This is a genomic window from Rhizocola hellebori (genome assembly GCF_016862955.1).
GTDB classification, from domain to species: Bacteria; Actinomycetota; Actinomycetes; order Mycobacteriales; family Micromonosporaceae; genus Rhizocola; species Rhizocola hellebori.
Window position 1 is genome coordinate 1 of sequence record NZ_BONY01000027.1, and the last position, 56636, is coordinate 56636.

General features: G+C 66.4%; 55 protein-coding genes (1 of these 55 running past the window's edge). 30 read left to right on the plus strand and 25 right to left on the minus strand.

The features are described 5' to 3' along the window. Positions 1 to 696: 696 nt before the first annotated feature. From Rhe02_RS22130 to Rhe02_RS22160, 8 genes are all read left to right on the plus strand, one after another. Entirely contained in the window at positions 697 to 1110 is a 414-nt protein-coding gene (locus Rhe02_RS22130) for a hypothetical protein (RefSeq protein WP_203910223.1), read from the plus strand. 418 nt (positions 1111 to 1528) lie between these two features. Further along, positions 1529 to 2098: a hypothetical protein gene (locus Rhe02_RS22135; protein ID WP_203910224.1), complete on the plus strand. Its 570-nt coding sequence runs from the start codon at positions 1529 to 1531 to the stop codon at positions 2096 to 2098. Between the two features lie 242 nt (positions 2099 to 2340). Next, the gene (locus tag Rhe02_RS22140) at positions 2341 to 2667 is read left to right on the plus strand and encodes a hypothetical protein (RefSeq protein WP_203910225.1); all 327 of its coding nucleotides are present in this window, start codon (positions 2341 to 2343) and stop codon (positions 2665 to 2667) included. Beyond that, on the plus strand, positions 2667 to 3299 hold the full coding sequence (locus Rhe02_RS22145; protein ID WP_203910226.1) for a nucleotidyl transferase AbiEii/AbiGii toxin family protein: 633 nt from the start codon (positions 2667 to 2669) through the stop codon (positions 3297 to 3299). Before Rhe02_RS22140 ends, Rhe02_RS22145 begins: the two co-directional genes overlap by 1 nt. Before the next feature lie 219 nt (positions 3300 to 3518). After that, on the plus strand, positions 3519 to 3812 hold the full coding sequence (locus Rhe02_RS50965) for a helix-turn-helix domain-containing protein (RefSeq protein ID WP_373320677.1): 294 nt from the start codon (positions 3519 to 3521) through the stop codon (positions 3810 to 3812). A gap of 942 nt (positions 3813 to 4754) precedes the next feature. Then, positions 4755 to 6068 (plus strand): hypothetical protein, encoded by a 1314-nt coding sequence (locus tag Rhe02_RS22150; RefSeq protein ID WP_203910227.1) that lies wholly within the window; start codon positions 4755 to 4757, stop codon positions 6066 to 6068. A gap of 1116 nt (positions 6069 to 7184) precedes the next feature. Further along, positions 7185 to 8342 carry a sensor histidine kinase gene (locus Rhe02_RS22155; protein WP_203910228.1) on the plus strand — a complete coding sequence of 386 codons (1158 nt, stop codon included), beginning with the start codon at positions 7185 to 7187 and terminating at the stop codon, positions 8340 to 8342. 17 nt (positions 8343 to 8359) lie between these two features. Continuing rightward, positions 8360 to 8995 carry a response regulator transcription factor gene (locus Rhe02_RS22160; protein ID WP_239123981.1) on the plus strand — a complete coding sequence of 212 codons (636 nt, stop codon included), beginning with the start codon at positions 8360 to 8362 and terminating at the stop codon, positions 8993 to 8995. A 99-nt stretch (positions 8996 to 9094) separates the two neighbouring features. Here the strand turns inward: Rhe02_RS22160 and Rhe02_RS22165 are convergent, their stop codons facing one another. The 5 genes from Rhe02_RS22165 to Rhe02_RS22185 form a co-directional block, all read right to left on the minus strand. Beyond that, the gene (locus Rhe02_RS22165; protein ID WP_203910229.1) at positions 9095 to 9562 is read right to left on the minus strand and encodes a hypothetical protein; all 468 of its coding nucleotides are present in this window, start codon (positions 9560 to 9562) and stop codon (positions 9095 to 9097) included. 91 nt (positions 9563 to 9653) lie between these two features. After that, entirely contained in the window at positions 9654 to 9971 is a 318-nt protein-coding gene (locus tag Rhe02_RS22170; protein WP_203910230.1) for a hypothetical protein, read from the minus strand. Between the two features lie 140 nt (positions 9972 to 10111). Further along, positions 10112 to 10486: a DoxX family protein gene (locus Rhe02_RS22175; RefSeq protein ID WP_203910231.1), complete on the minus strand. Its 375-nt coding sequence runs from the start codon at positions 10484 to 10486 to the stop codon at positions 10112 to 10114. 177 nt (positions 10487 to 10663) lie between these two features. After that, positions 10664 to 11476 carry an amidase domain-containing protein gene (locus tag Rhe02_RS22180; protein ID WP_203910232.1) on the minus strand — a complete coding sequence of 271 codons (813 nt, stop codon included), beginning with the start codon at positions 11474 to 11476 and terminating at the stop codon, positions 10664 to 10666. 113 nt (positions 11477 to 11589) lie between these two features. Next, a complete protein-coding gene (locus Rhe02_RS22185; protein ID WP_203910233.1) occupies positions 11590 to 12303 on the minus strand; it encodes a helix-turn-helix domain-containing protein in 714 nt (237 codons plus the stop codon). A 236-nt stretch (positions 12304 to 12539) separates the two neighbouring features. Here Rhe02_RS22185 and Rhe02_RS22190 point away from each other — a divergent pair, with 236 nt between their 5' ends. Further along, positions 12540 to 13028, plus strand: a complete 489-nt coding sequence (locus Rhe02_RS22190) for a DUF2690 domain-containing protein (RefSeq protein WP_203910234.1) — start codon at positions 12540 to 12542, stop codon at positions 13026 to 13028. Positions 13029 to 13090: 62 nt separating this feature from the next. Here the strand turns inward: Rhe02_RS22190 and Rhe02_RS22195 are convergent, their stop codons facing one another. Continuing rightward, positions 13091 to 13987: a hypothetical protein gene (locus tag Rhe02_RS22195; protein ID WP_203910235.1), complete on the minus strand. Its 897-nt coding sequence runs from the start codon at positions 13985 to 13987 to the stop codon at positions 13091 to 13093. 126 nt (positions 13988 to 14113) lie between these two features. Here Rhe02_RS22195 and Rhe02_RS22200 point away from each other — a divergent pair, with 126 nt between their 5' ends. Further along, positions 14114 to 14785 carry a hypothetical protein gene (locus Rhe02_RS22200; RefSeq protein ID WP_203910236.1) on the plus strand — a complete coding sequence of 224 codons (672 nt, stop codon included), beginning with the start codon at positions 14114 to 14116 and terminating at the stop codon, positions 14783 to 14785. Positions 14786 to 14977: 192 nt separating this feature from the next. On the opposite strand, the gene Rhe02_RS22205 is transcribed toward Rhe02_RS22200, so the two are convergent. The 3 genes from Rhe02_RS22205 to Rhe02_RS22215 form a co-directional block, all read right to left on the minus strand. Continuing rightward, positions 14978 to 15610 carry a hypothetical protein gene (locus Rhe02_RS22205; RefSeq protein ID WP_203910237.1) on the minus strand — a complete coding sequence of 211 codons (633 nt, stop codon included), beginning with the start codon at positions 15608 to 15610 and terminating at the stop codon, positions 14978 to 14980. A 237-nt stretch (positions 15611 to 15847) separates the two neighbouring features. After that, complete coding sequence (locus Rhe02_RS22210) at positions 15848 to 18667, minus strand: AfsR/SARP family transcriptional regulator (protein WP_203910238.1); 2820 nt, start codon at positions 18665 to 18667, stop codon at positions 15848 to 15850. A gap of 97 nt (positions 18668 to 18764) precedes the next feature. Next, on the minus strand, positions 18765 to 20015 hold the full coding sequence (locus Rhe02_RS22215) for a VldE C-terminal domain-containing protein (RefSeq protein ID WP_203910239.1): 1251 nt from the start codon (positions 20013 to 20015) through the stop codon (positions 18765 to 18767). A 130-nt stretch (positions 20016 to 20145) separates the two neighbouring features. On the opposite strand from Rhe02_RS22215, the gene Rhe02_RS22220 reads away from it, so the two are divergent. Next, positions 20146 to 20667, plus strand: coding sequence for a hypothetical protein (locus Rhe02_RS22220; RefSeq protein ID WP_203910240.1), 522 nt, complete (start codon positions 20146 to 20148; stop codon positions 20665 to 20667). A 106-nt stretch (positions 20668 to 20773) separates the two neighbouring features. Here the strand turns inward: Rhe02_RS22220 and Rhe02_RS22225 are convergent, their stop codons facing one another. Continuing rightward, on the minus strand, positions 20774 to 21619 hold the full coding sequence (locus Rhe02_RS22225) for an NAD(P)H-binding protein (protein ID WP_203910241.1): 846 nt from the start codon (positions 21617 to 21619) through the stop codon (positions 20774 to 20776). Positions 21620 to 21659: 40 nt separating this feature from the next. Between Rhe02_RS22225 and Rhe02_RS22230 the strand changes: the two genes are divergently transcribed. The 3 genes from Rhe02_RS22230 to Rhe02_RS22240 all read left to right on the plus strand — a co-directional run bounded on the left by Rhe02_RS22230 (position 21660) and on the right by Rhe02_RS22240 (position 23542). Further along, entirely contained in the window at positions 21660 to 22073 is a 414-nt protein-coding gene (locus Rhe02_RS22230; protein WP_203910242.1) for a winged helix-turn-helix transcriptional regulator, read from the plus strand. Positions 22074 to 22151: 78 nt separating this feature from the next. Beyond that, positions 22152 to 22649: a SigE family RNA polymerase sigma factor gene (locus tag Rhe02_RS22235; protein ID WP_203910243.1), complete on the plus strand. Its 498-nt coding sequence runs from the start codon at positions 22152 to 22154 to the stop codon at positions 22647 to 22649. Beyond that, a complete protein-coding gene (locus Rhe02_RS22240; protein ID WP_203910244.1) occupies positions 22646 to 23542 on the plus strand; it encodes a hypothetical protein in 897 nt (298 codons plus the stop codon). Before Rhe02_RS22235 ends, Rhe02_RS22240 begins: the two co-directional genes overlap by 4 nt. A 10-nt stretch (positions 23543 to 23552) precedes the next feature. On the opposite strand, the gene Rhe02_RS22245 is transcribed toward Rhe02_RS22240, so the two are convergent. Genes Rhe02_RS22245 through Rhe02_RS22260 form a run of 4 tightly spaced genes read right to left on the minus strand, consistent with a single transcriptional unit; the run spans position 23553 to position 28304 of the window. Continuing rightward, complete coding sequence (locus tag Rhe02_RS22245) at positions 23553 to 24413, minus strand: SAM-dependent methyltransferase (RefSeq protein WP_203910245.1); 861 nt, start codon at positions 24411 to 24413, stop codon at positions 23553 to 23555. Positions 24414 to 24452: 39 nt separating this feature from the next. Continuing rightward, positions 24453 to 25478 carry a 5'-3' exonuclease gene (locus Rhe02_RS22250; RefSeq protein WP_203910246.1) on the minus strand — a complete coding sequence of 342 codons (1026 nt, stop codon included), beginning with the start codon at positions 25476 to 25478 and terminating at the stop codon, positions 24453 to 24455. Positions 25479 to 25497: 19 nt separating this feature from the next. Beyond that, positions 25498 to 25929: a roadblock/LC7 domain-containing protein gene (locus Rhe02_RS22255; RefSeq protein ID WP_444544526.1), complete on the minus strand. Its 432-nt coding sequence runs from the start codon at positions 25927 to 25929 to the stop codon at positions 25498 to 25500. Between the two features lie 23 nt (positions 25930 to 25952). Then, the gene (locus Rhe02_RS22260; protein ID WP_203910247.1) at positions 25953 to 28304 is read right to left on the minus strand and encodes a sensor histidine kinase; all 2352 of its coding nucleotides are present in this window, start codon (positions 28302 to 28304) and stop codon (positions 25953 to 25955) included. 313 nt (positions 28305 to 28617) lie between these two features. On the opposite strand from Rhe02_RS22260, the gene Rhe02_RS22265 reads away from it, so the two are divergent. From Rhe02_RS22265 to Rhe02_RS22290, 6 genes are read left to right on the plus strand one after another with little or no spacing between them, the layout of a single operon-like run. After that, positions 28618 to 29829: an ABC transporter substrate-binding protein gene (locus tag Rhe02_RS22265; protein WP_203910248.1), complete on the plus strand. Its 1212-nt coding sequence runs from the start codon at positions 28618 to 28620 to the stop codon at positions 29827 to 29829. Then, positions 29829 to 31037, plus strand: coding sequence for an amidohydrolase family protein (locus tag Rhe02_RS22270; protein ID WP_239123991.1), 1209 nt, complete (start codon positions 29829 to 29831; stop codon positions 31035 to 31037). Before Rhe02_RS22265 ends, Rhe02_RS22270 begins: the two co-directional genes overlap by 1 nt. Beyond that, positions 31022 to 31771, plus strand: coding sequence for an ABC transporter ATP-binding protein (locus tag Rhe02_RS22275; RefSeq protein ID WP_203910250.1), 750 nt, complete (start codon positions 31022 to 31024; stop codon positions 31769 to 31771). Before Rhe02_RS22270 ends, Rhe02_RS22275 begins: the two co-directional genes overlap by 16 nt. Beyond that, positions 31771 to 32580, plus strand: a complete 810-nt coding sequence (locus Rhe02_RS22280) for an ABC transporter permease (protein WP_203910251.1) — start codon at positions 31771 to 31773, stop codon at positions 32578 to 32580. Before Rhe02_RS22275 ends, Rhe02_RS22280 begins: the two co-directional genes overlap by 1 nt. Beyond that, positions 32577 to 33728 (plus strand): substrate-binding domain-containing protein, encoded by a 1152-nt coding sequence (locus Rhe02_RS22285; RefSeq protein ID WP_203910252.1) that lies wholly within the window; start codon positions 32577 to 32579, stop codon positions 33726 to 33728. Before Rhe02_RS22280 ends, Rhe02_RS22285 begins: the two co-directional genes overlap by 4 nt. Then, positions 33725 to 35089: an FAD-binding oxidoreductase gene (locus Rhe02_RS22290; RefSeq protein WP_203910253.1), complete on the plus strand. Its 1365-nt coding sequence runs from the start codon at positions 33725 to 33727 to the stop codon at positions 35087 to 35089. Before Rhe02_RS22285 ends, Rhe02_RS22290 begins: the two co-directional genes overlap by 4 nt. Before the next feature lie 26 nt (positions 35090 to 35115). Here the strand turns inward: Rhe02_RS22290 and Rhe02_RS22295 are convergent, their stop codons facing one another. From Rhe02_RS22295 to Rhe02_RS22310, 4 genes are all read right to left on the minus strand, one after another. Beyond that, complete coding sequence (locus tag Rhe02_RS22295; protein ID WP_203910254.1) at positions 35116 to 35997, minus strand: DUF6891 domain-containing protein; 882 nt, start codon at positions 35995 to 35997, stop codon at positions 35116 to 35118. Positions 35998 to 36051: 54 nt separating this feature from the next. Beyond that, the gene (locus Rhe02_RS22300; protein ID WP_239123983.1) at positions 36052 to 37047 is read right to left on the minus strand and encodes an arabinan endo-1,5-alpha-L-arabinosidase; all 996 of its coding nucleotides are present in this window, start codon (positions 37045 to 37047) and stop codon (positions 36052 to 36054) included. Between the two features lie 85 nt (positions 37048 to 37132). Further along, positions 37133 to 38716, minus strand: coding sequence for a PH domain-containing protein (locus Rhe02_RS22305; RefSeq protein ID WP_203910256.1), 1584 nt, complete (start codon positions 38714 to 38716; stop codon positions 37133 to 37135). Positions 38717 to 38765: 49 nt separating this feature from the next. Continuing rightward, complete coding sequence (locus Rhe02_RS22310) at positions 38766 to 40280, minus strand: class I adenylate-forming enzyme family protein (RefSeq protein WP_203910331.1); 1515 nt, start codon at positions 40278 to 40280, stop codon at positions 38766 to 38768. Positions 40281 to 40330: 50 nt separating this feature from the next. Between Rhe02_RS22310 and Rhe02_RS22315 the strand changes: the two genes are divergently transcribed. The 5 genes from Rhe02_RS22315 (at position 40331) to Rhe02_RS22335 (ending at position 44625) form a co-directional block, all read left to right on the plus strand. After that, the gene (locus Rhe02_RS22315) at positions 40331 to 40807 is read left to right on the plus strand and encodes a PaaI family thioesterase (RefSeq protein WP_203910257.1); all 477 of its coding nucleotides are present in this window, start codon (positions 40331 to 40333) and stop codon (positions 40805 to 40807) included. A gap of 220 nt (positions 40808 to 41027) precedes the next feature. Further along, positions 41028 to 42200 (plus strand): PP2C family protein-serine/threonine phosphatase, encoded by a 1173-nt coding sequence (locus Rhe02_RS22320; RefSeq protein WP_203910258.1) that lies wholly within the window; start codon positions 41028 to 41030, stop codon positions 42198 to 42200. Continuing rightward, complete coding sequence (locus Rhe02_RS22325) at positions 42190 to 43749, plus strand: sensor histidine kinase (protein ID WP_203910259.1); 1560 nt, start codon at positions 42190 to 42192, stop codon at positions 43747 to 43749. Before Rhe02_RS22320 ends, Rhe02_RS22325 begins: the two co-directional genes overlap by 11 nt. Next, positions 43750 to 44196, plus strand: coding sequence for a response regulator (locus Rhe02_RS22330; protein ID WP_203910260.1), 447 nt, complete (start codon positions 43750 to 43752; stop codon positions 44194 to 44196). A gap of 63 nt (positions 44197 to 44259) precedes the next feature. Further along, a complete protein-coding gene (locus Rhe02_RS22335) occupies positions 44260 to 44625 on the plus strand; it encodes a cupin domain-containing protein (protein ID WP_203910261.1) in 366 nt (121 codons plus the stop codon). A 12-nt stretch (positions 44626 to 44637) separates the two neighbouring features. Here the strand turns inward: Rhe02_RS22335 and Rhe02_RS22340 are convergent, their stop codons facing one another. Continuing rightward, complete coding sequence (locus Rhe02_RS22340; protein WP_203910262.1) at positions 44638 to 45150, minus strand: DinB family protein; 513 nt, start codon at positions 45148 to 45150, stop codon at positions 44638 to 44640. Between the two features lie 234 nt (positions 45151 to 45384). Here Rhe02_RS22340 and thrS point away from each other — a divergent pair, with 234 nt between their 5' ends. After that, positions 45385 to 46575, plus strand: a complete 1191-nt coding sequence (gene thrS, locus Rhe02_RS22345) for a threonine--tRNA ligase (protein ID WP_203910263.1) — start codon at positions 45385 to 45387, stop codon at positions 46573 to 46575. Here the strand turns inward: thrS and Rhe02_RS22350 are convergent. Both Rhe02_RS22350 and Rhe02_RS22355 read right to left on the minus strand, forming a co-directional pair. Further along, positions 46572 to 48272: an aminotransferase class V-fold PLP-dependent enzyme gene (locus tag Rhe02_RS22350; protein WP_203910264.1), complete on the minus strand. Its 1701-nt coding sequence runs from the start codon at positions 48270 to 48272 to the stop codon at positions 46572 to 46574. The two genes, thrS and Rhe02_RS22350, sit on opposite strands and share 4 nt — an antisense overlap. A 78-nt stretch (positions 48273 to 48350) precedes the next feature. Further along, positions 48351 to 48908 (minus strand): class I SAM-dependent methyltransferase, encoded by a 558-nt coding sequence (locus Rhe02_RS22355; protein ID WP_203910265.1) that lies wholly within the window; start codon positions 48906 to 48908, stop codon positions 48351 to 48353. A gap of 91 nt (positions 48909 to 48999) precedes the next feature. Here Rhe02_RS22355 and Rhe02_RS22360 point away from each other — a divergent pair, with 91 nt between their 5' ends. Then, entirely contained in the window at positions 49000 to 49440 is a 441-nt protein-coding gene (locus Rhe02_RS22360; protein ID WP_203910266.1) for a MarR family winged helix-turn-helix transcriptional regulator, read from the plus strand. A 6-nt stretch (positions 49441 to 49446) separates the two neighbouring features. Here Rhe02_RS22360 and Rhe02_RS22365 read toward each other — a convergent pair whose 3' ends face one another. Both Rhe02_RS22365 and Rhe02_RS22370 read right to left on the minus strand, forming a co-directional pair. Then, positions 49447 to 50184, minus strand: coding sequence for an ABC transporter ATP-binding protein (locus Rhe02_RS22365; protein WP_203910267.1), 738 nt, complete (start codon positions 50182 to 50184; stop codon positions 49447 to 49449). A 2-nt stretch (positions 50185 to 50186) separates the two neighbouring features. Continuing rightward, a complete protein-coding gene (locus Rhe02_RS22370) occupies positions 50187 to 52943 on the minus strand; it encodes an ABC transporter permease (protein WP_203910268.1) in 2757 nt (918 codons plus the stop codon). Positions 52944 to 53004: 61 nt separating this feature from the next. Here Rhe02_RS22370 and Rhe02_RS22375 point away from each other — a divergent pair, with 61 nt between their 5' ends. Then, entirely contained in the window at positions 53005 to 53634 is a 630-nt protein-coding gene (locus Rhe02_RS22375; RefSeq protein ID WP_203910269.1) for a PadR family transcriptional regulator, read from the plus strand. Here the strand turns inward: Rhe02_RS22375 and Rhe02_RS22380 are convergent. After that, positions 53561 to 53962 carry a YciI family protein gene (locus Rhe02_RS22380; RefSeq protein ID WP_203910270.1) on the minus strand — a complete coding sequence of 134 codons (402 nt, stop codon included), beginning with the start codon at positions 53960 to 53962 and terminating at the stop codon, positions 53561 to 53563. The two genes, Rhe02_RS22375 and Rhe02_RS22380, sit on opposite strands and share 74 nt — an antisense overlap. A gap of 106 nt (positions 53963 to 54068) precedes the next feature. Here Rhe02_RS22380 and Rhe02_RS22385 point away from each other — a divergent pair, with 106 nt between their 5' ends. Together Rhe02_RS22385 and Rhe02_RS22390 are read left to right on the plus strand one after the other, a co-directional pair. Next, positions 54069 to 55088 (plus strand): sulfite exporter TauE/SafE family protein, encoded by a 1020-nt coding sequence (locus Rhe02_RS22385; protein ID WP_239123984.1) that lies wholly within the window; start codon positions 54069 to 54071, stop codon positions 55086 to 55088. Further along, positions 55085 to 55297, plus strand: coding sequence for a heavy-metal-associated domain-containing protein (locus Rhe02_RS22390; RefSeq protein ID WP_203910271.1), 213 nt, complete (start codon positions 55085 to 55087; stop codon positions 55295 to 55297). The genes Rhe02_RS22385 and Rhe02_RS22390 overlap by 4 nt, the downstream gene beginning before the upstream one ends. A gap of 91 nt (positions 55298 to 55388) precedes the next feature. Here Rhe02_RS22390 and Rhe02_RS22395 read toward each other — a convergent pair whose 3' ends face one another. Continuing rightward, a protein-coding gene (locus tag Rhe02_RS22395; protein ID WP_275412632.1) for a heavy metal translocating P-type ATPase crosses the window boundary here: on the minus strand, positions 55389 to 56636 show its 3' portion. It continues 969 nt past the right edge of the window; the window shows 1248 of its 2217 coding nt (coding positions 970–2217); its start codon lies off the right edge, out of view; it ends in the stop codon at positions 55389 to 55391.

The following is a 56636-nucleotide window of genomic DNA, read 5'->3' on the forward strand; positions in this document are numbered from 1 at the left end:
AGCGCGCTACGCGCCGCAGGCCAACCCGCCTAAGCGCGTCTTAACCATCCACGGCTTAAGGCCAAGCCCAACTCCCGGCCACGCGACACCGCAGCACAAACGTCACGAACGCTCGCCCCAGGGCAATCGGTGCGCCTCCAGGCCTTCGGCCCCGGCGCACCGAGCCCGGCGAGCACGTTCGCTCGCGGCCGGCACGACGAACCCCGAACACCAGCGCCAGCCGAACACGGGCCTCAACCATCACGGGCACGCCGCCATCCGGACTACAGACCATCCGTCGCATGCCGACAGTGGCGCAACTCCGCAGCTCACGCCGAGGGTCGGTCGCAAGCTCCCTCCACCATCATGCTCACTACCCATCCCGGGCACCAGCAACGGAAGGCAGCCGCGGAGCACCAGGCCGTGCGCGCAAGAACAGATCCCCTCGCCGGGGAGGCCGACCCTATTCGGGCCGACGAAAATCGCCTCCGGCGGCCAAGGGGCTCCGCCGCCTTGGATCCGGACACTCCGGGAAGCCAGGCCGCACCAATGCCCACCCATCGCACACCAAGAGGCCACCAGACCGCGCGACGGGAAGCCAGCCCACAGGTCCCCCGCTCCGCCTCCGGAGGCGACCAGCCCTTTACAAATAGATCTCATCGACAAGTGAGTTTGTTTGACTACCTAGTGAACATTCAGATGGCATGATGTGCGCCTATGGATGGAGGAGAGCTGGGAACTACTGCGCAGGTCCTTGCTGGAATCGTCATCGCTGGCGTTCTAGAGGTCCGCGCAGCTGCGCGAGTGCTGAAGGGTGGGGAGCATGAAGATCCAGTCCCGTTAGAAGCTGTCGTGCCAGCAGCGATCAGTCTCACGGGCTTCATAGCGAGCACCTTCGGGCTGGGCCTATCAATGTTCGCGATCATTGTGCTGGGCAGAACAAACACTCAGCTAGACCTCGCTCTCCTGTCAGCGGCCGCGTTTGGAATTATCGGGATCATCGCGATTCCGGTCATGACCGTAGCGAAAGCCGTTCCGGCATTTGTGAGCAAACCCGCTCTCATATTCATCGGGGTGATTTGTACATTGAACATCCTCAACGTCATAGGCATGATCGTTTTCTTTGACTAGGCGATCATTTCGAGCACCTACCGACTGCACGAGCTAAGGTCCAACACGACGCGATCCAGCGTAGGTGCCCAAGCGAATGCATACACTGGTCCGTTCACGATGGTCGCCTCCGGAGGCGGAGCCCGCAGCTCTGCATGATCGAACATGCCACGTACGTGCCACACGTCGGTTCCGACAGCGGTCGCCGATGGGCACCAACGGGCAGTGAACCCCTTGCGACAGAACGCCTTTAGTGCAATCTGGACAGCACGGCGACATCTTCCAAACTGGTTGCGATGTCGCTTCGGCTTTGAGAGCCACAATGAGACTCCTCCAGCGCTGCGCTTCCTTGTATGTCCAAACCCGGTACTGCAAAGACCACCTCGGCGACAGCCAGTGACGGGATAGGACCATGGACCTCCGGTGATATAACCACGCTGTGGACCAACAAGCAGTCGGCACCCTCGCCCAAGTCTTCGTCGGCTTGCTGATCGCATTAGCAATTGAGTTCAAAACCTTCGGAGCGAAATCGCTCCAGGAATTCGATCAAGTGGACGTCCGGACCGTTCAGGGCTTTCTAAGCAGGCGGACTTTGATATTGGCGTTTAACATGACGGCAGCGACGTTCGCATTCCTGGGAGTGGCCTCATCATCACTCGGCCTTCTAGTGTGCGTCACATCGTCGTTCGTGGTCGCTCCTGTTGATAACCTGATCTTTGCGACCGTTATTTCACTATTTGTCGCAGTCAGCGTAGTAGGTGCATCGGCACCACCTCTCGCGCGTCTTGTGGTGGTAGCGGTTCAGTCGCCGACCGCATTTGTCGGCATCTTTATGCTGGCGGGCGCTTTGGTTGGCTTCGTGATGGCGGTGGTGATGGTGATGGCTGTGGGCACCTGGCTCCTACCGCTCACGACCCAGAAGGCGCCTGTTGGCCGGAACCATCCCCACGCAATGCAGGATCAATCAATCATGATCGAACCTACGCGGGATATTCCCGGGATGATCTAGCAATTAAGATCCGTAAGCGCGACTTTGCTTGCTGCCCACGTCCAGATTGGACGAGCTGCGAAGATCGGACTCTTAATCCGCTGTGGTCAGCGTCGACGCAATAGCCGGCGCGGACTGGCACGGGCAAGGCGACACTCATCGACGCTAGAGGCACCCAAGGGACCATACAGCGGTCGGGGCAGGGCTCACGACCTGCCCATCTAATCGAGTCGGGTGTGCCATGGATCGGTCATAATAAGGGCATGGAGATGGAACGACCTGGCCCGTTCAGCGTGGCGGACGTCAAGCCCTACGCGGTTCCCGGCAGCCTTGACGAGTTGCAAGGGCCTGACCACGGTGTCGTGGCGCTCCCGAAGGATGTGGCGTGGAGCGGCCGCCAGGAGTTCGACCTTGACGACGACTACGATCGTGCTGCCATGTACAAAATCCTCCTTGAGGAAGGGCAGGAAGCCGACCAGCGGAGGTTCCTCAACTGGCGAATCTTGCGACGCGAGTGGCGCGGCCTCTTTCCCGCTCGGCAGGTCCGCGCGCTGTGGGAAGACCGGTTCCCTGAGCTTCGCAGCGCCTAATGGATCCATTCCAGCAAGAGTTAGCGCGGATCGCGCTTGAGGTCGTCGCCGGCCGCGGGTTCGTCCTCGGAGGTGGCCATGCAGTCCAGCTTCACGGTATGGCCGCACGCCCATCCGACGACATCGACCTGTTCGGCCTCGAACGCGGCGGGCCAGCAGAGGTGGAAACCGACGTGGTAGCGGCGTTCCGCCGACATCGATTCGAGGTGACCGTCACCCGGCGCACACCCGACCTCGTGCAGATGATGGTCACCGCGCCGGACGGCGAAACCTGCAAAGTGGACCTAGGCCTCTTCTGGCGAGCCCGTGAACCGGTCACCCTCAACGTCGGACCCGTCCTACACCCTGACGATGCGGCTGCAGGCAAGATGGACGCCCTATACAACCGGTGGGCACCACGCGACTTCCTCGACGTGTACGCCATACATCTCAGCGGCCGCTACAACCAGCAACAGCTCGAAGCGCTCCTCTCGGAACATAACCCCGGATTCGAGCAAACCATGTTCGCCGAGTCGCTCGGATTCCTCACCCGCATCCCCGATCGCGAATTCGAAGCCTACGGCGTCGACAAGGAACACATCACCGCCATGCGCGCCTACTTCCAGCAATGGCAACACCAACCCGACGCCTAGGCGCGTCACGCGAGTCGACGACAGGCGGCCGCCGCGACATATGGCCTCCCTCGCGTAAGGCAAGGCAGGCTTCACCTTTTCATTCATTACGCCCTATAGGTGAATACGGGTGGCTTGCCCTGTCGCTGCCACGCCGACAAGCGCATGGTCGACAGAGCGGACCAATCGGGGTGAAGGGCTGAAGGCGTGGAGGAACGAAGTCCGGTTGTGGGCGACTTTGTGACCTTGTTCGACATCGCGGAAATCGCACGATGGACACGGCACGGCGAATCGACCATCCGGCGATGGATCTCCACCGGCAAGATACCTAGCCGGTTCCTGACCCGGCCGGGCGGAAGGATCTTCATGAGCGGCGACCAACTCGCCGGGCTGATCCGATCATGGCAGGACACCGAAACCGTTGCCGAACCACCACCGCGCCGCACCACAAGGATCAAACGCCGGGATCCGCTCGTAGCTGCCCGCCGAGGTCCGCGTCGGCCGGAACCACGGAACGCGGCCGCGGATCGTTAGCCGGTCGAGACATCGACGCATCGATGATCTATGCGTGCACCCTGGGTGCACCGCGACGTACGCGGCGATCGAAATGCCTGAAACGTGAGCAGTTTTGGCGAGAAATTTTCAGGTGGTTAGAAGCTAATGCCCGATATGCTGGATAAAGTTTAGTATTCGATCCCAGTATCGCCCACGGTTTATCAAAGCCGCGGCCAGCAGAAATGTCTGGTCGCGGCCTTATCGTGCACCCACGATTGCCGATTTAGGCGCACGATGGCTAGCTTCCTTCTCGACGCGACATGAGCGCGTTTCACACGGGAGGATCAGCGAAGGTGGCCAGCATCGAACCAACAGGAAGGACAACGCCACGGCCTTGCGCGTGAAGTGGCGCGAAGGCGACCGCAGCGGCCGGGCCATGACGATCACGTTCAGCGACGACGTCCAGGCAACAAAGTTCAGGGAACTCGTCGATGAAGCCCGCAACTACCAGGCCCCCCGAAGCCGCCGAGCGACCGCACGATGAAGGATTCCCGCAGAATGTCCGCGATCACCCGCACGGCGAAAGCCTCGTGTTCTATGCAGGAGAAAACTCGACAAACGTAGTATCCAAAACCACTCCAAGCCTGGCGAGAAGCACAACATGACAGGCCACCACACCGGATGGACGGACGAAATGATTGACGCCGTCATCGCAGTAACCATTGGCCTGGGTTGAGTCGCCCTGCCAACCTGAAAGTGAATGACTTTGCCCCAGAGGACAGGAACTAACCTGAGCGGGCTCCTGTTTTGGGTTTCGCTGTCGCTCAAGCTATCAAGCACGCCAGAAGGCGGGCCGCAGTACCGGCGAATCAGTCCGCAACAAGCTCTTGCTGTACCTCAAGGGCTTGGAGCGCACTCTTATATAGACGCTCCAAATTCGACACTGTGCCAGGCTTTCGTGGTCATGGCATTCTGATTGACGTGAAGACGCCCAATATAGTCGACCTAGTAGAATCGGCGATAGGTCCGTTGTCCCCGGAGACTATCGTCGCTTCAGAAATGCTGCCCAGCGAAAAGTTTGTCCAGCTGAAGCATGACTACGAACTCTTCGCTGGCACATTCCGGGTCCCGTTACGACAGGGCGGGGAGCTACGACCACTGGTGTCCCCTGCCTATGTCGGCCGTGAGACCAGTGGGTTTGCGCTGTATACAGATCGCGATCTCGACGAGATGTCCAACGTCGAACAAGCGGTCGATCGGATCCACCTACACCTCTTGTATTCGCACAGCGTTGCCATACCGGATCCCCTACGCTATTTGACTGACCGATTCCCAAATTCGCCGGGCAGGGACGTCAATGCGATTACACGCCAGCGATTTCAGCACTACCTGATATTCCTAGCCTATCTGCGTCCGCTGATTGATAGTGGAGCAGTCGTACTGCTTGAGGATGATCTTATTACCTCGCGCGGTGATGCCGCTCGGCTTGCCTCGCTGATGGACGATGTGGCCAGAGACGGCGACCTTCAGGACTTCGCGGCCGATCGTCGCCATCTATATGGCCAGGACGCGAAGGAATTCGCTAGGCAATTGGCCACAGAGATGAGACCTGCCCTCGATATGCTCGTCATGGACGCCACTGACTCGATCATGGCGTCGATGGAGCTGAGCGCCAAGCATGGTCATCATTTCGACCTATTTCTGCCTTACCGATTCCACCTCCAGGTACTCAAACACATTACGAGCCTGGGCCTGAACAGCTTCGCTGGCTGGCGCAGCTATTTGAGCTGGGATCAATTCTGGACTGCATCCATGCCGCGCACTCGCCTCGACGAGTCCTTGTTGGTCACCGAGTTGGCTGCTCTGGATATCCCTGACTTCAAGTTAACCGCCAAGGAGATTCTGGCTGTCCGGGCAGGTGATGAGTTTCAAGAATGGCGCCAAAATCTCCGCAGGGCGCTCCTGGACGTACAGAACGCGCGAAGTCAGGACCTTCTCGAATCGGGCTCTGCGCACCAGATCGTCTCAGAACAGCTGGCCGCAGGGCGGAGAAGACTTGAGGAACAGATTGCAAGATCGTCTTTTCTGTCCCGAGTTCAGACTGGCGCCAAGTCGTTTGCCATAGGTTCTTTGGTCGCACTCGGGTTAAGCCCTTTCACGCCTCCCGGCCAGAACGTCGCCGAGGCTGCCCTCGGCGGAATTGTGGCTGCAGCATGGGACCAACTATCGTCCCGTGCCAAGCCCGAAGATCTGGCACTCCTGCAGCATTACGTGCAGCTGACGTCGCCGCGCTAGCGAGCGAATACGGCGAAGCTCACGGAGACACCGAAAACGAGAAGTACTTTCGACGCCAGGCGGGCCGGCCAGGTCGTGCGGTCGAACGTAACGAGATCGTGGGCGGAACCAGCGGCGGTTTCGCAGCGATAGTCGCGTCGAGCCCGGCGGCCTCACCGTATCTGGTCCAAAGATTGCAAGGGATTTAGATCGGTCACCGTTCCGTTTTGACAACGGTCAGCGCCGTCTCAATGACGCGCGCCAAAAACGAGAACGTCCACAGAAGATCGCAGTATCCGATGGCAGCAACCAGACCCGGTCACTCGCGGATCGTTGGTGACCCGGAAGGGGATCACGGTCGCCTTGCGCTGGCCAACGCGGCTGGCGATCGGTGCCTGGTCTTCTTCGCCATCCACGCGCCGAATTGGCTGGCAAGGGCGCACGGCAACCCAAAAAGCATCATCAGCTCTTCCTGGCGAAGACTCCGGGCGTGAATCCGAACCTGGTCTGGTGCTGCAAGGGCGGCATTCGAGCAACGCTGCGACGGGCTTCGGACCTGGTGTGCGGTGGCCCGATGCGGGCCACCGCAACGTGGTGTTCAGCAGGTGGCGAGCATGCTGTTGAGGGCTGACTTCTCGCCGCTGTCGACTGTCAGGGCGTAGAAGTACTTGACCTGGATCCAGGCGCGGGCGTAGGTACACCGGAACGAGGAAAGCGACGGCTGCCGACAACGTCAACCAGTCCAAAGGCGACAAGGACCCTGCCGAATGGCTGCCGCCTGGCTGTCGTCCATGCGTGTAGAGCGGATATCGGGCTTCGCGCCGAAAGATCCTGCCTCGCGCGCAGATCGATGGTGGACGGCTCCACCTTGATCTCCACCACGTTCTCCACCTCGGGGTGGTCCCTGGAGCGGGCCTGCGTTTCTAGCCTTTCTGCGGACAACAGAACCGAAAGGGACCTGTTCAGAGACCTGATGGGTTCGCAGCGAGGGAGGGCACGCGTATGAGCGGAAAGTCGATCGTGGGGTTGGCGGCGGTGGGTCTGATGGCCTTGCTGGTGTTCGTGGGATACCGACTGCTTGTGGTTGAGTTGATCGCGACCTTGCACCGCTGACCGTACGCCTGGAGCCGTCACCTCATGGATACATCGCAGACGCGCCGGCGTCGCCCGTTCTGGTTGGCCTACCGGCCGCCGGGATGGACAGTCGAGCGCATCATCGGCACGGTCGTGATGGTGGCGGCTCCGCTGACTACACGTGCGGAGCCCGCGGCCAGCGTCTGGGCGTTGATGACGGCCGGCGTCGCGGGGTGGATCGCGTTCCTGGCGTTCGAGCGCCGCCTGCCGACTGTCGCACTGATCGCTCTCGGGATCTCGGCCGTGGCCACCGCGCAAACGATCGCCGCGACCGATGACGGCACGGGCGTGATCATGGCGTGCGTGGCATTGACCGGGTTGGCGACATATACCCGGCCCAGCTTGGGCATGATCATGATGGTCACCGGCTTGGTGCTGGGCTCGGTCGCCCTCGGCCAGCTCGTCCGCGGTCAACCGCTGACGGATCTGACAGCAGACGCCACGGTCATCTTGATCGTCGTGGTGCTCGCACTGGTCCGGCGGGACTACCGGGTCAAGGCCGAACACGCTCACCGCCTGCTGGAGCGGGAAGAGCACGCACGTCGCGAACACGCCCGCGCGGCGGCGCTGGACGAGCGCGCCCGGATCGCGCGCGAGCTGCACGACGTCCTGGCGCATGCGCTGGGATCGCTCGCCATCCAGCTCGAGGTCGTCGACGCGCTGCTGACCGAGCGAGGCGACGCCGACGCCGCCCTGCCACGCGTGCGCTTGGCTCGCCGGCTGGCGGCCGAGGGCCTGACGGAGGCGCGGCTCGCGGTGGCAGCGCTACGCGATGACGCGCCGCCGTTGCCCAAGGCGCTGTTACAGCTCGTCGACGCCCACGCCTCCAGCGGCGCGAACCCGGCGACACTCACCATCGACGGCAACCCCCGCCCGATCGCCGCAGACGCCGCCGTATCCCTGATCCGCACGGCCCGGGAAGCGCTGACCAACGCTGCCAAGCACGCCCCTGGCGCCGCCGTGGCGATGGTCGTCGCCTACCTGGCCGACACCGTTCGGTTGTCGGTGCGCAACGCACGCGGCGCACGGACAACCGAAGCGAGCAGCCCTCGCGGGTACGGTCTGACGGGAATGGCCGAACGCGTCGCACTCGCCGGTGGATCCTTCGCAGCGGGTGAGGACGCCGACGGCTGGCACGTGACTGCAGAGGTGCCCGCGTGAGCAGCAAGCCGATCCGGGTGGTGATCGCCGACGATCAGCAGATCGTCCGGGAAGGACTAGTGGCGCTGCTTGAGCTCATCGACGGTGTCCAGGTCGTCGGCGATGCCGCCGACGGCGCGCAGGTCCTCGCCCTGCTGGATAACGTTTCAGCCGACATCGCCCTCATGGACCTGCGGATGCCCAGCACCGATGGCATCGAGGCGACCAGGCAGATCACCCTCCGGCACCCGGACGTGGCCGTAATCGTTCTGACCACCTATGCCGATGACGAATCCATCGGGCAGGCACTGCGCGCCGGGGCGCGCAGCTATCTCACCAAGAACGCAAGCCGAGATCAGATCGCAGCCGCACTGCGGGCGACCGCACAGGGACAGGCGACCTTCGATCACGCGGTATCGCAGCGCATCGTCGGTGGCTTACTGCAGCCAGCCTCCACAGGTCGATGGAGCAACCCGGACCGACTCACCCCCCGCGAAGTGGAAATCCTGCAGCTGATGGCGCAGGGGATGAGCAACCACGACATCGCCACTACGCTCTTCATCGGCGAGAGCACTGTCAAAACCCATGTCAACAACGCCTTCGCCAAGATCGGCGCACGCGACCGCGCCGACGCCATCAGGTACGCATACCGCCACGGTCTCACCGAACCGTAAGCCGCGGCCAGCAGAGATGCCTGGTCGCGGCTTTGTCGTGCACCCCAGATGCGACATGATTACGCTTCGCATCGGGGCGTCTCTACCAGGATGCCCCAGTCAGTTCACGTTCGGGAACCAGACCACGAGATCTACCTGGCCCCGCGAGATGTCCTCTCGGCCGTCCGCGCCGTCGTTGTTCCTCTGGTAGTCGCGGTACTCGCACACCTGCTGCATCGAATCCCACTTGAGGACGATCATGTGCCGGGTCGAGTCGGGCCGCGTGAACCTAATCGCGAACTTCTTCGAGAAGCCGAGATTGTTCTGCAACGCGATCTCTTCGGCCTGAGCCAGGCTGGTGACCGTCGCGACCTGGTAGGGCTCGCCGGTCGCGTCGAGCAGTGCCTTGATCTCGCTGTCTTGCGCGCCACCGTCGAGCTGCATCTCGCCTGTCTTGTCGACGAGCTTGCTCACAGTGGTGTTGAGCAGTTTGGCTATCGTCACGTAATAGCAGTTGTCGCCGAACCCGAAGGTGTTGGTAACGACCTTCTTTGGCAACGCTGCTGCGCTTACCGGGTCACGCCACATTGTTCCTCCTCAGGGACTCTCGTTGTGGTGTTTTACAACTAGAGAACCGAGAGGCATCACTCGATACGACGAGGATCCGACACCCTGTGGTTTAGCGCCCTATCCGCGCGGCAGCGGTGAGGATCATGGCGAGCAGGCAAAGGTAAATCACCGCGATGACCATCGCGCGGCGGCTAACTCGAGGTGGGCGAGGTGCTGGGCGGGTATCCGGCCACCAGTCTGGCGGCGGGGCTTTGCGCCGGGCGATCTCGCTACGGATGGCTTTGTTGACTACTTCCCAAATATCCGACTTGTAGGCGTAGTCCGGCGAACCTCCAGACGGAGCGTTCAGCCCATGGATGAATAGGCGTCGATAAAGCTCTTCGTCGCTGGCCGACCTCAGGTCTGTGAGGACGGGCTCGTCCCTCATCCCTATAGTTAACTGGCCACTCGACTCAACGCATTCATTGCATCGTATTTCTGACAGTCGATGCCCGATTGCTGCCGCCGTTGGACGGCTCATGATAGAAGCTCGCCGCAGACGCATCCATCCAAAATAGACGCCGACGGTTAGAAGGCGTAGGGACCGAACCTGCCCCAGGCCACGAAAAGCGCGAGCAACATGATAATCACGTTGCCGATAATGACTTGGTTTTCCTTTCGCCGGGCATGGACGATGGCGGCCAGGACCATGAGCACGGCGATGCCGGAAGCGGCCAGTGGCACCAGAATCGGCGCGATGTCGAACACGGCGGGCAGTATCAGGCCGATTCCGCCCATAAAGTTCACTGTGCCGATCAGCTTGACTGTCAGAGGGCTGAAGGCCTCGGTCCAGGCCAGGCCCATCTGGGCCAGCTTCTCCCTGGGCTGGGTGGCCTTCATGATTCCGGCGCCGGTGAAGACGACGGCAAGCACACCCGCGACGATCCACAGCAGAACGTTCATAGTTTGTTGGGCTCCTCAGACCTCAGCCGATGGCCAAAGAGTAAGAGCGACACCGGGGCGCAGGGCAGCCCACAAGGTCCAGTTCGCGCTGGCCGGTTCGCCGAATCGGCCAGCCACCTAGGTGACAGCCCTGTCCACTACGGTCGGCACGCCCGGACTCGGGGCCAGTTCCGCCGGCTACGGGACGACGTGGAGAAGGTATACCCGTGACCCTGGCATCGAATTCTGGAGCAGATTCCCGTTGCTGTCCTTCCACCACTGTCTGCCCGGATTCGCCACACTGTGCTGAGTGACAATCGGAATCTGCGACGAAATGCTGGTGACGATGGCCACGTGATCGAACCTGCCGTCCGGGTTCCAGTCGTAGCCGATGACATCGCCGATCTGCGCTCCGCCGGCCGTGTAGTCAGACCAGCTGAGCTCTCTGATCGTGGCGAAGTTGGCCCGTACCAAGGCATTCTTGAAGCTGTCTGCATTGACGGCCTCGACTGAATGTGGATACCACGTTGCGGTCTGGGGCAGGCCCCCGATCCACAAGGCTTGTGAGACGAACCAGGTGCAGTCATTGCCCGGGTAATACTCCGGGTCGTTCCAGTGCGCGAGAGCCCAACTCGTGGCGGATGCCCTGTTGTACTGATTGCAGTCGAGTTCCCCCGGGATGTACTGATTGAAGCCAGGTGTGGTGGTGTAGTAATCGGAAATCCAGCCTTGAACCGGAGCGGAGATCCGATGCCAGACGGTGTTACCGAGGACATCCCGGGCCCGGACTGCGCACACGGCCGAGAACGCGGTGCCGTCGGACAGAACAGTGACCACACCGGCACCCGAATTATAGGGATCGGTGCGGACTTTGAGCCCGACACCACCGGTCCCGGTGACCCGATAGCCGTCCCAGGTCGCCTCGGCCGGAACAGGGCTTAGCATGAGCCCGATGGCGAGGCCGCCAATCGCGATGACCTGCAGTGATGTCCTTTGCAGAATGGATGACATTTCGTTCCCCTCTGCCCGATAGGGCCATGCCAGTCGATGTCACTTAAACGTGGCATGCGCATGGCAATGGGGACAGAGGTCGGGTGTCAACTGACACTCGCGGCCGATCAGTGCTACTTAAGAAAAACTCGATTCGTTTCTGTGTACGCGACGAGCTCGCCATCAATCCTGATGGAAGCGCACGCGTAAAACAGGCCGGAGCCGGTGACGACGAGATCGCCCCAGTGATAGTCGAAGGAATACTCCTGCTCGAAGGGCCCGCGCCTTCCGTCGTGCTCTCGGACCACGTCGATAGTGACATCGACCTTTCGGCCCGACTCGGCCAGTCGATCGAGGATCGGGTACCCCTTGAAACGGCCCCAGGCGGCATGCGTGGAAGGGTTGTATCGAAGCTCCACCACTCCAACGATCCGGCGTTGGCCTCGCAGAGCAATCCGTCGCGCATGGACAGTCTCCGCCCCGGCTGCGCATCTGGCCTCGTCCGGGTCGGCCCCGTCGGCGACCTCTACCCGCGCCCACGGCGACTCAGCGTCGGCCGGCGGCGGGCGCCCATCGCCGGACTTCTCGGCGTTGCGGCGCAATCGATCCAGCCCATGCCACTGGCTCTCCCACTGCGCCGGATCCGCGCCACAGGCGGCGACGATCGCCCGCAACACCTCCAACGTAGGCAAACTGCGGCCGCTGGCTGCTTCCGCGATGGTCGTGTGAGAGAAGTGAACCCGGCGAGCCAGCTCTCGAAGGCTCGGCATGCCTGCGCTTCTGATCAGAGCCCTCAGGCCGGCACCAAATCGCAGGAGATCGGCATCTGCATTAAGAGGGGCACCCATGTCATCGCTCCCTGTGTGGTCGCTAATGGATATGTCCTTGATGCGCCATCGGTTGCTGGAGTTGTATTGGCAACTTCCACGGCCGCGTGGCAACTGACACCGCTGCTCTGCCAACCGGAAAGCCTACCTGGCAGCCTGATGACAGCACGCTTCCGCAGCCAAATTGGCAGCCAGCCCTCACATTTGGCAGGCGCTTTCCTTGCGCCGCAGAGGGATCTCGTCACGAGAGGATCGACATGCAAACAGCCCGACACACCCCTCCTTTCTCCCGCCTCATGTCGACGGTCGTCATGGTCGTCGCCACGGCGGTCATTTCCCTGACGGCGGTGACACCGGCAGAGGCCGCGACCACCATTCAATCAGTCGGATGCAACGGCGCGACCTGCGCCGGCCGGGACCCGTCAAACATGGGCTGCGCCACCGACGGATACACCGTCCAGCTGGTCGGCGTCGATCCCCTCGGCGTGTGGGAGGGTTTGGAACTGCGGTACAGCCCAGCCTGCAACGCCAACTGGGCACGGCTCACCGCACAGTCCTACTACGGCGCCTGGGTCTCCCTGTGTGTCGTCAACGACGCGAACCGCAATGACATTCAGTGTCTCGCCGCCGTCCGCAACGGCTACCTGTGGTCACCGATGATCGACGGTCACAAGAAGGTCTTCGCTTCGGTCGGCTACAGCCTCGACAGCGGGGGCAGCGGAAACAGGCGCACCGGCGCTTTCTGAGTGAATTGGCAAACCGAGGCTCGGGTGATTCCGCCCGAGCCTCTGGCCAACCCTGTGGGGTGTCAGGTCAGGCCGAGGCGTTGCAGCGCAAGGGCGGCGTAGCCGCGTTGGGCTCGTTGGCGCCAGCCAGGTGGGAAGTCTGGCAATGTCTGGCTTTCTTTCGCGTCGATGAGAATTTCGAGTGCGCGATCGGGTATGTTCTGGCCCACCCGGTAGGCCAACGCGACTGCGGCCGTTAGCTTGATCGTCAACGAGTCGTGCTGGAGCAGCAGGGCCATCTTGTTGGCTATGGCGTTGCCTGGCACATCTAGATGTGCCAAGGCCAGGTTGGCGCTAGCCCGAACGGCATCGTTGCGGTCCGCGCCCAGCAGCGAGGCGATCGTTGGCTCGGTTGGCTTGAACCACGCCAACAACTCGGCTGCCTGCGAGCCAACGTCTGAATCGGCGTCGACGAGCCAGCGAATGTAGACATCGACGTGTGTCGCGGCGGCCCAGTAGGCGTCGGCCTCCCACTTTTCGGCGCAGGCGTCGGCGATGTCGGCCCAGTCGTCGGTGATCTCTTCTTCGAGGTGATACACCAGCTCGACTATCGCGTCCTCCTGTTCCTTGGTCACGTGCTGCGAGCCGTGCCGGCCAAAGGCGACGCCGGGATCGAACGGCAGGTCGCGGTCGCCGCGTGGTCCCACGCCAATATCGCGTAGCAATGTCATCAATTCGGCCCGGCCGGGGTTGGCAGGATCGTCGATCAACCGCACCAGAAAGGGCACCACGTGCGCGCTGACCTGCCAGCGGGTGCCCTGATGAATGACCGCGTTCCACAACCCGGCCAAGGCGGCGTCACGTGCTCCGCTGTCGGCAGATCGAAGCGCCTCGAGCCATCCAGGTACTTCCTCGGCCGAGGTGTACGCGCCGTGCATACAGGCCCAAGCGATGTCAGCAAGGCCGCGGAGCGGATCCACGCACGCAGTATGCCAAGGCCTTGTCACTTCGCCAAGATCTGCGGCGGGCATTGCAGATTGCCTGGAAAATGGCCTCACCCCCGACCTTGATCAACTGCTGCTACCTGACGTGGGTGGCGCTACGATGTGACGCAGCTGGTATGCAGCCAACTCGAAGAGACGACAGAGATGCTGGTCGAGCCCGATTCCCGTCTGCCGGCTGGGCAGCGTGCCACCATCTGGTCCGAGCTGCACGGCATCTGGGCCGGGATTTCACCGGAGCCGCCTCGCGATTACGTGGCCTTCGTCGCCACGCATCTGCATCAGCTGCGCCAGGACGCGCAACTGCTGGCAGGCGATGACGAATACGAAGCTCACGCGCTGTATTCGCAAGCCTTGACCGATATCGCGATCCGATGGCAGTGGTTTGCGCTGCGGCGGTGGCTGCATCGTCCCGACACCGCCGACGCGTATCTTCAGGAGACGTTGGTACGCCGATCGACCCGGCGGCAGGCCGAGCAGGCCGGCCTTGTCGAGGCCGAGATCGAGGTCGAGTTCGAGGTGTGGTTCTCCAACGACCCGCAGGCGACCCACCCGCCGTCCGGCCGACGCACACTCAATCCGGCAGCCCTGTCGCCGACACTTGCGGTGAGGTTGCTTCCGATGTCCAACCTCAAGGTTGAGGTTAGCCCGATCGCGGAGGCGGCCATCGCGTGGTGGCATGCCTATGTGGCGCACCGCTATGCGCGCCTGGGTGCCCTCGCCGCGGCCATCGTCTTCGTCATAACGCTTATCGGCCCATATCTCCACCGCCACTGACCTCCGCCTGTAGCCAATGCCGCAGCGGGCGGAATCCGGCCAACGAGGTTCCCGCCAACGCCACAGCGGGCGGGATCCGGCCAACGCCACAACGGACGGGATCCAGCCAACGCCACAACGGACGGGATCCAGCCAACGCCACAACGGACGGGGTTCCGGCCAATGCCGCAGCGAGCGGGTTTCCGGGCAGCGTCACCAATGGCCGTTGAAGAACGCCAACAAGGCCGATGTCGGCTGTGCCGCGGTGGTCATGTTTGCTACGGCGACGATCGTGAGGGCCAGCACAAGCAAAGCCGCGAAAGTGCCGAAGGCTGCGAACACGCGTCTGGTGCGCCGGTCTGTTGGCCGTGATGCCGCAAACCTACGCCAGAGCATCACGCTGAGGCCCACGACGATGAGTGCCACGACCGCTGCCGACACAGCTAGCGCCACGTGGAATCGGGAAAAGTCGCTGACCATGACCTGGAGAGCAGAATGGGACTGCCGGCCAGCACTCGGGTCAGCCAGACCCTGTCTGACCTGATCGAGCGTCTCGGCCAGCTCGGGGTCGGCTGCGCCGTCGGTCAGCATGGGCAGCAGCGAGGCGAAGGGTGCTACGGCGCCCTGGACGTTGGCCATCACCGTCACCAGTGAAGCCAGGGCGAGCAACGTGAAGGCGCCACTGGCCGACGCCAGGATAGCTGTGCGCCACGCGTGCTGACGCCCGCCTCTGAGTAACGCTCGGCAGACAACGATGGCGAGCGCGACGAACACAGCCAGCATAAGCGCGGCGATCGACGCCTTGGCCAAGTGGTAGCGAAACCAATAGCCGACAACCTCTTTCAAGCCGGCAGAGAACTCTCGATCGCCAGATCTCCAATAGCCGTCAAACGTTCCTTGTACGGCTTTGACGAGGTTGCGCCTATCGGCCAGATCGCCGGTCGATCTGTTCGCCGCCAACGTGCGAGGCAGCTCTACGAACGCGACACCGAGCGCTGCCACCAAGACGAGGAGCCCCGCTAGAGCCCGACCGCTGATACGTGCGGATGGCGGCGTGGCCGAGCTGCTCATGGAGGTACCATCTCACGCCATAGGTCGCTGGCGCAGTAGTGGTAGCCCGACTATTGCACGGGATCGATCGCCACGCGCCGCCTCGAGTTTGCCGCGCACCTCGGCAGCTGTGGGATGCCCGAGATCGTCGAGGATCGACAGCGCCTCCATCAGGGCGGCCTCGCCGTGTTGGCCGGCCGCGTGACGGGCCTCGCCCAGGTGTACCAGGATGCGCGCTTCGTAGAAGCGGTCGCCCAGCTCACGGAACAGCTCCAGCGCCACCAGATAACAGGCAACGGCTTCGTCGTGCTCGCCGAGATGGTGGTGGGCGTAGCCGATGCTGTCCCAGGTGTGTGCCTCGCTGTCGCGGTTGTCCAACCCGCGCAACACCTCCAGCGCCTCCTGGCAATGAATCAGCGCCTTTCGATGGTCGCCGACCAGAGAGTAGGCCCAGCCGACCGAGTTGAGGGCGTTGGCTTTCGCCGCGTCGTCGTCGCCGCGGCGGAAGACGGACAGCGCGGCTTGGGCGTAGCCGAGCGCTTCGGCGAAACGGCCTTGCTGCTCGAGCAGCAGGGCTAGGTCAAGCTGAGTGTTGGCTTGACCGCGGCAGTCGGCCTCGTGAGTGAAAAGCTCAAGCGCCGCAAGGGCTTGAGCGTGCGCCTCGGCAAGGCGCGACATGCGGGTCAGCGCCCGGGCCAGCCGCCGGTGGGCGTGGGCCTGGCCGATGCGGTCACCCGCGGCGCGGGCCGCCTCGATCGCGGCCTGTTGCGTGCTGACCCAGTCGGACCAGTGGCCGCGCCGGTCGAAGTAGGTGGCCAGCGCCCCGGCCAGCCGTATGGCGTGGGCTGGCAGGCCAACGGCCGCGGCCCGGTGCACACAGGCGATCAGGGCGGCGTGCTCGTCACGGAACCAGGCCAGAGCGTCTGCGGCGCTGGTGAACTCGAAAAGCACCACGGCGGGCAGCGGGTCGTGATCGGCGACGGCGACTCGCAGCGGATTGATGGCGGTGGCACCGCTCTCGCATGCGTGCAGGTAGTGGTCGTAGAGCCGGCGAAGCGCGTCGTGTCGCTCGCTTGGGGCGTCGGTGGCGGCGGCCGTCTCACCGGCGAAGGTGCGCAACAGGTCGTGCATCCCGTAGCGGCCCGCTGCGGGCTCGGTCACCAGATGGGCCTGGGCCAGCTCGCCGAGCAGCCGGCTGGTCTGCGCGAGCGGCAGCGCGGCGAGGCTGGCCGCGGCGGCCACCCCGATGTCGGGGCCGGAATGCAGACCCAGCAACCGAAACAGGCGTGCCTGGAGTGGCGGAAGCGTGCGGTAGGAGGAGGCGAACACGGCCCGCACATCGGTGGCTGCATCGCCGGCTTCGAACGGGTCCAAACCCGCCCCGGCCTCGCGCAGCTGCGCAGCGAGCAGCGCGAGGCTGGCCGCGGGCCGGATGGCGGCCCGCGCCGCGACGATGGCCAGTGCCAGCGGCAGCCGCACGCATCGGTCGATAATCTCCCCGGCGGCCTGCGGCTCAGCGATCACCCGGCCCGCGCCGAGCCGCTCAGCGAGCATCTGCCGGGCTTCCGACACGGAAAGCAGGCCAAGCATCAGCGGCTCCGCGCCCGCGGCGGCGAGCAGGCCGGGCAGCTGACTGCGGCTGGTGACCACGACCAGGCAACCTGGTGTGCCCGGAAGCAGTGGGCGCACCTGCTCGGCGCTCGCGGCGTTGTCCAGCACGATCAGCATGCGCCGCTTGGCCAGCAGGGTTCTGTAGAGCGCCGCCCGTCCGTCCACATCGGAGGGCACCCGGTCGGCCGGGACATCAAGGGCATCAAGGAAACCTTTAAGAGCGTCGCCCGGCTGCACCGGGCAGCCGGAAGTGGTGAAGCCGGCGAGGTTGACGTAGAGCTGCCCGTCGGGAAACTCGCCACTGACGCGGTGGGCCCAGTGAACCGCCAGCGCGGTCTTGCCCACACCGGCCATGCCGGCGATGGCGGTGATGAGCACGGCGGTGGGCTGTGAATGCCCACGGCTCAGGGCGGTGTCGAGCTGACGCAGCTCGCCGCGGCGGCCGACAAACCCGTACCCGTCAAAGGGAAGTTGGGCAGGCACGACGGGGGCCCTGCCGTCGTCGGTCAGGATCTCCTGATGCAGCGCGCGCAAACGCTGCCCCGGATCGGTGCCCAGCTGCTCGGCCAAAGCGAGCCTTGCTTGCTCATAGGCCTGCAGCGCCGCGGCGGAGTTGCCGCCCGCCCGCAGCGCCTCCATCAGCAGCAGCCAACCGGTCTCCCGCAACGGTTCCGCGCGGGTGTGGGCCAGCAGGGTGGCGATGAGGTCGCCGGTGTCATGCAGCCGCAGCCTCACCTGTGCGTGGCTTTCGAAGGCGGTCAGCCGCCACTCCTGCCAACCGGCCGAGGCCGCCTCCAGCTCCGGGCCGGTGGCCACACCTTCGAAAGGCTTGCCGCGCCAGATATCCAGCGCGCTTGCCCATAGGCGGGCCGATTCGGTGAGGTCACCCGCCCGCAAGGCCGTCTCGGCCCGGCCCGTCAACCCAGCGAAGCGATGGAAGTCGATGGTCTCAGCGGAGGTCTCCAGCACGTAGGCGCTGTCGCGGCGGGTCAGCGCGCAGCCGACCCCGGCCAGAATCCGGCGCAGGCGGCTGACGTAGGTAATGACGTTGGCGACAGCGGAGTGTGGGGCTTCACCCGGCCACAGCTCGTCGACCATGCGGGTCACCGTCACCGGCCGGCCGGGACTCAGCAGCAGCAGCGCGAGAATGGTGCGCTGCTTGGGGGTGCCCAGCTCGACCGCCATGCCGCCGTGGCGAAGGTCCAGCGCGCCGAGTACACGGAAATCGACGGCCTCCCCCATGCGCTCTTTCTACCGGATGACCCCGACAACCACGGACCCACCCGGCGAGGAGATGCCGGGTGGGTCCGCTTCGGAGGATCCTCAAGGCACGGGGAACCTAAAGGAAGATGACCCCCTGGGTGTCCTGGCCGTTGCCGTTCCAGTCCCCGATGACCGGGATGGCCCCCGGGTCGCCGTAGGGCTGGACGCGGGTCACCGTCCTGGTGTCCGACACCGTCAGGAAGTAGAACGTGCTGTTCGAGGGACGGTAGACACCGATCTCGGCGATGCCGTCGGTGATCCAGTCGCCGACGATCGGGATGTCGCCGAAGTTGCCGAACGGCACAGCGCCACCTGTGATCTTGTAGAAGGTGATGTTGCTGGGACGGTAGACACCGATGTCGTCGCGGCCGTCACCATTCCAGTCGCCGATGATCGGCAGGTCACCTGCGTCCCCGTACCGGATAGGCGCAGGAGCCGGATCACCGTCGAGCATGTGGAAATAGAAGGTCTGGTTGCTGGGCCGGTAGACGCCGATGTCGTCGCGGCCGTCGCCGTCCCAGTCCCCGGCGATCGGCTTGTCGCCGAAGTTGCCCAAGCGCACCACCACATCGGCGTTACCACCGGTGCACGGACAGTTGCGCAGGTAGAACGTCCAGGTGGTCGGATCGTAGAGCCCGATCCCGTCACCGAGGTAGCTGTCCCAGTCGCCCGTGATCACCTCGGAAGCGCCGAACCCGTAATAGAAGAAGGGCAACGTGTTGGCGTTCGAGCTCAGCGAGTCGGAGAGAGCGAACAGCGGGGTGGAGTTGCGTGACCGGAAGAAGCTGGTCTCCTTGCGCGCGCCCGCCCACGACATGGAGAAGTGGACGTGGTCGGTGTGTGGGTTGGACCCGCCGTAGGACACCCAGTTCTTGTTGCTGGTGGAAGACCACAGCGAGATGATGCGGCGGTTCCAGATGATTTCGCCGATGCCCAGCCGGCGCGCGTTGGCATGTGCGTTGCCGCGCTCGTCAGTGGACAGCAGCCAGGTCAGGACTTCGTTGACCCGGGCCGCTTCGAACCCGTCGGAAGCGTTCATCCCCCAGTCCCAGGCGCGGCTCTCCCGGTGGTAGGAGGTGCTTTCGCTGCAGTTGGTGTAGCCGAGATGACGCCCGCCCGCGCCGGCGAGCACCATGTCGTGCAGGTAGACCGTGCCCGCCTGCGGTGTGGTGATGCATGAGGTCGGCAGCTGCCGCAGCGGGTAGCCGTCGATGCCGGTGTAGGTGCCGGCCGTGCTGCTTGCGGCGTAAGCGCCGCTGGCGGCGGTCAGCTGGCCCGCTAATGCCACCGTGACGACCGCGACGACCGTCAACGTACGTCGGAACATGGTTCCCTCTCTGGTGATTCGTCCCCGCTTTCCACGCCCGCGGGCTGGCCCCGACGCTATGAAATAGCTCGATATATTCTCGATACGCGGCCGATATCCACCGGCTGCTGACCGAAATGGACGGAGTGCCATGTCGCGACCGACGCCACCCTATGCGCCCGCGGGCATGCCGCCTGCTCGCTCACGGACTGGGCTGATAATCGGCATCGTCGCGGGCGCTGCGGCTCTGGCACTGGTGGTATGCCTCGGCGTTGGCTACCTGATCCTCAGGTCGATTCACCAGAAGGTAACCACCCAGCTGGCGCAGACATCGCCCTCGCCTATGCAGGAGCAGGCCTACAGCAAAACCTTGCAGACAACGAAGTTTCAGCTGCAGGTAGATATCAGCCCGGCCAAGACCGGCGAGAACATTGTTCACCTGTACGCGTTCACGCCCGCCGGCCGCCCGGTGAGGGTCGAAGAATGGAAGGTGACCGCGTCACTGCCCGCAGCTGGGATCGACCCGGTGAGCGTGCCGGTGTTGGAGCTCAGCGAGAATCACGCGGTGGGGACGATCTCGTTGACAGCCCGCGGACAGTGGCAGTTCCAGTTCACGTTGCGCATCGCAGAAGGAGACCAGGATTCGGTCACCGCCCAGGTGCCGATCAGGTAGAGCTCGACCGTCCGATCAGGACGGACATACAGACCCACCTCCGCGAACACATCGATGACGGTAGTGGGCTGACACAAGGCCAGCCCACGTTCGCGCGACGCTAGCCTTATTGGGAAGCCGCCACCGCGACCGGCAATGCGGGCCGCGGTGCGCGGGCAAGCAGTGTGGCAAGGTCTCCGTCAACGCTGCCAAGGAATCCGGCCGCCACCGCGGAGTACATCGACATCACCATGGGGGGCTGGAAGGGCAGCAGATTGGCGTGCGCCAGCGCCCGCCGCTGATCGGCCAAGGCCACCGGCTTATAAGGCACGTCAAGCGCGGCGGCCAGCTCAGCGGCGGTCAGGGCCACCGATCCGACCAGTTCGTAGCAGCGATTCAGGTGGGCCTGTGGCGCTGCTGCCACCGCAACAGCAGCGTCGGCGAGATCCTGCCTGGTTACCGCGGCCAGCGCCCCGTCGCCGAAAGGCGCCGTGATCACCCCGTCTATCGGCGCGGCGAGCAGGCCGAACAGCTCGGCGTAGAGCCCGTTGCGCAGGATGGTCCAGGTCATCGAGCTGCGTTGCAGGCGCTGCTCGGTCCAGCGGTGAGCAAGGGCGAAGGCCAAATGATCGCCCGCGCCGGTGAGGCTGGTGTAGATCACGTGGCGAACGCCCGCCTGCTCAGCGGCGGAGATGACCCGGTGGTGCCGGGCGATGACCACATCGTCCTCGCCGTAGCCGGCCGAGATGAGAAGCAGGGTCTGCACTCCTGACAGGTCCAGCGTCGCTGGATCATCGAAGTCAAGCATTCGCCCAAGCGCCGCGAACCTTGCGGGTGTGCGGGTTCCGGCTAGCGGGGCGAGGCCCTTTTCGACCAGTCCGGCATGGACAAGCGCGCCGAGGTTTCCCGAGGCGCCGGTGACGAGCAGCATGGCTGAGCCCTTCAAGTGGTTCTGATTAGGAACTAGCCTCATCTTCAGGAACCACGACGGGCGCGGACAAGGAGGCACTTCAGTGTCATCAGGGCACACGGCGGTAACCACTGCGCTGCAGCCATGCGGGCTGCCCGAGCATCGAAACTGCGGAATTCGCGAGGTCCTTGACCGCATCGGCGACAAGTGGTCGGTGTTGGTCATCGCCGAGCTGTCGCCCGGGACCCGCCGCTTCCGCGAGATTCAGCGCGGCATCCACGGCATCTCGCAGCGGATGCTCACCCTGACCCTGCGCCGCCTGGAACGTGACGGGCTCGTGCTTCGCACCGCCTTCCCCACCGTCCCGGTGACCGTGACCTACCAGCTGACCGATCGCGGCAGGAGCCTGACCCATCTGGTCCAGCAACTGGCGGACTGGTCACTGGCGAACATGGCGGCGGTAGCGGAGTCACGCAGAAGATGGGACGCCGCGAATCCGGAGTCCATGATCGTGTGAGGCACTCCAGGAAACCTGGGCTGATCGTTGGCAACCATTTGCCGGCCTGCGGTTGTTGATGAGCCGAGGAGGTCTGCAGTGGAAGATTTCGATGCTTATGTCGTAGCGGCGTGGCCGAGGCTTGTGCGCTCGGCCTGGCTGCTGACAGGGGACTGGCATAGGGCGGAGGACCTGGTGCAGGCGGTCCTGGCAAGGGCTTATGGCCGCTGGTCCCGCATTGGCGCCGACTCCCCCGACGCCTATCTGCGCGCGATGCTCGCCACGACCTTCCTCACCTGGTGGCGGCGGCGCTGGCGGGCGGAGATCCCGTCGGCGACCATCGCCGAGAGCGCCGGGGTCGACGAGCACGCCCGAGCCGAGCTGCAGCAGGTGGTCCGCGACGCGCTGCTTTCGTTGCCCCATCAGCAGCGCGCCGTGCTCATGCTGCGCTTCCATGCCGATCTGACCGAGGCCGCCACCGCCGACGCGCTCGGCATCAGCCTTGGCACGGTCAAGTCCTACACCGCCCGTGCGCTGGCCGCTCTGCGCCAGCACCCGAGCCTGAGATCCTTTGTCCTGGAGGGGGCAGCGTCATGACATCGGCGAACCTGCGAGACCTCCTCGACGAGGCCACCCGGGACATTCCCGCATCTGTTGCCCAGCCACCGCTTTCGGCCATCCGTGACCGTGTCAAGCGCCGCCGGGCCGGCTTCGCCGCGACCGGTGTCGTGGCCGCGGTCGCCCTCGCGGTCGCCGTGGCTATCCCGCTCCAGCTCGCCAAAGCGCATCGGCCGGCGCCACCGGCGGCCACGCCGTCCGCCTTCGCCTGGGAGTTCGGCTACGTCGACGGCGCCGAGCTGACCGTCTACGCGACGAGGCTTCCTCCATGCACGTTCCTGGACAACCCGACCGTGGTGTCCTCGCATACCGACGGGTCGTACACCATAAGGCTTATCGGAGATCTGGGCACCACTTCCGGTTGCGCCACCTCGGGTCCCGGGGCCAGCGGCCCAGGCCGCCTGGCAACGGCGAAGGTACAGCTCGATGGAACGATCCCACTCGATCTGATCAGGGATGCGGTGAGCCGACAGTTCCGGCCTATTTACAGCCGCGCGGAGCTGCCGGTCGGATTCACCGAGGGGCTGGGCCTCATCTTCGAGTGGGGCTATCAATCCGTCGACGATGCCTATGCGGAGTTCTATGGCAGGTTCCAGACCCAGAACTCGTATTCGCCGCCCATCGAACTCACTGGCGTCAGTTTTTGGGGACGCGGCGTGTTCGCCGACCCGCCACCCGTCATCGGCGGCGAGCCGGCCAGCTTCGGCCCGGTCAGCGGCTGGCTTGCGCCGCAGAGCGATGGCAGAGCCTGGCGCTTCCTCTGGTACGAACCTCGGGGCAGCTCATGGATCGTTTACGAGGCGACTCCCGACCGAGGCTATCCAACCAAAGCCGATCTTGTACACGTGCTGGAGAAGCTCAAGTGGCAGTGAAAGGGCGCGCTCAGAGATCGCGGCGCAGCTCGAGGAAGCGGTAGCTGAGCAGCCCGCGGGTCAGCGCGTGCTGAAGGGCGTTGCCGCCGACCAGCGACCGCCAGTATTCGCCGGACGGCCGAAACACCCGGCCCACGGCCAGCAGCGCGCTGATCCAGCGGTCGCGGGGGCGGCGCAACTCGAGCCCCGACGTCAGGTCCAGATCGCGAACCAGGGCCAGGCCGTGCTCCGCAGCCAGCTCGCGCACCTGATCCACGGTGAGCAGTGAGGTGGCGTGCCAGCCGGTCCGGAATTCGTCAAGCCAACGGGCCGAACGCGACGATGAGGGCACGGCGGCGGAGGTGAGAAAGTCGTCGCAGATGACGAGGGTGCCACCGGGGCGCAGGGAGCGAGCCGCTTGCGCGAAGTAGCGGCCGGCGTCGGGGCTGTGCAGGAACGCCTCGATGGAGAAGGTGAGATGAGCCCGCCCGGCCAGGTCGTCGGGCAGCGACAGGTAGTTGCCCTCCCGACAGCGCACGCGTGAGCCGGCCCCGGCCTCGGCAATCAGCGTCGCGGCGCGCGCCGCCTGCAGCGGGCTGATCGTGATGCCCTCGCCCTCAAGGTCGATCTGGCTGGCCAGATAGAGCAGGCTCGCGCCCAGCCCGCAGCCGAGGTCCACCACGGTGGGCTTGGCGACGCCGGGCGGAAGGGCTTGCAGAATGAGCTCGTCGACGTGGTGGAACGACGCCTTGCGCGTGGTCACCCCGGGGCCCCAGACCGCGCGATGGATCGATGCCCCGCCCTGGCCGAGCCGCTCGAAAGCGGCGGCGTTGTTGTCGTAGTAACGCCGCACCCGTTCGGCACGCTCGGCCGCGTCAGCCTCGGAGATCACGAAGGCCCACTTTAGACGATCCGGACAGCTGCAGGGAGGTCAGAACAGGGTCAGCTGGCCCGGGATGGGGTCGTAGCGGCCCCGGCGGCGGGGGCGGACCATCCAGGGCCTGGTGTCCTGGTGACGCTGATCGCGACTGGGCGGAGGCGCGCCGCCGGTGATGGCCCACAGCGAGGGACCGAGGTTGATGCCGCGGGCGGACAGGACGCGTCTCATGTGCGCCAGGTCGAGGGGAAGCCGGGCGGTGTCGAGCTCTGGCAACGGCAGGTCGGTGCGCATGCGCATGATCCGCCGGTTGCGGGCGACATTTTCGCGCATGGCCGGGGTGCCCAGCTGCTCGGTGGCACGCTCGCCCACGACATCGCGGACGGTTTGGCCGTCGCCGCGGTCGATGGCTGCGAAGGCGGCCTCCACCGAGCCGAACGCGGCGAGGAGGCGGGCGGCGGTGGTGGAGCCGAAGTGATGCACGCCGCGCAGATTGTCCGACGGGTCACCGCGAAGGGCGGCGAAATCCCTGTACTGCCAAGGTTCCACGCCGCAGAGGTCGGCAAGGCCCGCGGGGTCGACGAGCACCGCCTCGTCGAAGCCTCCGTTGCGCACGCGCAGCACCGAGGTCGACTGGTCGATCAGGGCGAACGCATCGCGGTCGCTGGTCATCAGCACGCTGCGCCATCCGTGGCGGCGGGCGTGCTCGGCGCCGCTGGCGAGAACGTCGTCGGCCTCATAGGAAGGCGGAACCACCGTGCAGATGCCGGTGGCTTGGAGAAGCTGCGGCGCGTCAACGATTTGCGACGCGAGATCGACAGGCTTTTCCGCCCGATGTGCTTTGTACTCTGGGTAGTCAGCCTTGCGCGCAGAGTGGTCGGGGCAGTCGAAGCCGACCATCACCGCATCGGGACGCAGGTGCGCCGCAGCCCGAGCGATGTAGCTGACCAGGCCTTTGAGCGCCCACACCGGGCGTCCGGCGGGATCCCAGAGGGGCTCGGTGGAGGCGGCGTGGTAGGCGCGATGGAGCAGGCTGTTTCCGTCAAGCACGAGCAGCAGCGGAGCGGGGGGTGCTTGCACCGCCACAGACTATTACCTATCAGCGGGCGGCGCTTGGCACGAATGGCTTTTGCAGCTCGGCGCGCAGCGCAGGGGTGAGTGCCTCGCCAGCCTGCTTGGCCAGCTTGGCCATCTCGTAGCCGACCACGCCGATCTCAGCGCCATGGGTGGCCAGGCAGGCCAGGCACGAACCGTCGCGGATCGACATCACGAGCAGATAGCCTCGGCCCATCTCGACCACGGTCTGGCGGACCTGATCGCTGTCGAACATGTGCGCTGCGCTCTTGACCACACTGACCAGGCTGGAAGTCACTGCGGCGAACCGGTCAGCGCTGTCGCGCGGAAGGTGTTCGGACGCCGCCACGAGCAGACCGTCGGAGGAAACGACCACCGCGTGCACCACCCCGGCGACGCGTTCCGCGAAGCCGTTGAGCAGCCAGGTGAAGTCGCTTGCCGCCTTGCTGATGTTCACGATCTTTCCTCCGGTGGTTTGGTTCACGTGACTGGTGCGGTGTCTTCACTGTCAGCGCGGCGAACGCCGGCGTAGAGATTCGACAGGATGGATGCGGTGTCCTCGGGGTTCAGCTCCGCTGCCTCGGCCGTCTCGACCACTTCGACCATGACCATCGCCCTGGCCGCGGCTCGATTGCGTTTGGGCAGACCGGACGAGGTCACGCCGATGCTCTCCGCGCGGGCCGGTTCCGGTGGCGCGGCTGGGTGATCGCCCGGCTCGCCAGCCGCATCCTTGGACCACCAAACGCTCGTTCCAGCCGTGTCACGCTGGCGCAGCACGCTGGCGACCCGCCTGGGTGCCCGGCCGTTGCCGGATACGGCTGGTTTGGCAGTGGCCGATTTCGATGCGGCCGACTTGTTTCCGGCACGCACGAAACGGCCGGGCTCAGGGGCGTCGCTGCCTTCGGTGGAAGCCGCGGGGGCGTCGGTGACCAGCGCCGCCGGAAGGCTCACCCGTGCGGTCACGCCAGGACGGCCATGGCTATGGGCGCCAACGCTGCTGGCGCTGAGCGTCACCGCGATGTTGTGCCGCTTCGCGAGGTGCCCGACCACGACGTGGCCCATCAGCTCGGCCGTCGACACATCGATGCTCGCCGGTGAGGCGAGCTGCCGGTTGGCTTCGACGAGCGCGGTGGGCGACATGCCGATACCGGTGTCGACTATGACGATTTCAGCTCCACCCTCCGCAGTGGACTCTGCCCTCAGGGTGACGGTGGTGTCGGGCGGGGAGAACGACACGGCATTCTCGAGCAATTCTGCTACAAGGTGAACGAGGTCGGTGACCGCGTACCCCGCGATGTAGACACTGTCGACAATCTCGGTCTGGACCATTGTGTAGCGCTCGATTTCCGCCGTTGCCGCCAGCGCCACCGTGTTCAGGTCGACCGGCTGGCCCATGCCTCGGGTGGTGCCGCCATCGGCGAGCACGAGCAGGTTCTCGTCGTTTCGCCTTAGCCGGGTCGCCAGGTGGTCGAGACTGAACAGGTTGGAAAGCCGGTCGGGATCGGTCTCGGCGGACTCCATGGTGTCCAGCAGCCGAAGCTGCCTTTCCACCAGCGCTTGGCTTCGCCGGGCGAGCTTGATGAAGATTTCGTTAACGTTGCGTCTCATATTGGCCTGTTCCGCGGCAAGCCTTACCGCGCTGCGGTGCACAGCGGTGAAGGCCTCCGCGACCTCACCGACCTCGTCGTGCACCCGCACGACAATGGGTTCCACTCGAAGAGGAGGCGCCTTGGTGGGCATGGCACGCAGCTGCCCGATGACCGAAGGCAGCTGATGATGCGCAATTTGCAGCGCTTGCTCGCGCAAACTGCGAAGGGAGAACACCATCCGGCGTCCGATCGCCACCGACGTCACCACCGCGATGGCCAGCAACGCCAAGGTGGCCAGCGAGCCGGCGACGGTGCTGCCCCACTGCTCACCGCTCGCGCCTTCCACGACATCGGTGGCGTTGGTCAGCAGGCTCTGCTCGACCTCGCGCATCAGCTCAAGCTGCGTCGTGCTGGCCAGCCACCACTGTTGCGCGTCAACGCCGAGAGCTTCAGCGCCCGCGTTGGAGATGATCGTCTGAAGTAGACGGCCCGCATTGCTTACCGCCTGACCGGTGACCGCGTCGTCAAACCGCTTGAGCTGTGCCTGATCCGCGTCTTTCCGAAACCGGTCGATCGCAGCCAGTGACTCTGCCCTCACATCGGCGATGCGCTCCGACTCGCCTGGGTCAAAGGCGCCGCTGAGACAGACGATATAGAGGTGGCCGCGAATCTGGGCGGTCAGCTCCTTGGCCAAGGCAAGGTTGGTGAAGCCGCGAACGATGCGCGCCACGTTGGCGTCGCCACCGACCTGCACCGGCGCCGGAAGCAGCGCCTGCAAGCTCGCGATCATTTTGGTGTACGCGTCGAAAGCGGCCTGCGTGCGCAGCCAGCCCTGGCCCGCCCCCGCGCGCAGCTGCTTCAGCTCCCCCAGCGTGGCGTCGGCCTGCGTATAGGCCTGCGCCACCGTCTGGTCGTCGAGCAGTGGTGAGGCGGCGCGCCGAAACGCTTCCACCGCACGGTCAACGGCCGTCCACTCCGGAGCGAGACCCGCGACGTCACGGTCGGTGCTGCCCTCACGCGCGCCCAGCGCGGCGAGCATACCCGCCGAACGATCGCGCTCGCGTTGCAGGTCGTGCACCAGCGCGGTGACCTCGCGGCCCAGCGCGACCTGCTTGGCGAACCTGTCCAGGCTCGACGCCGTGCCGACCGACGAGGTGACCTGCACCCCGGCCACCACGAGAAAGCCCACCAGCGGGACGGTTAGCACGGCTGCCAGTTTCAGCGCGACCCGCCAGTCACGCATTCGCATTGCTGAAGGTCGGCGGTGTGAAGCGACAGCTGTCCTCTGATGACGACTTCGTCGCGTCACCTGAACATCACCATTGCCCACCTGACCGCACCACCAAGCTTGCAAAAATTTAAGTAAGCGATAATAGTCGCCGGGTACATCTAACCCGGGGACGAATTGCGCAGCAAGTCGGGCCACGGCAAGAGTTCAACGCAACATTCCACAACCGACTCCAGGGGTTGAAACTAGCAGCTCGGCACGACAAGATACTCCGGTGCACGACCCCGAGAGCAATCGTTGTAAACTTATGTATATAACTATGTATCGCTTGGCGCTAGTTCTGGGCGCGACATCTGTCGTCCTTTCTGGTTGCACAGCAGCGGACAAGACACCGCCGGCCCTGGCCATAGGGGTGCTGTCCGCGACCACCGGCGGCGACGCCAAGGCCGGTGACGACGCGGTTCGGGGGGCACAGCTAGCCGTTGAAGTGGTCAACGACGACCACAGCAAACTGCCTGTCCTGCTTGGGCCCGGCATAGGGCTTCCGCGTCTCAACGGCGCCAAGCTCACTCTCGTCAGCGTCGACACACGCGGCAATCCCGAAGAGGCGGCCCGCCAGTCCATCGATATGGTTACCCAACGGCACCCGGTGGGAGTCATCGTGGCCGACTCCGCACAGGTGGCGGCAGCCACCGCAAGCGAGATGCAGCGACTGCGGGTGCCCCTGCTCGACGCGAGCGGCACCGCCGACTACCTCACCGAGCTCGGCCTCGACTGGTACTTCCGCACCGGGCCAAGCGATCGGCTGCTCACCGAGGGCGCCTTCGCCATGCTGCGACGCGAGCTGCCGGCCGGCGCACCCAAGGTGGCGCTCGTGGCCGAGGCGGGCGGCGACAGCGCCACCGGGTCCAGCGCGGTCAAGGAGGCTGCCGAAAGGTCGGCAAGCTCAGTGGTTTTCGAACATGAGTGGCAAGGCGGCGACTCGGCCAACGCCGAGCTGATCGCCAAGCTCAAAACCAGCGGTGCGGAAGCGGTGGTGGCATGGGCGCACACGGCCGGCGGCGCTGCGGGGATAATCCGCACGGTCGCTTCGGCGACGTCCCGGCCCGTTGTGGGCCTGGGTAAGGGTTTCCGCCAGCTGACCCAGCCTCCGGCCACGGGCGCGATGATGCTGCGCTCGGTGGCCTGGTCTGCCGAGTTCGCCACGCGAAGCCCGGCGGCCCAGGGCGTGACACAACTGTACGAAAAGCGCTTCGGCCACCCCATGACCGATGCGGCGGCCGCCGCGTTCACCTCGACCATCGCGCTGGCGGTGGCGGTGGACGCCAGCGGTTCCCAGGACACGGCGGCCATCCGCACCGCGCTGCGGCAGGAGTCGCTTCCCCCCACCCAGATGATCATGCCGTGGAACGGGGTCCAGTTCGCGGCCGACGGCCACAACAGCCGGGCCGCGGGCACGATCGAAGCCTGGGAGGGCACCACCTACCGCGTCGTGCATCCGGCAGAGCTGGCTGCGCGCCCGTTGCGTTGGCCCGCGTGATGTCTGCAAGTGGCACGCTACTGCTTCGCGGGGTGACCCTCGAAGACGGCCGTCACACCAACGTGCTGCTCCGCGGCAACGTCATCGAGGCGGTCGGAGCGCAAGCGGGAGACGAAACACTCGACCTGGAGGGGTACCTGCTGCTGCCCGCCCCGGCCGAGGCACACGCTCACCTGGACAAGGCCTACACGGCCGACGTCGTGCCCAACCCGGCCGGTGACCTGATGGGCGCCGTGGAGGGCTGGCTGCGGCACCGGCCGACGCTGACGGCTCAGGACATCACGGATCGCGCGACCGCGGCGCTGCGCGCCTACCTCGCGCACGGGGCCACCGCCGTGCGCAGCCACGTCGACATCGGGGAAGGCATTGGCCTGCGGGCACTCGAGGCCGTGGTGGCCCTCAAGACACCGGTCACACCGCAGATCGTGGCGTTCGCCGGAACCCCGCTGTCCGGAGTGGATGGTGCTCAGAACAGGGCGATGCTGCGCGACGCGATGGCGGCCGGAGCGCACGCCGTCGGCGCCTGCCCGGGGCTTGACCCCGATCCCAAGGCGTGCATCGAGTTCTGCCTCGAGCTGGCGCAGGCTCACTTGGTACCCACGGATATGCATGTAGATGAGTGGCTTGACCCTGACCCTTGCGCACTGGCGTTGCTTGCTGAAATCGTGCTTGCTAGCAGCTTTGAGCAACAGGTCACGGCGAGCCACTGCGTGAGCCTGGGGATGATGCCCGCAGCGCAGGCCCGCGCCATCGCCGAAACGGTCGCCCAAGCCGGCATCGGCGTGGTGTGTCTGCCCCAGACCAACCTCTACCTTCAGGGCAGGCAACACGATTTCGCCCCGCCGCGCGGGCTCACCGCGCTTTCCGTGCTGCGCCAAGCAGGCGTCGTCGTCGCTGCGGGCGGGGACAACCTGCAGGATCCCTTCAACCCCATGGGCCGCGCCGACCCGCTCGAGACCGCAGCGCTGCTTGTCGTGGCCGGGCATCACAGCCCGCAGCAGGCCTATGCGGCGGTGAGCGACCACGCGCGCCACGTGCTCGGCCTGCCCGCGGTGACGATCAGCCCCGGCTCACCCGCCGAGCTGCTCGCCATTCGCGCCGGCAGCCTGCGCGAGGCCCTCGCCACCACCCACCCGGAGAGGCTGGTCATCAGCGCCGGCCGGGTGGTGGCCCGCACCTCTATCCAAAGGGAATGGCCAACTTGTTAACCATCAAGGATCTCAGCGTCCGGTATCCGACCGGAACGCTCGCATTGGACGGGGTGTCGCTCAGCCTTGCGGCGGGCGAGTTCGTTGCCATCGTGGGTCCCTCCGGCTGCGGCAAGAGCACCTTGCTCAAGGTGGCCGCCGGATTGCTGGCGCCGACCGAGGGCTCGGTGGCGAAAACCAGTGACCACATAGGTTTTGTCTTCCAGGATCCGACTTTGCTGCCATGGCGCAGCGTGCGAAAGAACGTGGAGCTCATCGGCGAGCTGCGCGGCATGAGCCGCGACGACCGGCAGAAGGCGGCCACGGAAGCGATCGCGAAGGTCGGTCTCAGCGACTTCGCGCAGGACCGCCCGAGCACCCTGTCCGGCGGGATGCGCATGCGAGCCTCATTGGCCCGCACCCTGATCACCCGCCCTGAGCTGATGTTGTTCGACGAGCCGTTCGGCGCGCTCGACGAGCTCACCCGCGCCAAGCTTTGCGACGATGTGCAAACCCTCTTCGTGGCCGACCAGTTCGCCGGGTTGCTGGTGACCCACTCCATCTCCGAAGCGGTGTACCTGGCCGAGCGGGTGCTGGTGATGACCGACCGTCCGGGGCGCTTCGCGGGCGAGGTCCCGGTGCCCTTCGACTATCCGCGCCCGCCCGATATCCGTTACACCCCAGAGTTCGCCAAGACGACAGCCGGCGTCTACTCGCTGCTGCAGCCACCGTCTACTTCGGAGGATGGTAAGTGATGAGCCGTCGCCTGAAGGACTTCGTCGCCCCCACCGGTGTCTTTTTACTTGCCATCATTATCTGGTACCTGATCAGCACCGTGGTCATCGACGAGGGTCGGCGCTTCCTGCTGCCGCCACCGGATGCCGTGGTGCGGGTGGCCTTCCTGGACCCGGTGAACCTCAAGGACTTGCTTGCCGGGCTTGGTCTTTCCGCCCGGGTGGCGCTGACCGGCCTGGTCCTGGCCACGGTGATCGGGCTCAGCCTGGCCACGGTGATGAGCCAGGCGCGCTGGCTAGAAAAGTCATTGTTCCCCTACGCGGTGGTGTTGCAGACGGTGCCGATCCTGGCCCTGGTCCCCCTCTTCGGGTACTGGTTCGGCTTCGGCTTCGAAAGCCGGGTGCTGACCTGCGTGCTCATCGCGCTTTTCCCCATCGTGGCCAACGCCCTGTTCGGCCTGCAGTCGGTGGATCCCGCACTGCACCAGCTTTTCTCATTGCACGGCGCGAACCGGCTGACCCGGCTGTGGAAACTCCAGCTGCCCTCGGCCCTTCCCGCCATCTTCACCGGCCTGCGCATCTCCGCCGGAGCCGCCGTGATCGGCGCGGTCGTGGGCGATTTCTTCTTCCAGCAGGGACAGCCCGGCATAGGGCAGCTCATCTACATCTATCCCCGCCGCTTGCAGTCGGAGATGCTCTTCGCCGCGGTGATTCTCGCTTCGCTCTTCGGTCTGGCCGTCTTTTGGTTGTTCGGCCTGGCCTCGCGCCGTGTCACCGCGTGGCACGCGTCGCAGGAACCCAACCCCCTTTCCCCTGGAGGAAACAAATGAATACCACACGGAGGCTCGCCTTCGCGTTGGCCGCCGCACTATCGCTGACGGGGTGCCAAACCGCGCCCCCCGCCACGAACGCCGGGCCCACCCTCACCCCCGGTAGCGGCGGGCTCGACCTCGCCGCGGTCTGTCCCGCCACTGTCGTCATCCAGGCGGCGTGGACACCGGAGGCCGAACACGGCGCGCTCTACCATCTGCTCGGCGAGAACTACACCATCGACGCGGCGAGCAAGAAGGTATCGGGAAACCTTGTAGCAGACGGCAAAGACACCGGCGTGAAGGTGGAGATCCGGGCGGGTGGCCCGGCCATCGGTTTCCAGAACGCCGGCGCGCAGATGTACGCCGATCCGTCCATCATGCTGGGCCAGGTGGCCACCGACGACGCCGTCGGGCTTTCCGCCAAGCAGCCCGTGATCGCGGTGATGGCACCGTTCGACATCGCCCCCTACATGATCATGTGGGATCCGGCCGCCAACGCCAGCTTCAACTCGATCGTGGACATCGGCAAGACCAACACCAAGGTGCTCTACTTCAACGGCGCGACCTACATGGACTATCTGCTCGGCTCGGGCATTCTCAAGCGCAACCAGGTCGACGGCGCCTACGACGGCAGCCCGACCCGCTTCCTGGCCGAGCAGGGAAAGATCGCCCAGCAGGGATTCGCGACCAACGAGCCGTTCATCTACGAGAAGGCGCTGCCCAACTGGAAGAAGCCGGTCAAGTTCCAGCTCATCCACGACACCGGCTATCCGATCTACCCTGAGGCGATCGTCGTGCGCGCAGACAAGAAGGCCGAGCACGCGGCCTGCCTGAAGAAGCTGGTCCCGATCATTCAGAAGTCACAGGTCGACTACGTGCACAACGCCGCCGCGACCAACGACCTGATTGTCAAGCTCAACAGCGAGTTCAAAGGCTTCGCCTACCCCAAGGAGCAGGCCGCCTTCAGCGTCGAGCAGCAGCTCAAACTGAAGATCGTCAGCAACGGCGCCAACACCACCCTGGGCGACATGGACGTGGAACGGATTCAGAAGGTGATCCGCATCGTCAGCCCGATCTACGCCGCCCAGCGTAAGGACGTCAAGAGCGGCCTTACCCCGCAGGACCTGATGACCAACGAGTTCATAGATACCACCATCGGCCTGTGAAACCGCCACCCTTGGCCGAGACGGCCGCCGCGGCGAGCCGGCTGGCGCCCTCGCCGGCGACCGTGGCCTCGCTCACCGCGGCGCTGATCAAAGCTTTGGGTGCGCAAAGGGTCAGCACGGTGGAGGCGGCACGGCGTGCCGCCTCCACCGACTTCGCCCACCTCTCCCCGATCCTGACCGCGGCCCTGCCGGCCCGGCCGGCCGACGTGGTGGCCTACCCGGGCTCGCCCGCCGAGCTGGTCGAAGCGGTGCGCATCGCCAGCGAACACGGCGTGCCGATCGTCCCGCGCGGGCGCGGGACGGGCAACTACGGGCAGGCCGTGCCGCTGGCGGCCGGGCTCGTCATCGATCTGACCGGGCTGGAAAGCGTCCTCGATGTCGGCCAGGGCTGGATTCACGCCCAGGCGGGCGCCACCTTCGTCGCCCTGGAGGCGGCGGCCCGCCGCCGGGGACAGGAGATCGCCATTCAGCCCACCACCGTCGGCAGCACCATCGGCGGGTTCCTCGCCGGAGGCGCGGGCGGCATCGGCTCGATCGAAAACGGATGGCTCTGGGACGGGTTCGTGCTCGCCCTGGACACGGTCACCTGCCCACCCGGGCCCGCCGCGGTGACCCTGGTCGGCGAACAGTGTTCCGCATTCCTGCACGCCTATGGCGTGACCGGGATCATCGCCGCCGCCACGGTAAAGCTCACCCCGGCCCGGGAATGGCTCGCCGTCATCGCTTCCTTCGCCAGCTTCGCCGACGCCGTACAGGTTGGACAGTCTTTATTGGAGCTGGAACCGGCCGCCCGGCTCGTGTCGCTGGACGACCCGGCGCTGGTCGGCCTCTACCCCCCGGACGAGGCCCTGCCCGCTGACCGGTACAGCCTGCGAGCCGTGATCGAGGTGTCGGCCCGGGAGGCGGTGCTCGATCTGGTCAAAACCCATGGCGGCACAGCCGAATCGGTGACCCCGGACGCGATCGGCTATCTGTCCACCCTGTCGTTCAACCATGTCACCCTGCGGGCCAAGCGATCCCGGCCCGAGCTGTGTCATCTCCAGGTCTCCGGGGAGGCGCTCGTCACCCAGCCGCAGCGGGTGCGCGAGGCGCTGCCCGGCGCGATGCTTCACCTGGACGGGATGCGCCTGTCGCCGGACCCCGCCGCCCCCCGGCGCGGCCGCGGTTTCGGCGGGCTTCTGCTTAGCCCATTCCATGACACGGCAACGCTTTACGACGGCATCGCCCGCCTGCAGGAGCTGGGAGTCCATGTCGTGGACCCGCACACCTGGCTCCTAGGCGGGCCGGCGCTGCCCGGCATCCGCGCCGCAGCGGCCCACAACGACCCGCGGGGCCTGCTCAACCCGGGAAAGCTGCCTTAGGAACCGGCTTTGCTCACGTAGACCAATCAGTTCGCCGGGGGTCGGGCTGAACCCAGCGGCATCCAGGTGAGATGGTCGCGCCAGCCGTCCAGCTCGAAGGCCCAGCCGGTAAGCGCCGCGTGAGCGAGCCGCTTGTCGGAGGTCACCGCCTGGAAGTGATGTTCTTGGTCGCCGGCCCTGTACTCGACCACAAATCTCGAGTCATCGTCGAGAGTCACCTGCGAGAAGACCTCGGACGAGGCGCTGCCCGGCTTGGTAAGGACGAAATACTCCTCCTCACCCCTTTCCACATCTCCGAACAGCTCGAAGAGCGTCTTCTCGGAGGGATCGGAATACAGCTCGCCGCTCGCGCACTCGGCACGCAGCCACAGGTGCCGGCGCTGCCAGCGCAGATCGACCCGGATCCGCTTGGCCAGATCTCCGTTCCACGACACCTCAAGACCGTTGCGCTGCAACGCTTCCACCACTTCGTGCCCGATCGACTCGGGCGCTCCGCGCACTGAGCCGTAACACAGGCACAGGCCGCCACCCTCGACCGCGCCCTCGGTGTCCTGGAAGTGGTAATAGACGTATCCCCGCGCGCCCGGGGTTTGCCCGATCTCATCGCCAATCTCGGCATTGCCACACGTCTGGCAGCAGGTGAAGTGCTGCCTGGCCACCACGCCCGTGCTTTCCAGCTCGGCGAAAGCAAGGTCGAGCCGGTCGCAATCGGACATGTGCGAATCCGGCGGCTGGGCGAGGAGATGCTCCTGCCACTCCTGTTCCAGCAGGGCGGCAACGAGACCTTCGAGATCATCGCCTTCGTATTCGTCTTCAAAACACTCCACCGCGTTCACGGCGATCTCGTGGCCCTCGTCGAAGCCCATCGCAATCTGCAGCCGGATGAACTCGCGAACCTCCTCGCTCATGGCACGCAGTGTAATGAGAAGCTCGCTAGATTTGTCGGCTAGCGAGCTTCCTTTTTATATAACGAAAGGCCAACCACTGCTGTCCCAGCCAAGCAGGTTTATCCCCAGCCGGGCCGCGCCGTTGTCGGCATAGTAGTGGTAGAACAGAACATCCTGCCCGTTGTCGGCAACGACCGCGGGATGACCCGGCCCGTGGATCGAGCCGTGACCGGCCAGAATCTCGGTCCCCCCACCGGAAGTCAGGGCGGTCCCAGCGCGGTCCGTGTAAGGCCCGGTCGGCGAAGTTGACCGGCCCACCATCACGCGATAGGTGCTTGTCGCACCGCGACAGCACAGATCGAAAGCCACGAACAGGTAATAGAAGCCGCCGTGGGCGTAGACGAACGGCGCCTCAATCGCCCCGTTCGCGGTCTGCCGCTGAGCCAGCGCCCTGATCGCTGTATCGGAGGCGGAACGCATGCCGGTGGCCGGGTCGAGCCGGACCGCTTTGATGCCGGTCCAGAAGGATCCGAAGCTCAGCCACCACTGCCCCGCCGAGTCGACCACGAGATTCGGGTCGATGGCGTTGAAGTTGACCGAGCCGCTGCTTTCGATGACCAGGCCGCGATGTGTCCAGCTGCCGGCCGCGCCGGTCGGGCTGGTAGCCAGGAAGATCGCCGATCGCTGTGAGCCGAAGGTGGATGCGGAGTAGTACAGGTAGAACTGGCCATTGCGGAAGGAGATGTCTGGGGCCCAAAGGTTGCGGCTGCCGTTGGTGTAAGCGGTGGTCCAGGAGGCCCCATTGGGCCAGACCACACCGGCGTTCTGCCAGTTGACCCGGTCTCGCGAGGTGCGGATGGGCAGGTTGTTTCCGGTCGTCAGCAGCAGGTACGTGCCGTTGCCGGCCTTGACCACCGCCGGGTCGTGCGCCCCGGTGGATCCGGTGACCGGAGCCGGGTTGGGATAGGCCGCCAGGGGCGCGGCCCTGGCACCGGTGACCAGGACGCTAGCCGCGACAACGACGCCAGCGACCACGCCGAGTGCGGCCAGTCGGAACTTGCTGGAGGACATGACGGGTCTCCGCTCAACGAATTGACACATGACAATTCGCGTGCGCCGTTGGTGCTCCCGCCGGAAGAATAGCCCAGCTTCGATATCACCTGCCACTGTTGGCTATGGCTAGCAGGACGTACGCCAGCACGATGGCGCTGCCGGAGGCAAGAACCCAGAGCACCGGTGACCGCAGCGGGTAGTCCAGTGGCGGCGGTGGAGGCAGGTGAGCGGCAGGTGTGCCCGCGGCTCGTCGCTTGCTGTCGCGCAGGGCAGCGACCAGCTGCTGCGGGCTTCGCTCGCCCGGCGCCAGCCACCGGCTGATCCGATGGACGGCGATGACATGGTCAGCGCCCTCGGCCCGCAGCTTCACACCCTCGTCCAGCTCGATGGAGGACACGTCCCGCCACGGCAGGTGCTGAACGCCACGGCCGGTGACCACAGCGATCCCCTCGTCGTTCCAGGCCGCCCGGGGCCGCACCAGCACCCGCCACACGATCTCCGCCCCGAGCCCGGCCAGCCCGAGCGCCACAAGCACCGACACCGAGGGATGGAAAGCGCCGATGCACGTCACGAAGCCCACCATGGTCGCGCCGAGGGCCACCGCCGCGATCGACAGTGGCACCAACGCATAGGCCCTCTCCCGGGCGAGGCGATGGGTCCGCAGCAGGTCAGGGCTTGCCGATCGGTCCACCGCCGTCAGGTCCGCCGGATCAAACCCCAGCTCACGCCCGCCCTCGCCAGGGCCATCGCCCTCGCCATCGTCGGTGGCGGAAGCGGCGGCGGTTTGGGAGTGGGGATCGGACAGTGCCTCGATCGAGCCGAAGGGCGCCAGCAGTTTGGAGTCGAGAACGACCGCGCACCACCGGGTGGTGAGCGGATCGCCATAGAGCAACGCGGGTCGTTTCCGGCCGCTATCGGCATTCGCTCCGCGCCAGACCCAGCGCGGGCCGTCCTGCATCTCCAGCCTGGCCGGAAATCTAGCTTTGATCGGGATGTGGGCCACCGCCGACCCGGGCAGCCAAACGTAGACACCGGCCGAGTGCTCGACCACCTGAACCGGTCGGACCGGCTGCGGCGAGGCGAAGAACCGGCGACGCGACCGGTTGAGGGAAACGGCCCGCCAGCCCAGACCGAGGCCGAGACCGATCGCGGCCGCCGCCCAGGCGCCCCAAACGCCTTCGGAGCCGAACCACCAGGGCAGCCGCCATTGCAGCAGCCACCACAGCAGGCCCGAGCCGAGCGCCAGCAGCACTATCGAGGTGGCCGTGGTGCGGGCGGCGACCCAGGTGAATCTGGTCTCGGCGGGCGGCTGCTGCGCGGATGAGGACGCCGAGATCGTGAACCGATCGGAGGTGCCGCGCCAGGGGGTCAGCGCCAGGATCGCGCCACCCGAAACCAGAAGGGCGAAACTGACCGTGACCCAGGTCGGCGGATGGCCTTCCCGCAGCGCCAGCCGCCAGGCGGCCGCCGCCAGAACGGCGAGGATCTCCGCGGCGGTGCGGTGCATCCAGGCGACTATGGCGACCGCCAGCGCGAGGCCCAGGCCTAGCGCGGCCCACGGCACCTGGCCACAGGTCGTCCACGCGCAGGGCGGCATGGCCGGGATGGCGAAACCGACCGCGGCGAACCCAGCCACCGCGGCCAGCACGGCGTAGCCGATGAAGATCCCCGCGGCCCGGGTGGGCATGGGGAGGACGTGACCCGGAGGAAGCACACATTGATGGTCACGTAACCGGTCAAGCGTCGCGGACCTGCTGCCTAAGCTTTTTGCGATCCACCTTGCCCACCGAGGTCAGCGGGATGGCCTGCACCACATGGATCTCGCGCGGATACTTCGTGGCGGACAGGTGGGCCTTGGCGTGGGCGATGAGCTCCTCCTCGGTCGCGGCCGCCCCGGGACGCAACGCCACGAAGGCGACCACCTCCTCACCCAGCCGCGGGTCTTCGCGCCCCACCACCGCGGCCGACGCCACCGCCGGATGGGCGAGCAGGACGTCCTCGACGTCGCGGGGGAAGACGTTGTAACCACCCCGGATGATGAGATCCTTCTTCCGGTCCACAATGGACAGATAGCCGTCCTCGTCGAGCCGCCCGATGTCGCCGGTGGCGAACCAGCCCTGCACCACCGCGGCCGGGCCCTCCTGCGACGTGCCCCAGTAACCGGCCATCACATTCGGTCCCCGTACCACAATCTCGCCCTCCTGACCCGCGGCGACCTCCTTGCCGTCCAGGTCGAGCAGCCGTAGCTCGATGCCGGGGACGGGCTTGCCCACGGTGCCGGGCCGGGGCGCACTCGGCGGGGTGGCGCTGATGATGCCGGCGGTTTCGGTACAGCCGTAGCCCTCCATCACCACCGCGGACGGCACCCGCCGCTGGAACTCGCGGGCCAGCGCGGCCGGCAGCGGCGCGGCGCCGCACGACAGAAAGCGCAGCTCGGCCAGGTCGTAGTCTTCCAGCGGCTGGGCCAGCAGCATCGCCAGCATGGAAGGCACCAGCGCTGCCGCCTGTGCCCTGTGCTGCTGAGCCAGGGCCAGCCAGCCCGGGGCGTCGAACCATCGCTGCAACGCGGTGACCGGTGGCTCGGTGGCATGCATCCCGCCGACCGTGACCAGGATGCCGAACGAGTGCGCCAGCGGCAGGGCCAGCACCCCCCGGGTGATGCCGGAGACATAGGTGACCGAGCGCGCCGCGCCCGCACCCTCGCTGAGATGACCGTGGGTGAGCGGAACCCCCTTGCTGCGCCCGGTGGTTCCGCCGGTGTAGAGCAGCGCCGCGAGGCCATCCACGCCAACGTCCAAATAGTCCATGGCAGCAGCGGACTCCAGCTCAGCGAAGTCGACCACCCCGGCCATGGCCTCGGCGCCGGCCACGATCACCTTCAGCCCTAGCCCTTCCGCGGCCGGGAGCACCTTGGGTAGCAGCTCCTTCGTCGCGATCACGGCCACCGCACCCGAATCGACCATCACGTGCCGCAGCTCGGGCACGGTCATCAGAAAGATGGCCGGCGCCACCACCGCACCCGCGCGCCAGATGGCATGGTAGCTAACGAAAACCTCGGGGCAGTTGGCCATCATCACCACCACCCGGTCGCCGGGGGCGACGCCGAGGTCGCGCAGTCCGGCGCTGACCCGATCGGCTCGGGTGTGAATATCAGCCGACGTATGCCAGTTACCTTCGAAGAACAACGACGGATAATCGCCAAGTCGGTCCAGCGCGGTGGCGGCAAGACGTCCCAGATTCTGCCCATCCATGTTGGTCACTACAACACCTGTCTACCGTGAGGTCAAACGATGGAGTCAACATGCGCGAGGAGAACAGTGTGCAAAACGATCTGGACGACTGGGTTGGCCCACCCGATGGCGGGCCGCATGTCTGGCGGACACTGGGTTTCCGGCGCAAACAGAACGCGGTAGGACACGCCACCGTCGAATGGGACGCCTCCCCCGACTACAGCTTTCCCACCAGCAACGGGCCTGTGGTCCAAGGTGGGCTGGTCACCGCCGTGCTGGACTCGGCGATGGGCGGCGCCTGCTGGACCGTGCTGGAGGGCGACGAAACGTTCCTCACCGCCGACCTCCGGGTGGAGTTCCTCCGCACGACCAGGCCGGGCAAGCTGACCGCCACCGGCACCGTGGTCAGGCGTACCCGGCGGGTGGTCTTCTGCGCGGCCGAGCTGGTCGACGAGGAGGGCACGGTGCTCGCGGCGAGCCGCTGCACCCAGGTTGTGCTGCCCCTCGACGGGCCGGCTGGACGGCGTACCCATCACCTGCGTGCTTGAAAACCCCGCCGGCGGGGTAAAGACCACCCGTGGCGTGATCGGCTTCGGGCTGGTCAAAAGGCAAGCGGCGGAAGGAAACGCGATAAGCACCCCCTCGGTGGGCGACCCGATTGCCCTTAAATCTAGGCTTTTTTCACATCCGCACCTCGATGCGTATAGTGGGCCCCGCAACTGGAGACGACCAGCGGAAGGGGCCGGAGGGGCTGTGCAAGGGCCGGCTGTGCCGCTGCAGGTGGTGCTCGTCGAAGACGACGAAGCCGATGCTGTTTTGGTGCAAGAGCTGCTCTCCGACACTGGCCTGAACGTCTCGCTGGTGTGGTGCCGATCGCTGGCCGAAGCCGCCGCCAAGCTGACCGACGAGGTCGACTGCGTGCTGGTCGATCTGAACCTGCCGGACAGTCTGGGCCTGGATGCCGTCGATCTGGTGCTGCGATCCGCTCCCGAGGCCGCGGTGCTGGTGCTGACCGGCATGGCCGACGAGACCACCGCCATCTCCGCGGTAACCCTTGGCGCGCAAGACTATCTGGTCAAGGGCAAGGTCGACGGCTACCTGCTGGGCCGGTCGATCCGCTACGCGATGGAGCGGAAAGCGGCGGCAGCCGCGGCCGCGGAGCTGCGCGACACGCGCCTGCTGGCCGCCGAAAACGCCCGTCTGGAAAGGGGTTTGCTACCCCGGCCGCTGGTCGCCAACGAGCGGGTCAACATCACCTCGCGCTATCGGCCGGGGCGGCAACGGGCCCTGCTCGGCGGCGACTTCTTCGATGTGGTGGAGACCGACGATGGGCTCGTGCGGGCGCTCATCGGCGACGTTTGCGGGCACGGCCCGGACGAGGCCGCGCTCGGGGTCGGGTTGCGCTTCGCCTGGCGCGGGCTGGTGCTGGCGGGGGTGGCCGATCCGGTCGAGATCCTGCGTGCCATGCAGCGGGTGTGTGTGGCCGAGCGGCACGCCGACGGAATCTTCGCCAGCATTTGCATGATAGACATCCATCTTCCCGGTACCAGAAAAGAAGGCTCTGCGGTCGTCACATGTGCCGGGCATCCGGCTCCGCTGCTGGCGGCCACCGGCGTGGTGACCCCGATCCCGACCGCTGTCGGCTTCCCGGTCGGCCTGCTGCCCGGCATCGGCAGCTGGAGCTCGGTGAGCGTGCCGCTGCCGGCCGAGGGCGGGATCCTGCTCTACACCGACGGCATGACCGACTGTCAGGTCGGCGTGGGCGAAGAGCGCCTTGGCGTGGAAGGCCTGACCGCGATCGCCGGCAAGGTCTGGCAGGCCGCCCCGGAGGCTTTCCTGGAAGACCTGGTCCGCACGGTGACCGTCCAGGATGCCGGACGCAACCTCGATGATCTAGCCGTGCTCTATGTGACCTGGGGAGCGACCGCCGATGTTCGATAAAGGCTGGCGGCGCTTCAGCACCAACACCCTCATCCTGTCCGGGCTGGTGATCCTCGCCGGGCTCCTGGTCGCGGCGGCCATCGCCGGAACGCTTGCCCTGCGCAACTCCGCCGCCGCTTCGCAGACTCTGACCGACCGGCTTTCACCGGCCCTCATCAGCGCGGAACGGCTCAACACGGCCCTGCTCGATCAGGAGACCGGCGTTCGCGGTTACGCGCTCACCGGTGAAAGGCGATTCCTCGAGCCCTACCACGCCGGCCTCTCCGCCGAGCAGGCGCAGATCGCGCAGCTGCAGCAGCTTCTCGCGCAACGACCCGAGGCGCTGGCCGCGCTGGGCGAGGTCGTCGAGCTGGCACGCTCATGGCGCGCTGGCACGGCAGAGCCCGTCATCACCGCCGTGGAAAGCGGCGCAAGCGCCACCGGGCTGGTCGAGAAGGGCAGGCAGGACTTCGACCGGGTCCGCGGCGGGCTGGACAGACTGGAACAGCAGATCAGCGCGGCCCGGCAGGCCGCCCGCGACGACCTCACCCGGGCGATGCGGTGGCAGAACACGGTTCTGGTCGGGGTCCTCATCGTCTTCCTGATCGCGGCCATGCTGGTGACGATGCTCATCCGCTCGGGCGTCGGCCGGCCCATGTCCCGGCTGGCGGCGGCCACCCGGGAGGTCAGCGGCGGCGACTTCGAGCAGCGGATCGCCGTCGACGGTCCGGCCGATCTGCGGGCTCTCGGCGGCGACATCGAAACCATGCGCCAGCGCATCGTCGCCGCGCTGGCGGCCAGCGTCGCGGCCCAGGCGACTTTGCAAGCGCAGGCGGTCGAGCTGGAGCGGTCCAACGCCGATCTGGCCCGCTCCAACAGCGAGCTGGAGCAGTTCGCCTACGTCGCCTCGCATGACCTGCAGGAGCCGTTGCGCAAGGTGGCCTCCTTCTGCCAGCTGCTCGAGCGCCGCTATGGCGAGCTGCTCGACGAGCGCGGCAAGCAGTACGTCGCCTTCGCGGTCGACGGGGCGGAACGGATGCAGATCCTCATCAACGATCTGCTGGCGTTCTCCCGGGTGGGCCGGGTCTACGACGCGGAGAACGAGGTCGACCTCAATGCGATCTGCGACAACGCTGAACAGAACCTGACCCACCGGGTCGAGGCTTCCAGCGCGGTCATCGAAAGCGACAAGCTGCCCATCGTCCTCGGCGACCCGACCCTGCTGAACATGCTGTGGCAGAACCTGCTCGGCAACGCGCTCAAGTTCAGCGACCCGCAGCGCCCGGCCCGGGTGGAGATCACCTGCCGCCGGGCGGGCGAGCTGTGGGAGTTCGCCGTCAAGGACAACGGCATCGGCATCGATCCCCAGTTCGCCGACAAGATCTTTGTCATCTTCCAGCGCCTGCACAGCCGGGGCGACGTCTATGGCGGGACAGGGATCGGATTGGCCATGTGCCGCAAAATCGTCGAACATCATGGCGGAACCATCTGGCTCGACTCGCAACACTCCGGCCCGGGGTCGACCTTCCGTTTCACCCTGCCCGCCCGCAACAGTGAGGAATCCCCCTAAATGAGCGAGGAACCGGTCGCCAAGCCCATCGTCGTGCTGCTCGTCGAGGACGACCCGGGCGACGAGCTGATGACCCGGGAGGCGTTCGCGGAAAACAAGGTCAACAACGAGCTGCACGTGGCCCGCGACGGCGAGCTGGCTCTGGACTTTCTTTACCAGCGCAACAGTTTCGAAGACGCGCCCCGGCCCGACCTCATCCTGCTCGACCTCAACCTGCCCAAGTTCGACGGGCGTGAGATCCTCGCTCAGATCAAGCAGCACCCTGACCTGTGCAGCATTCCGGTCGTCGTGCTCACCACCTCGCGCGCCGAGGAGGACGTGCTGCGCAGCTACAAGCTGCACGCCAACGCCTATGTCAACAAGCCGGTGGACTTCACCCGGTTTATCGACGTTGTGCGCCAGATCGACAACTTCTTCGTCTCTGTCGTCAAACTCCCCTCACGCTGACCCAATTGACCTGGTCTGCCCGATAAGCCTACGGTGAAGGGGACAGATCCGGGGGGTGGCGTAATGGACACGATGGAACGCAAGAGCCTCGACCAGCCCGACGAAACCCGCAAGTTCGAGGGGCTGGGCTGGGCCGACATCGTTACCGTGGGCGGCAAAGCGGTCGCCAGGGGGCATTTTCAGCCCGGCTGGCGGTGGTCGGTGAACGTCAAGCCGATCGCCGGGACCGAGCTCTGCGAGGTCTCGCATCTGATCTACTGCCTCGAAGGCACAATGCGCGTCACCATGAAGGACGGCTCGGTGCACGAAGTCACCAAGGGCGATGCCGTGGCCGTGCCGCCAGGGCATGACGCCGAGGTGATCGGCCACGACGCCTGCGTGATGGTCGACTTCGGGGAGATAGGCGAATACGCCTTGCGCCACCTCTAGGTTTGCGGAGCGCTACTCGCCGGTCACGCCGTCGATGCGCTCCCGCAGCAGGTCCAGATGACCGCAATGGCGAGCGGTTTCCTCAACCATGTGCATCAGGGCGTAACGCAGGTTGAAATTCATGTCTGCGGCCCGCGCCATGTCATCGAGGCCGTAGCTGGAAATGACGCTGTTGGACCGCGCACACTCCGCTTCATAGGCGGCCACCAGCTCCACGATGGTGTCGGTGGGCTCCAGCAGGAAGGCGCCGGGGTTTTCGTCGCCCCACGGCCACGGCAGGTCTGCATCGGCGAAGTCGATGCTGAACCAGAAGCGCTCCACTCCGGTGAGGTGCTTGATCAGCCCGGCCGGGGTGAGGGTGGAAGGCGGCACCGAAGCTGAGAACGCTTGCTCGTCGGTCAGGCCGGACACCTTGAGCACCACGGTGGCGCGGAGGAAATCGAGCAGCCCGGTCACGGTTTCGCGCTCCGGCGCGGCCTCCGGTGGCCTGACCCGGGTGACGGCCTGCACATCGTTCATTGTCATGCCCGGCACGATAGACGGCGGGCCGGACATTTTCGCTTGCCACCACTGCCAAGCCCGGCCTAAGGTGGCGCTATGCAGCAGTTCAGGAACACGACGACGCCGGCGCGCCCGGCGTTGCCATGGTGACCTGCTAGCCAATAGTCATCGTGCGGCCCCGGGATTCGTCCCGGGGCCGTTTTCTTGCTCCGCGGAGGGAGCCCGACGCCGCCAAGTCCACATAGGAGACAGCGCGTCATGATCGACCATCGTCAGCTCGGAAGAGAGCTCGAAATATTTCACAGCGACCCACTGATCGGTGCCGGGCTGCCGATCTGGCTGCCCGCGGGCGCCGCCGCCCGCCATGCGGTCGAGGAATACATCCGCGAACAGGAGCGGCTGGAGGGGTACCAGCACGTCTACTCACCGCCGCTGGGAAAGGTTCAGATGTACCGCCGTTCGGGCCACCTGGCCAAATTTGGCGACGACATGTTCCCCGCGATGGCCGATGGCAACGACGATCCGGACCAGGCGCTCATGCTGCGGCCCAGCCTGTGCCCACATCACGCCATCGTCTACGCCGCCAAGGGCCGCTCGTACAGGGAGCTGCCGCTGCGCATAGCCGAGCTGGGCGGCATGTTCCGAGCCGAACGCTCGGGCGTGGTGGGCGGGCTGAGCCGGGTCAGGTCCATCTGGCTCAACGATGCCCACATCTTCTGCCGGCTCGACCAGGCCCAGGACGAGGTGGCCGGGGTGCTGCGCTTCATGGGCCGGGCCCATAAGGCGCTAGGCCTTGAGCCACACCGGTTCCGCCTCTCCCTGCGCGGCAGCAACGCCCTGGGCGACCCGCGCGAGTGGGATCTGGCGGAGGAAATGCTGCGCGCGGCCCTGGTCGAGGCGGGCATCGAGTTCCAGGAGGAGCACGGCGAGGCGGCCTTCTACGGCCCGAAAATCGATGTGCAGGTCCGCGACAGCGCCGGCCGGGAGTGGAGCCTGGCCACCGTGCAGATCGACTTCGCCCAGCCGGCCCGCTTCGAGCTGGAATATGTTGACAGCAAAGGGGAACGACAGCGTCCGGTGATGGTGCATCGCAGTATCATCGGCAGCTTGGAGCGCCTCTTCGCCCACCTTATCGAGGTGCATCAGGGCGCTTTTCCAGCCTGGTACGCCCCGCTGCAGCTGGCTGTGCTGCCGGTGGGCGCAGCCCAGGACGTCGCAGCGCGGGAGTTCGCCGACCGAGCCATGCGCGAGGGGCTGCGGGTGGAGATCGCCCACGAGGGGTCGCTGGGTCTGCGGGTCCGGGAGGCGGTCAAACGCAAGGTGCCCTTCATCGCGGTCATCGGCGCGAAGGAGGCGGCCAGCGGCCAGGTCGCGCTGCGCCTGCGCGACGGCAGCGAACTTCCCCCGCTGCCGGCAGACGCTGCCCTGGAAAGGATCCGGGCGCTTTAGCGCATCGCGTCGGCGCGGGGCGGGCAGGCTGGGCTGTACTCGGCGTTCACCTCATCGGGCAGCGGGAACCAGCGGATGTTCTCGAACCCGGCGGCCGCGGAGCGCTCGGGCTGGCCCAGCCGCGCCCCGGAACGCTTGGCATGTTTGAAGATTCGCTCTGCGGCGGCCAGCTGGCGGCGCAGCACGCGATCGGAGCGGCTCGCCCGCGGCAGCGCCCGCAGGCCCTCCCCGGCGAGCACCCCGGCCAGCCCCGCCGCGGCGGCAGGTTGCGCGCCGCGATGCTGCCACAGGCCGGTCGCCGGGTCGAAACGATAGTGCGGCAACAACTTCCAGGCATGCTCGGCCAGCAGGTGCACCGCCCGGATCAGGTAGTCGACGGTCGCCTCGCTGGCGAAGTAGCTGAAACCCAAGCGCACGAAGGAAAGTTTGGCCCCCATCTGCCCGCGCACGATCTCCTCCTCCATCCGCCGCGACCACAGGTCGTTGATGGGGAAGCCCCGGTGCAGGTAAGGCCCCGCGCAGAAGCACCCGCTGCGGGCCTGGATACCGAAGACGTCGTTGAGCAGAGCGGCCACGAAGTTGCCGTGCAGCAGGCCGGAGCCGTGGCGCAGGCCGAAGGAGACGATCGCCAGGCGTGGCGCGCTCGGGTTGCCGAGGATCTCGATGCGCGGATCCTTGCTCCAGGAGGCCATCGCCCGCTTGACGAACTCGCTTTCCCGGCGGTGAATCTCCACCGTCCCCACGGCTTGCTTGACCGAGAAGGCAAGCCCGGCCCGGATCGAGCCGACTATGGCGGGCGTGCCGCCCTCCTCGCGGATCGACGGCTCAGGGTGGTACGAAACGGTGGTGGGGCTGACGAACAGGATCGTGCCGCCGGCCGGAACCACCGGAACCGGGTTGCGGAACAGAGCGCGCTTGGCCACGAGCACCCCGGGTGTGTCCGGGCCGCCCACGAACTTGTGCGGGGAGATCATCACGGCGTCCTTGGCCGCCAGCGGATCGGAGGCCGGGTTCATGTCGATGCGCAGATAGGGCCCGGCCGAGGCATAGTCCCAACAGGACAGTGCGCCGTGCTCGTGCAGCACGCGCGACACCGCGTCCACGTCGGTGAGGATCCCGGTCACGTTGGAGGCGGCCGAGAAGCTTCCGATCTTCAGCGGCCGATCCTGATGCAGGATCAGCTGAGCGGTCAGGTCGGTCAGGTCGACCCCGCCATCGGCGGCCTCGCGGATGGTGACCAGGTCGCAATTGGACTCACGCCAGGGCAGCTCGTTGGAATGGTGTTCGTAGGGCCCGACGAAGACGACCGGCCGTGGCGTGCCCGGCTCGCCAGTGCCGCGCCGGGTGAGCCCGAACACCCTGACCAGCCGGTCGATCGCGCCGGTCACCCCTGTCCCGCAAAAGACCACCACATCATCGGCGCTGCCGTTGACCGCTTGATGGATGATGGCGCGCGCTTCCTCGCGCAGCTGCGTGGTCCGGCGTCCGGTGGCCGTCGCCTCGGTGTGCGTGTTGGCGTACATGGGCAGCACGTGGTCGCGGATGAAGTCCTCGATGAAGGTCAGCGCCCGGCCCGAGGCGGTGTAGTCGGCGTAAACCAGCCGCCGCCGCCCGTACGGGCCGTCCAGCATCACCTCATCGCCGATGACGCAGCGGCGTATCCGCTCGATCATCCGGTCTGCGCTGACACCCGACATGGCAAGAGGATAGGAGTGATCCTCACAAAGGGCTGTCCGCTACCTGATAAACGGTGCCCGGATTTACTTCTCCCTTACTTACGACGACAGGACAAACCTGGTCAGCTTCGGGAAGAAGGGAACGCCTGTCGCCACTGCGCCGCGCTCCGCGCGCGAGGCGGCGGCGAGCTTGTCGAAAGGCGCGAACCTGAAGTCGTAGATGACGACCCGGCCACCGGGACGCAGCACCCGGGCCAGCTCGGGCGCGGCAGCCTCGGGGTCGTCCCAGTGGTGCAGGCTCAGCGACGAGACGATGAGGTCGAAAGACGCGTCCGGGAACGGCAGCCCGGTCACGTCGCCGACCCGCACGGTGGCGCGCTCACCTTGCGGGGCAAGGTTTTTCGCCGCCACAGCGACCATGTCGGCGGACAGGTCGACCCCGGTGAGGCGCAGGTCGGCCCGGCGCTGCGCCAGCTCCATCAGGAGCACGCCTGGCCCGGTACCCACATCAAGGATTGAGGCTTTTTCCGGAGCCAGATTGGCGACATCCTGGGCCAGCCTGCGGTAGACGCGGCGGAGCAACCGCTTGGCGACGAAGTTGTATAGGCGGCTGTTGCGGCCCTCGAATGCCTTGGGAATGTTGCCGTGTCGGTGCATGGCGCGTTTCCTCCCTGACAGTTGTAACTTACAACTATCCATCGAGGGTAAACTAGATAGTTGCAGAGCACAACTTTTCAAGGGGATCGGTTTGGAATCCACGGCGGAACGCCTGCACGGGCTGTTCATGGACGTCATGCTGGTCAGTGGCCTGCTGCAGCCCGATTCCGCCGTGCCCGGTCATCCGATCTCGATGTCGCAGGCCTTCGCGCTGCACGAGCTGGACACCGACACCCCGATCTCGCAGCGGGAGCTGGGCGAGCGGCTGCGGCTGGAGAAGAGCTCGGTGAGCCGGATGGCAGCCGAGATGGAGAGCAAGGGACTGCTGGTGCGCGAGCGTGATCCGGCCAACCGGCGGCTCTATCGGTTGCGGCTCACCGATCGCGGCCGGGCGCTGCACACCGGGATGGCCGCCACCATGCACGAGCAGTACCAGCGCTGGGTGGAGGCGATGTCACGCGATGAGCGCGAAGCGCTGCTCACCGGGCTGACCGCTTTCGTGCGCGTGCTTCGCCAACATCACGGCGAGTGATCCGCACTAGGGCCGCAAACCGCTTATCCGGGCAAGGGTTTCGTCGGCCGGCTCGCCATCGGTCAGCACGAGGTCCTCGGCGACTCTGCCGTCGCGCAGGCGCACCAGCCGATCGCATTGGGCGCTGATGTGCTGCTCATGGGTGGCAATCAGCATCGTGGTGCCGAATTGCTGCCTGATCTGCAAAAGCAAATCCATTATTTCCGCTCCGGTACCGGAGTCCAAGTTGCCCGTGGGCTCGTCGGCCAACACCAGTCGGGGCCGGGCGATCAGGGCTCGGGCGATGGCGACCCGCTGCTGCTGGCCACCGGAAAGCTGGCTCGGCATAGCGCTTTCGCGGCCCGCCAGGCCGCACGCCTCCAGCAGCTCACGCGCTCGGGCGACCTTGTCGTAGCGCACGCGGTAGGCAAGCACGGGCGCCAACACATTGTCCAATGTGGTCAGAGCGGGCAGCAGATGGTATCGCTGGAACACAAAGCCCACCGTGCGCCGATAGGCGGTCAGCGACCTTCGCCGCAACGCGGTCACCTCAACGCCATCGACGGTGATGCTGCCGGAGTCGACCTTCTCGATCGCGCCGATCAGATGCAGTAGCGTCGACTTGCCCGAGCCCGATGGGCCGGTGACACCGACCACGCTGCCCGCGGCCACGTCGAGGCTGATCGCGTCGGCGCCGGTGATGCTCGCCCCGCCGGCCGAGAAGACCCGGGTAACGTCGGTGAGCCGAAGATGGATGTCAGTCATCGCTACTCCTGAGCCAGCAGGGTCGAAATCGGCAAGCGGCGCTGGGCAAGCGCCGGTGCCACCAGAGCGGCAGTCGTCGCCATCACCGCGGTCAGGGCAACCGCCGCACTGACCCACAGCAGAGCGCCGGGCGTTTCCCGGGCAAGCCAGGCCGCCGCCGCGACGCCGACCAGAGCGCCGGAGACCGCGCCCAGCAAGCCGATCGCCAACCCCTCATAGGCGATCAGCCGGTTCACCGAGCCGGCGGACCAGCCGATCGCTTGCAGGACCGCGAATTCGCTGGATCGCTGGGTCACGTTCAGGTAGAGCACGTCGGCCAGCGTCCCGAGGCCCAGCAACAGCGTCACCACCACCGCCACGGTGTCGACGGCTCTAACTTGAACGGAGACCGCATCTCCGAGCAGCGAGCCGGTTATCGAGCCGTGGAAAGCCCGATTCACCGCCACCACCCCGGTGAGCCCGGCCGTGCCGACCAGCAACGCCAGCGCGGCCACCGCCGTGCGGGCCGGGTTTCTGCGCAGGTTACCCAGCGCCATGGCGGCGATCGACCGGTGCCGCCCGCCCCTGCCGCCGACATCCGCGGTCGCCCGCTCGAGAAGGGAGCGCGGATGCGCCCGAGCCGCCTGCCAGGCCGGAACGAGCGCGGCGATGACCGCCAGACCCACCGCCACCGGAACGGCCAGCGCGGCGCGCCCGAACGGCACCTCAAGGTCGAGGAGCGCACCCAGCCCCAATGCCGCGCCCCCACCGCAGACCCCCGCCAGCAGACCGAGCAGGCTCACCTCGCCGGTGACGGCGGCCGCGATGCGTCCCGGCGACCAGCCCAGGCAGGCCAGGATCGCCAGCTCGCGACGCCGTTCGCTCACGGCAGCGGTGACCGCGTTGGCCAGGAAGAGCACGCAGACCACGAGGATGAGCCCAAAAAGCATGGCGCTCTTGCGATCCACCGCCTCGATGATCGCCAGCGAGACGCCCTTGCGGGTCCACTCCTCGGTCAGCAGCAGCGGCGGCCGCCCGAAGTTCCCGCCCGGCAACCGCACCCGCTGCGGGGCCGGGGAGGACCCGACGACGATGTCGACCGCCAGCCCGGTCTGCGCCGCGATCTGTTCGGCGACCAGCCTTACCCGCTCGTTGGAGACCGGGTCGACACCGGCCACCCCGGCCACCCTGACCCGGATCGCGCTGATCGGGTCGGCGACGGCGTCGTTGGCGAGGATGGTGTCCAGGGCCAGCAGGACGCTGGGCGGCATGGTCAGGTAGCCGCTGGGATTGGTGTTGGCCGACAGCGTGCGCCCCTGCGCTGCGGCCGTTGCCGCGCGGTAGGTCTCCAGCGGCACACGGCCCAGATTCGCGTCGGCGGCCAGTTTCGTGGGATCGAAGACGCCGACCGTACGGGTGGCGACGATCTTGCCGAGGAGCGCGCTTCGTAAGTCCACCACCGACTTGCGGAAGCCCACATCGCCCGCCAGCACCGGCACCGGGGCCAGCCAGCTTCCGCCCTCCGGCCAGCTGTTCGCCGCCGGGGCCAGTGCCTGCGGCGCCAGCTCACCGGAGGGCAGCTCGGTGACGGTCAGCGGACCCGACTGCATCAGCAGCCGCAGATCGCTCCACGGGTTGAGGTCCACCGCGGGGGTGGCCCAAACCGCTGGAGTGTAAGCCTCGGTCACCTCGCCGTAGTCGCGAACGATCGCCGTCTTGCCCGCTACGGCAGCGGCCAGCCCGGCACGGTCGGCCACCTCCGCGAGCCCGGTCACCGCGACGCCACGGGTTTGCAAAGCGACCTGCTCGTCCAGCGGCAGCCGGTTGGCGTAGAGCGCGTTGGCCAGCATCGCCCCGTCCACCGGACTGCTGCCGTCCGAGTAGCGCATCGGCTCCGCGGGCTCGTCCGGGTTCAGGTACCGGCCATCGATCACGGCCCGATCCAGGCCCACCAGACGCGCCTCGGCCTGCGGATCGATCGCCGCCACCAGCTGCGGGATGGACACCGGGATGAACACCCGCAACCGTTCCTGGGAACGAGGGCCGTCTATGGTGTCCTGCCAGAAGCGGCCGTCACCGTCCAGGTGCACGATGGCGTAGATGAACCGGAGCCGCTCTTGGCTGTCGTGCTTGGGCCCGGTAAGGCAGATCGGCGACTCCGAGCCGTCCTCCTGTACCTCGATGGGGTCACGGCCCTGGGCACCGTCGCAGGTGGTGAGCGGGCGGGTCTTGCCGTCGCTGTAAGCGCCGTCGCGTGAGCTGCGCCCGACGGGCCAGATCACCGGTCGCTTGGTGAGGTAGACGTAATCAACCAGCGAATCGTCGGCATTGGACAGACCGGCGTCAGCTCGCCAGCGCGGGCTCACCTCGATGATCTGACGGGTCAGCGTGGGGTCCACGGCGGCGGTGATGTCGGCGCCGGTCCACGCCGGGTTGAAGACCTGGCCGAGCATGGCGATCGGGGCGGCCACCTCCACTCCCGCCAGTTGCCGCACCGTGGCGAGCTGAGCCGCGGTGATCCCGCCGTATTGGCCGCCGAGGAAGTTGGGCTGGACCAGGCCGCGCGAGCGTTCCAGCTCGGTGACCGTCCCCTGTGGACGGACCAGCACGTCGTAGGCCCCGCGCGAGTTGCGCTCCACCGTCCCGGTCACCTGCAGGCGCGACGTGGCCGTGCTCCCGGTGAGCACCGCGAAGCCGGTGGTCGCGACCACCATGCCGAGCAACAGCGCGCTGGCCCGGCCCGGCCGGCGGCGCAGGTGCGAAAGAATGACCCGTAGCACGCGGCCATCCTGTCGCTTACATTGTGACAATGCAAGCCCGATTTTGCCGAGGAGCCCACCGATGCCCATCCACCATGCCGTGCTTTCGCTGCTCAGAGCCGGGCCCAGTCACGGTTACGAGCTGAAGAACGCGTTTGAAGCGGCGGTCGGGCCACAGTGGGGGCCGCTGAACATCGGCCACCTCTATCAAGTGCTGGAACGGCTCTCCCGGGATGGGATGGTCGTCTCCCACCGGGTCTCGCAGGACGTCAAACCCGACCGTCTCGTCTACGAAATCACCGAAGCGGGCGGCGCCGAGCTCGCGGAATGGATGGCCGCACCCACTCCCCGCACCGCCGGCTTCCGCGACGACTTCTTCCTCAAGGTGATGGCGGCCGCCCGTACCCGTGAGGCGGGCCTGCTGCGCTCGGTGCTTTCCGGGCAGCGCACCTTCCTGTTGCAGGAGTTGCGCAATCTGGAGAAGCTGCGCCGCGAGCACTCCGCCGATCCCATGGTGAGCCTGCTGGTCTCGGCCGCCGCCCGCCACGTCACGGCCGACCTCGGCTTCCTCGACGACGTCGAGGCCGAGCTGCTCGACCGGGAGGGCCTGAGCCGCATCCCGGCCGAGCCGGTGGCGACTACAGATCCAGGGAGTCAGACGAGTCGGCGATCGGCCGCACGTCCACGTACTCCCCGGGCGCATCCGGGTTGATCAGGCCGGACGCGATCTGGGTGGCGCGATCGAAACTGTCGCACTCCACGATGGTGTAACCGGCCAGCACCTCCTGCGTCTCCGGATAAGGCCCGTCGGTGACCACCGGCGCCCCGCTGGCAAGCTGCACCCGCCGCGCATGCACCGGGGCGGTCAGCCCGCGCGCGTCCACCAGCTCTCCCGAGTCGACCAGCTCCTGGTGGAATTTGCCCATGTAGGCGTGCATCGCGGCGACCTCGTCCGGGGTCATCGGCGGCTTGTCGGAAGGCCGGCCGGCCAGCACGTCATAGTCCTGCTGCGAGCCGTAAAGCAAGATCATGTACTTCATCGTCATACTCCTTGTCCACCACGCCCCTGCGGCGCTCTTTCATTGGAGACGTCGAAGCCGCTGCCACGGGCCGGACACAGCCCCACAAGAAAACTATCCTTAGCGCGTGATCGCTGTCCTTCTTCTGGGCCTGCTGGCCGGAGGCGTCTCCTGCGCCGCCGTCCAGGGCGGGCTGCTGGCCGGCCTGGTCACCCGCCAGCGGGCCACCTCGGCCACGCAGGCGACGATGGGCGACGACCTGGCGCCGGTGGGCGGATTCCTGGCCGGAAAGCTTGTCTCCCATGCGGTCCTCGGCCTGCTTCTGGGCGGGATCGGTTCGGTGGTCCAGCTTTCCCTGCAAGCGCGAATGCTGGCCCAGCTCGCGGCCGGGGTGCTGATTATCGTGCTCGGGCTGGCCCAGCTCGGGGTGCCCGGGTTGCGCCGGGTGGCCTTCGAGCCGCCCGCCTCCTGGGGAAGGTTCGTCCGCGGGCGCGCCCGCAGCATGTCCACATTCGCCCCCGCCGCCCTGGGCCTGGCCAGCGCGCTGATCCCTTGCGGGGTAACGCTTTCAGTGATGGCACTGGCGGTAACCAGCGGCTCGCCTTGGGAAGGCGCCTCCTTGATGGCGGCTTTTGTGGTGGGTACGGTGCCACTCTTCGCGATCCTGGGATTCGCCGCCGCCCGCGCGCGCAGGGCGACGGGGCCATGGCGGCAACGCCTCGCCACCTTCACGGGTCTGGCCGTGCTCGCGGCCGGGCTGTTCACCCTCAACGGCGGCCTCGAACTGGCCGGCTCCCCCGTGGCGGCCAGCCAGATCGTCGCCCTCTTTCCGGCCGACGATGGAGGACTTCAAAGCTCCATTGTGGACGGACAGCAGCAGGTCGTGGTGACCGCCGTCACCGACGCCTATCTTCCCGGCGACCAGAAGGTGCTGGCCGGCATCCCGACCACGCTCGTCGTGCGGTCAAAGCAGGCGAGGGGCTGCATCCGGGAGTTCGTCATCCCCGGCATGCAGGTGCAGAAATTCCTCCCGTCCGACGGCGACACCGTGTTCGCGCTCGGCCCGCTCCAACCGGGCACGCTGCGCTTCACCTGTGGCATGGGCATGTACACCGGTCAGCTCACGGTCGTGGAAAACCTGGCATGACGATCACGACACACACCTTCACCGTTTCCGGGATGCATTGTCCCGGCTGCGCTCTGCTCATCGACGACGCCCTGGAGGACCTGCCGGGCGTGATCAGCTCCCGCACCAGCCGCAGGAAGGGCACTGCCACGGTCGAGCTGAACCCCGACGTGGTCACCCCCGAGCAAGTGGCCCAAGCCATCCGCGCCGTGGGCTACCGCGTCGCCTAAGCTCCCCGCAGAACCCGCGCAGCCGCAGCGTTGTCTCGCTCTGCGCGCGGAAACCGCGCAGCCGCGGGCTGCTGGAGACGACGCAGCGCGGCTATCGGGTCTGCTGGCTCTGGGAGCGGAAACCGCGTAGGCGGAGGCTGTTGGAGACGACGAAGACTGACGAGAGAGCCATGGCGGCGCCGGCGAGCATTGGCTTGAGCATGCCCAGGGCGGCCAGTGGCAGCGCGGCCACGTTGTAGGCGAAGGCCCAGAAGAGGCTGCCTTTGATGGTGGCCAGCGTGCGCCGGGAGAGCCGGATCGCGTCGACGGCGGCCATCAGGTCGCCGCGCACCAGCGTCAGATCTGAGGCCTCGATGGCGACGTCGGTGCCCGTGCCCATGGCCAGACCCAGATCGGCCTGGGCCAGCGCGGCGGCGTCGTTGACCCCGTCGCCCACCATCGCCACCACTTTGCCCTGTGCCTGAAGGCGTTTGACGGCCTCGACCTTTTCGTGCGGGAGAACCTCGGCCACCACCTCGTCGATGCCCACCTGCGCCGCGATGGACCTGGCCGCACTCGTGTTGTCTCCGGTCAGCAGCACCGGGGTCAGGCCCAGCCCGCGCAGCTGCGCCACCGCTTGCGCGCTGGTGGCTTTCACCGCGTCGGCCACCACGAAGACCGCCCGCACCGAGCCCTCCCAGCCGGCGAGCACGGCCGTGCGGGCCTGCTCCTGCGCCGCCTGCTGGGCCGCCGCCAGGTCGGGTGGCAGGTCGAAATCGGTGAGCAGCCCGGCCCGGCCGACCACCACCTTGCGCCCGTCGATGACACCGGTCACCCCGAGACCCTCCACATTGGAGAATGAGGCGATCTGGGGCAGCGGGCCTTCGGCCGCGGCCGCCTTGGCGATGGCCTGCGCGATCGGATGCTCCGACGCCGATTCCAGCGCTCCCGCCATCCGCAGCACGTCTGCCCGCGCTTCACCCGCGGCCGGGATCACGTCGAGCAGCGTCATCTGGCCGGTGGTGACCGTCCCGGTCTTGTCGAGGACGATGGTGTCGGCCTGGCGGGTCGACTCCAGCACCTGCGGGCCCTTGATGAGGATGCCCAGCTGCGCCCCGCGGCCGGTGCCCACCAGCAACGCGGTCGGGGTGGCCAGGCCCAGCGCGCACGGGCAGGCGATGATGAGCACGGCCACGGCCGCGCTGAAGGCGGCCGCCGCGCCGCTTCCCGCCCCGAGCCAAAAGCCGAGCGTGGCAACGGCAAGAGTGATGACGATCGGGACGAAGACCGCCGAGATCCGGTCGGCGAGCCGCTGCACCGGGGCCTTGCCGGTCTGCGCCTGCTCGACGAGCTTGGCCAT

Bases quoted from the DNA above. Each gene is read 5' to 3' on its own strand.
- Rhe02_RS22305 (WP_203910256.1), bottom strand. From the start codon at position 38,716: ATGCCCACCCGGGCCGCGGGGATCTTCATCGGCTACGCCGTGCTGGCC.
- Rhe02_RS22380 (WP_203910270.1), bottom strand. From the start codon at position 53,962: ATGAAGTACATGATCTTGCTTTACGGCTCGCAGCAGGACTATGACGTG.
- Rhe02_RS22210 (WP_203910238.1), bottom strand. From the start codon at position 18,667: ATGGGGGAGGCCGTCGATTTCCGTGTACTCGGCGCGCTGGACCTTCGC.
- Rhe02_RS22155 (WP_203910228.1), top strand. From the start codon at position 7,185: ATGGATACATCGCAGACGCGCCGGCGTCGCCCGTTCTGGTTGGCCTAC.
- Rhe02_RS22180 (WP_203910232.1), bottom strand. From the start codon at position 11,476: ATGTCATCCATTCTGCAAAGGACATCACTGCAGGTCATCGCGATTGGC.
- Rhe02_RS22165 (WP_203910229.1), bottom strand. From the start codon at position 9,562: ATGTGGCGTGACCCGGTAAGCGCAGCAGCGTTGCCAAAGAAGGTCGTT.
- thrS (WP_203910263.1), top strand. From the start codon at position 45,385: ATGATCGACCATCGTCAGCTCGGAAGAGAGCTCGAAATATTTCACAGC.
- Rhe02_RS22285 (WP_203910252.1), top strand. From the start codon at position 32,577: ATGAATACCACACGGAGGCTCGCCTTCGCGTTGGCCGCCGCACTATCG.
- Rhe02_RS22215 (WP_203910239.1), bottom strand. From the start codon at position 20,015: ATGTTCCGACGTACGTTGACGGTCGTCGCGGTCGTCACGGTGGCATTA.
- Rhe02_RS22170 (WP_203910230.1), bottom strand. From the start codon at position 9,971: ATGAGGGACGAGCCCGTCCTCACAGACCTGAGGTCGGCCAGCGACGAA.
- Rhe02_RS22315 (WP_203910257.1), top strand. From the start codon at position 40,331: ATGCGCGAGGAGAACAGTGTGCAAAACGATCTGGACGACTGGGTTGGC.
- Rhe02_RS22140 (WP_203910225.1), top strand. From the start codon at position 2,341: ATGGAGATGGAACGACCTGGCCCGTTCAGCGTGGCGGACGTCAAGCCC.
- Rhe02_RS22130 (WP_203910223.1), top strand. From the start codon at position 697: ATGGATGGAGGAGAGCTGGGAACTACTGCGCAGGTCCTTGCTGGAATC.
- Rhe02_RS22275 (WP_203910250.1), top strand. From the start codon at position 31,022: ATGGCCAACTTGTTAACCATCAAGGATCTCAGCGTCCGGTATCCGACC.
- Rhe02_RS22145 (WP_203910226.1), top strand. From the start codon at position 2,667: ATGGATCCATTCCAGCAAGAGTTAGCGCGGATCGCGCTTGAGGTCGTC.
- Rhe02_RS22390 (WP_203910271.1), top strand. From the start codon at position 55,085: ATGACGATCACGACACACACCTTCACCGTTTCCGGGATGCATTGTCCC.
- Rhe02_RS22335 (WP_203910261.1), top strand. From the start codon at position 44,260: ATGGACACGATGGAACGCAAGAGCCTCGACCAGCCCGACGAAACCCGC.
- Rhe02_RS22220 (WP_203910240.1), top strand. From the start codon at position 20,146: ATGTCGCGACCGACGCCACCCTATGCGCCCGCGGGCATGCCGCCTGCT.
- Rhe02_RS22365 (WP_203910267.1), bottom strand. From the start codon at position 50,184: ATGACTGACATCCATCTTCGGCTCACCGACGTTACCCGGGTCTTCTCG.
- Rhe02_RS22225 (WP_203910241.1), bottom strand. From the start codon at position 21,619: ATGAGGCTAGTTCCTAATCAGAACCACTTGAAGGGCTCAGCCATGCTG.
- Rhe02_RS22355 (WP_203910265.1), bottom strand. From the start codon at position 48,908: ATGCACCGACACGGCAACATTCCCAAGGCATTCGAGGGCCGCAACAGC.
- Rhe02_RS22330 (WP_203910260.1), top strand. From the start codon at position 43,750: ATGAGCGAGGAACCGGTCGCCAAGCCCATCGTCGTGCTGCTCGTCGAG.
- Rhe02_RS22175 (WP_203910231.1), bottom strand. From the start codon at position 10,486: ATGAACGTTCTGCTGTGGATCGTCGCGGGTGTGCTTGCCGTCGTCTTC.
- Rhe02_RS22375 (WP_203910269.1), top strand. From the start codon at position 53,005: ATGCCCATCCACCATGCCGTGCTTTCGCTGCTCAGAGCCGGGCCCAGT.
- Rhe02_RS22190 (WP_203910234.1), top strand. From the start codon at position 12,540: ATGCAAACAGCCCGACACACCCCTCCTTTCTCCCGCCTCATGTCGACG.
- Rhe02_RS22310 (WP_203910331.1), bottom strand. From the start codon at position 40,280: ATGGATGGGCAGAATCTGGGACGTCTTGCCGCCACCGCGCTGGACCGA.
- Rhe02_RS22295 (WP_203910254.1), bottom strand. From the start codon at position 35,997: ATGAGCGAGGAGGTTCGCGAGTTCATCCGGCTGCAGATTGCGATGGGC.
- Rhe02_RS22280 (WP_203910251.1), top strand. From the start codon at position 31,771: ATGAGCCGTCGCCTGAAGGACTTCGTCGCCCCCACCGGTGTCTTTTTA.
- Rhe02_RS22325 (WP_203910259.1), top strand. From the start codon at position 42,190: ATGTTCGATAAAGGCTGGCGGCGCTTCAGCACCAACACCCTCATCCTG.
- Rhe02_RS22270 (WP_239123991.1), top strand. From the start codon at position 29,829: ATGTCTGCAAGTGGCACGCTACTGCTTCGCGGGGTGACCCTCGAAGAC.
- Rhe02_RS22260 (WP_203910247.1), bottom strand. From the start codon at position 28,304: ATGCGTGACTGGCGGGTCGCGCTGAAACTGGCAGCCGTGCTAACCGTC.
- Rhe02_RS22340 (WP_203910262.1), bottom strand. From the start codon at position 45,150: ATGACAATGAACGATGTGCAGGCCGTCACCCGGGTCAGGCCACCGGAG.
- Rhe02_RS22185 (WP_203910233.1), bottom strand. From the start codon at position 12,303: ATGGGTGCCCCTCTTAATGCAGATGCCGATCTCCTGCGATTTGGTGCC.
- Rhe02_RS22300 (WP_239123983.1), bottom strand. From the start codon at position 37,047: ATGTCCTCCAGCAAGTTCCGACTGGCCGCACTCGGCGTGGTCGCTGGC.
- Rhe02_RS22350 (WP_203910264.1), bottom strand. From the start codon at position 48,272: ATGTCGGGTGTCAGCGCAGACCGGATGATCGAGCGGATACGCCGCTGC.
- Rhe02_RS22240 (WP_203910244.1), top strand. From the start codon at position 22,646: ATGACATCGGCGAACCTGCGAGACCTCCTCGACGAGGCCACCCGGGAC.